The organism is Pseudomonas sp. NCHU5216 (genome assembly GCF_052156495.1).
Taxonomy (GTDB): domain Bacteria; phylum Pseudomonadota; class Gammaproteobacteria; order Pseudomonadales; family Pseudomonadaceae; genus Aquipseudomonas.
In genome coordinates this window covers 1-57382 of sequence record NZ_JBQLIX010000004.1, presented here as the reverse complement: position 1 = coordinate 57382, position 57382 = coordinate 1, and the positions used below count along the sequence as shown (strand labels likewise).

The 57382-nt window shown below is 64.5% G+C and carries 47 protein-coding genes and 1 riboswitch (1 of these 48 cut by a window edge); of the genes, 25 read left to right on the top strand and 22 right to left on the bottom strand.

What is annotated here, in order from left to right; genetic code table 11:
- Positions 1–43 carry the start of a TonB family protein gene (locus ACSVIK_RS04590; RefSeq protein WP_442443190.1) on the bottom strand. Its footprint begins 854 nt before the window's first position, so only the first 43 of its 897 coding nucleotides appear in the window; its start codon is at positions 41–43; its stop codon lies off the left edge, out of view.
- An 86-nt stretch (positions 44–129) separates the two neighbouring features.
- Entirely contained in the window at positions 130–1086 is a 957-nt protein-coding gene (gshB, locus tag ACSVIK_RS04585) for a glutathione synthase (protein ID WP_442443189.1), read from the bottom strand.
- 245 nt (positions 1087–1331) lie between these two features.
- Here gshB and pilG point away from each other — a divergent pair, with 245 nt between their 5' ends.
- The 10 genes from pilG to ACSVIK_RS04535 all read left to right on the top strand — a co-directional run bounded on the left by pilG (position 1332) and on the right by ACSVIK_RS04535 (position 16107).
- Positions 1332–1739: a twitching motility response regulator PilG gene (gene pilG, locus ACSVIK_RS04580; protein WP_268179621.1), complete on the top strand. Its 408-nt coding sequence runs from the start codon at positions 1332–1334 to the stop codon at positions 1737–1739.
- Positions 1740–1785: 46 nt separating this feature from the next.
- Positions 1786–2151: a twitching motility response regulator PilH gene (pilH, locus tag ACSVIK_RS04575; protein WP_268179619.1), complete on the top strand. Its 366-nt coding sequence runs from the start codon at positions 1786–1788 to the stop codon at positions 2149–2151.
- 108 nt (positions 2152–2259) lie between these two features.
- A complete protein-coding gene (locus ACSVIK_RS04570) occupies positions 2260–2796 on the top strand; it encodes a chemotaxis protein CheW (RefSeq protein ID WP_442443188.1) in 537 nt (178 codons plus the stop codon).
- A gap of 84 nt (positions 2797–2880) precedes the next feature.
- On the top strand, positions 2881–4917 hold the full coding sequence (locus ACSVIK_RS04565; RefSeq protein WP_442443187.1) for a methyl-accepting chemotaxis protein: 2037 nt from the start codon (positions 2881–2883) through the stop codon (positions 4915–4917).
- Positions 4918–4983: 66 nt separating this feature from the next.
- Positions 4984–5844, top strand: coding sequence for a protein-glutamate O-methyltransferase (locus ACSVIK_RS04560; protein WP_442443186.1), 861 nt, complete (start codon positions 4984–4986; stop codon positions 5842–5844).
- Between the two features lie 25 nt (positions 5845–5869).
- The gene (locus ACSVIK_RS04555) at positions 5870–13135 is read left to right on the top strand and encodes an Hpt domain-containing protein (RefSeq protein ID WP_442443185.1); all 7266 of its coding nucleotides are present in this window, start codon (positions 5870–5872) and stop codon (positions 13133–13135) included.
- Positions 13132–14151, top strand: coding sequence for a chemotaxis protein CheB (locus ACSVIK_RS04550; protein WP_442443184.1), 1020 nt, complete (start codon positions 13132–13134; stop codon positions 14149–14151). Before ACSVIK_RS04555 ends, ACSVIK_RS04550 begins: the two co-directional genes overlap by 4 nt.
- A 10-nt stretch (positions 14152–14161) precedes the next feature.
- Positions 14162–14632, top strand: a complete 471-nt coding sequence (locus ACSVIK_RS04545; protein ID WP_442443183.1) for a chemotaxis protein CheW — start codon at positions 14162–14164, stop codon at positions 14630–14632.
- Positions 14616–15422, top strand: coding sequence for a helix-turn-helix domain-containing protein (locus tag ACSVIK_RS04540; RefSeq protein ID WP_442443182.1), 807 nt, complete (start codon positions 14616–14618; stop codon positions 15420–15422). Before ACSVIK_RS04545 ends, ACSVIK_RS04540 begins: the two co-directional genes overlap by 17 nt.
- A 70-nt stretch (positions 15423–15492) precedes the next feature.
- On the top strand, positions 15493–16107 hold the full coding sequence (locus ACSVIK_RS04535; RefSeq protein ID WP_442443181.1) for a LysE family translocator: 615 nt from the start codon (positions 15493–15495) through the stop codon (positions 16105–16107).
- A gap of 927 nt (positions 16108–17034) precedes the next feature.
- On the opposite strand, the gene ACSVIK_RS04530 is transcribed toward ACSVIK_RS04535, so the two are convergent.
- From ACSVIK_RS04530 to ACSVIK_RS04520, 3 genes are all read right to left on the bottom strand, one after another.
- On the bottom strand, positions 17035–18519 hold the full coding sequence (locus ACSVIK_RS04530; RefSeq protein WP_442443180.1) for an alanine/glycine:cation symporter family protein: 1485 nt from the start codon (positions 18517–18519) through the stop codon (positions 17035–17037).
- Between the two features lie 207 nt (positions 18520–18726).
- The gene (locus ACSVIK_RS04525) at positions 18727–19452 is read right to left on the bottom strand and encodes a 16S rRNA (uracil(1498)-N(3))-methyltransferase (RefSeq protein WP_442443179.1); all 726 of its coding nucleotides are present in this window, start codon (positions 19450–19452) and stop codon (positions 18727–18729) included.
- A 99-nt stretch (positions 19453–19551) separates the two neighbouring features.
- Complete coding sequence (locus tag ACSVIK_RS04520) at positions 19552–20955, bottom strand: adenosylmethionine--8-amino-7-oxononanoate transaminase (protein WP_442443178.1); 1404 nt, start codon at positions 20953–20955, stop codon at positions 19552–19554.
- Positions 20956–21206: 251 nt separating this feature from the next.
- Between ACSVIK_RS04520 and ACSVIK_RS04515 the strand changes: the two genes are divergently transcribed.
- A complete protein-coding gene (locus tag ACSVIK_RS04515; RefSeq protein ID WP_268180773.1) occupies positions 21207–21752 on the top strand; it encodes a cytochrome b in 546 nt (181 codons plus the stop codon).
- A gap of 56 nt (positions 21753–21808) precedes the next feature.
- Positions 21809–22384 carry a YceI family protein gene (locus ACSVIK_RS04510; protein ID WP_442443177.1) on the top strand — a complete coding sequence of 192 codons (576 nt, stop codon included), beginning with the start codon at positions 21809–21811 and terminating at the stop codon, positions 22382–22384.
- Between the two features lie 229 nt (positions 22385–22613).
- On the opposite strand, the gene ACSVIK_RS04505 is transcribed toward ACSVIK_RS04510, so the two are convergent.
- From ACSVIK_RS04505 to ahcY, 4 genes are all read right to left on the bottom strand, one after another.
- Positions 22614–24485 carry a DEAD/DEAH box helicase gene (locus ACSVIK_RS04505; RefSeq protein ID WP_442443176.1) on the bottom strand — a complete coding sequence of 624 codons (1872 nt, stop codon included), beginning with the start codon at positions 24483–24485 and terminating at the stop codon, positions 22614–22616.
- A 444-nt stretch (positions 24486–24929) separates the two neighbouring features.
- The gene (ppnN, locus tag ACSVIK_RS04500; RefSeq protein ID WP_442443175.1) at positions 24930–26303 is read right to left on the bottom strand and encodes a nucleotide 5'-monophosphate nucleosidase PpnN; all 1374 of its coding nucleotides are present in this window, start codon (positions 26301–26303) and stop codon (positions 24930–24932) included.
- Between the two features lie 77 nt (positions 26304–26380).
- Complete coding sequence (gene metF / locus ACSVIK_RS04495) at positions 26381–27226, bottom strand: methylenetetrahydrofolate reductase [NAD(P)H] (RefSeq protein WP_442443174.1); 846 nt, start codon at positions 27224–27226, stop codon at positions 26381–26383.
- Between the two features lie 96 nt (positions 27227–27322).
- A complete protein-coding gene (ahcY, locus tag ACSVIK_RS04490) occupies positions 27323–28732 on the bottom strand; it encodes an adenosylhomocysteinase (RefSeq protein WP_442443173.1) in 1410 nt (469 codons plus the stop codon).
- Between the two features lie 23 nt (positions 28733–28755).
- Positions 28756–28847, bottom strand: a riboswitch (S-adenosyl-L-homocysteine riboswitch).
- A 236-nt stretch (positions 28848–29083) separates the two neighbouring features.
- Between ahcY and ACSVIK_RS04485 the strand changes: the two genes are divergently transcribed.
- A complete protein-coding gene (locus tag ACSVIK_RS04485; RefSeq protein ID WP_442443172.1) occupies positions 29084–30412 on the top strand; it encodes a tetratricopeptide repeat protein in 1329 nt (442 codons plus the stop codon).
- A gap of 45 nt (positions 30413–30457) precedes the next feature.
- Here the strand turns inward: ACSVIK_RS04485 and ACSVIK_RS04480 are convergent, their stop codons facing one another.
- A complete protein-coding gene (locus tag ACSVIK_RS04480; protein WP_442443171.1) occupies positions 30458–30820 on the bottom strand; it encodes a cupin domain-containing protein in 363 nt (120 codons plus the stop codon).
- Positions 30821–31070: 250 nt separating this feature from the next.
- Between ACSVIK_RS04480 and ACSVIK_RS04475 the strand changes: the two genes are divergently transcribed.
- Positions 31071–31457: an MAPEG family protein gene (locus ACSVIK_RS04475; protein ID WP_442443170.1), complete on the top strand. Its 387-nt coding sequence runs from the start codon at positions 31071–31073 to the stop codon at positions 31455–31457.
- Between the two features lie 137 nt (positions 31458–31594).
- Positions 31595–32044 (top strand): c-type cytochrome, encoded by a 450-nt coding sequence (locus tag ACSVIK_RS04470; RefSeq protein ID WP_442443169.1) that lies wholly within the window; start codon positions 31595–31597, stop codon positions 32042–32044.
- Here the strand turns inward: ACSVIK_RS04470 and ACSVIK_RS04465 are convergent.
- From ACSVIK_RS04465 to ACSVIK_RS04435, 7 genes are all read right to left on the bottom strand, one after another.
- Positions 32038–32439, bottom strand: coding sequence for a DUF1090 domain-containing protein (locus ACSVIK_RS04465; protein ID WP_442443168.1), 402 nt, complete (start codon positions 32437–32439; stop codon positions 32038–32040). The two genes, ACSVIK_RS04470 and ACSVIK_RS04465, sit on opposite strands and share 7 nt — an antisense overlap.
- A gap of 19 nt (positions 32440–32458) precedes the next feature.
- A complete protein-coding gene (gene ligB / locus ACSVIK_RS04460; RefSeq protein ID WP_442443167.1) occupies positions 32459–34189 on the bottom strand; it encodes an NAD-dependent DNA ligase LigB in 1731 nt (576 codons plus the stop codon).
- 56 nt (positions 34190–34245) lie between these two features.
- Complete coding sequence (locus ACSVIK_RS04455; RefSeq protein WP_442443166.1) at positions 34246–35388, bottom strand: Fic family protein; 1143 nt, start codon at positions 35386–35388, stop codon at positions 34246–34248.
- A 318-nt stretch (positions 35389–35706) separates the two neighbouring features.
- A complete protein-coding gene (gene metK / locus ACSVIK_RS04450) occupies positions 35707–36897 on the bottom strand; it encodes a methionine adenosyltransferase (protein ID WP_442443165.1) in 1191 nt (396 codons plus the stop codon).
- Positions 36894–37901, bottom strand: coding sequence for an ArsR/SmtB family transcription factor (locus ACSVIK_RS04445; protein ID WP_442443164.1), 1008 nt, complete (start codon positions 37899–37901; stop codon positions 36894–36896). The genes metK and ACSVIK_RS04445 overlap by 4 nt, the downstream gene beginning before the upstream one ends.
- A gap of 380 nt (positions 37902–38281) precedes the next feature.
- The gene (locus ACSVIK_RS04440; protein WP_442443163.1) at positions 38282–39751 is read right to left on the bottom strand and encodes an RNA-binding domain-containing protein; all 1470 of its coding nucleotides are present in this window, start codon (positions 39749–39751) and stop codon (positions 38282–38284) included.
- A 245-nt stretch (positions 39752–39996) separates the two neighbouring features.
- Complete coding sequence (locus ACSVIK_RS04435) at positions 39997–40893, bottom strand: LysR family transcriptional regulator (RefSeq protein ID WP_442443162.1); 897 nt, start codon at positions 40891–40893, stop codon at positions 39997–39999.
- A gap of 110 nt (positions 40894–41003) precedes the next feature.
- Between ACSVIK_RS04435 and ACSVIK_RS04430 the strand changes: the two genes are divergently transcribed.
- From ACSVIK_RS04430 to fba, 7 genes are all read left to right on the top strand, one after another.
- A complete protein-coding gene (locus tag ACSVIK_RS04430; protein WP_442443161.1) occupies positions 41004–42158 on the top strand; it encodes a TDT family transporter in 1155 nt (384 codons plus the stop codon).
- Between the two features lie 111 nt (positions 42159–42269).
- A complete protein-coding gene (gene tkt / locus ACSVIK_RS04425) occupies positions 42270–44270 on the top strand; it encodes a transketolase (protein WP_442443160.1) in 2001 nt (666 codons plus the stop codon).
- An 85-nt stretch (positions 44271–44355) separates the two neighbouring features.
- Positions 44356–45402 (top strand): erythrose-4-phosphate dehydrogenase, encoded by a 1047-nt coding sequence (epd, locus tag ACSVIK_RS04420; protein WP_442443159.1) that lies wholly within the window; start codon positions 44356–44358, stop codon positions 45400–45402.
- Between the two features lie 12 nt (positions 45403–45414).
- The gene (locus ACSVIK_RS04415; RefSeq protein ID WP_442443158.1) at positions 45415–46575 is read left to right on the top strand and encodes a phosphoglycerate kinase; all 1161 of its coding nucleotides are present in this window, start codon (positions 45415–45417) and stop codon (positions 46573–46575) included.
- 102 nt (positions 46576–46677) lie between these two features.
- On the top strand, positions 46678–46863 hold the full coding sequence (locus ACSVIK_RS04410) for a hypothetical protein (RefSeq protein ID WP_268180809.1): 186 nt from the start codon (positions 46678–46680) through the stop codon (positions 46861–46863).
- Between the two features lie 13 nt (positions 46864–46876).
- Entirely contained in the window at positions 46877–47200 is a 324-nt protein-coding gene (locus ACSVIK_RS04405; RefSeq protein WP_442443157.1) for an MliC family protein, read from the top strand.
- Positions 47201–47369: 169 nt separating this feature from the next.
- A complete protein-coding gene (fba, locus tag ACSVIK_RS04400; RefSeq protein WP_442443156.1) occupies positions 47370–48434 on the top strand; it encodes a class II fructose-bisphosphate aldolase in 1065 nt (354 codons plus the stop codon).
- Between the two features lie 86 nt (positions 48435–48520).
- Here the strand turns inward: fba and ACSVIK_RS04395 are convergent, their stop codons facing one another.
- Complete coding sequence (locus tag ACSVIK_RS04395; protein ID WP_442443155.1) at positions 48521–49204, bottom strand: polysaccharide lyase family 7 protein; 684 nt, start codon at positions 49202–49204, stop codon at positions 48521–48523.
- A 411-nt stretch (positions 49205–49615) separates the two neighbouring features.
- On the opposite strand from ACSVIK_RS04395, the gene ACSVIK_RS04390 reads away from it, so the two are divergent.
- The 3 genes from ACSVIK_RS04390 to ACSVIK_RS04380 are packed head-to-tail and all read left to right on the top strand — an operon-like array spanning position 49616 to position 51744.
- The gene (locus ACSVIK_RS04390) at positions 49616–50092 is read left to right on the top strand and encodes a hypothetical protein (protein WP_442443154.1); all 477 of its coding nucleotides are present in this window, start codon (positions 49616–49618) and stop codon (positions 50090–50092) included.
- 13 nt (positions 50093–50105) lie between these two features.
- On the top strand, positions 50106–51206 hold the full coding sequence (locus tag ACSVIK_RS04385; RefSeq protein WP_442443153.1) for a PQQ-dependent sugar dehydrogenase: 1101 nt from the start codon (positions 50106–50108) through the stop codon (positions 51204–51206).
- Positions 51202–51744: a YgjP-like metallopeptidase domain-containing protein gene (locus ACSVIK_RS04380; protein WP_442443338.1), complete on the top strand. Its 543-nt coding sequence runs from the start codon at positions 51202–51204 to the stop codon at positions 51742–51744. Before ACSVIK_RS04385 ends, ACSVIK_RS04380 begins: the two co-directional genes overlap by 5 nt.
- A gap of 76 nt (positions 51745–51820) precedes the next feature.
- On the opposite strand, the gene ACSVIK_RS04375 is transcribed toward ACSVIK_RS04380, so the two are convergent.
- From ACSVIK_RS04375 to yccS, 4 genes are all read right to left on the bottom strand, one after another.
- Positions 51821–52054 carry a DUF2789 domain-containing protein gene (locus tag ACSVIK_RS04375; protein ID WP_268180819.1) on the bottom strand — a complete coding sequence of 78 codons (234 nt, stop codon included), beginning with the start codon at positions 52052–52054 and terminating at the stop codon, positions 51821–51823.
- Positions 52055–52212: 158 nt separating this feature from the next.
- On the bottom strand, positions 52213–52695 hold the full coding sequence (locus ACSVIK_RS04370; RefSeq protein WP_442443152.1) for a GreA/GreB family elongation factor: 483 nt from the start codon (positions 52693–52695) through the stop codon (positions 52213–52215).
- Positions 52696–52757: 62 nt separating this feature from the next.
- Complete coding sequence (locus ACSVIK_RS04365; protein WP_442443151.1) at positions 52758–54464, bottom strand: 7TM diverse intracellular signaling domain-containing protein; 1707 nt, start codon at positions 54462–54464, stop codon at positions 52758–52760.
- Between the two features lie 199 nt (positions 54465–54663).
- Positions 54664–56841, bottom strand: coding sequence for a YccS family putative transporter (gene yccS, locus ACSVIK_RS04360; protein ID WP_442443150.1), 2178 nt, complete (start codon positions 56839–56841; stop codon positions 54664–54666).
- Positions 56842–57382: the final 541 nt, after the last annotated feature.

Genomic DNA, 57382 nt, shown 5'->3' with positions numbered 1-57382 from the left:
CCTTGGTCGAACTGGCGGTGGGGGTAGGAGTTGCTGCGTTCATCGCACATCGGGTCTGCTTTGAGTGACGCGCAGTCTGCGGCGCGGCGCTTCAGGCTGCAAGCGCGAAGCGCCAGGCTGCCACTTGCGTCAAGCTTTTGCGCCAAGTTTTTCGGCGATGCAGGCCATCAGGCGTTCGCCGATACGGGTATCGAAGGCCGCATCGATCTCACGGATGCAGGTGGGGCTGGTGACGTTGATTTCCGTCAGGTGCTCACCGATCACGTCGAGGCCGACGAAGATCAATCCCTTTTCCCGCAGCGTGGGGGCGACGGCGGCGGCGATCTCCTTGTCCCGCTCGGTCAGTGGGCGAGCCTCGCCACGGCCGCCTGCGGCCAGGTTGCCGCGCGTTTCGCCAGCAGCGGGAATGCGCGCCAGGCAATAGGGGATCGGCTCGCCATCGATCATCAGGATGCGCTTGTCACCCTCGAGAATCGCTGGCAGGTAGCCTTGCGCCATGATCTGTTGCTGTCCATGCTGAGTGAGGCTTTCCAGAATCACCGAGAGGTTGGGGTCGCCGGCACGGTGACGAAATATCTGTGATCCACCCATGCCATCCAGGGGTTTGAGAATGATGTCACGGTGCTCATCGGCAAACTGGCGCAGAATATCGGCCCGACGACTGACTAGGGTCGGCGGTGTGAATTGAGGAAACTGGGTGGCGAAGAATTTTTCGTTGCAGTCGCGCAGGCTCTGTGGCCGGTTGACCACCAGCACGCCGTCACGCTCGGCCTGTTCCAATAGATAAGTGGAGTAGACGAACTCGTTATCGAAGGGCGGATCCTTGCGCATCAGGATCACGTCCAGTTCGGCAAGGGGGCTGTCCTGCTCGTCGGCAAGCTCGAACCAGTGCTGCGCGTCGTTGAATACCTTCAGCGGGCGCATGCGACCTCGGGCTTGGCCGCGGGCCTGGTAAAGATCCCGTTGTTCCATGTAGAGCAGCGACCAGCCGCGAGCCTGGGCCGCCAGCAGCATGGCCAGCGAGCTGTCTTTCTTGAAGTTGATGTCCGCGATGGGATCCATGACGATCCCGAGACTAAGGCTCATGGGGTGACTCTCCGCAGGAAAGATAGGGGCGCAAGCCTTGTGGGTTGTGCCGGATAAGGGCTGTCAGGGTGGCGTCAGGCGGGGCGGTGGTCAAGGGTGCTGAGCGCCCCGGCGGGCTTATAGATTGCATCTGGAGAGTGTGCTACAAAGGCCCGTCGGTGGTGCGCACGCCCTCCGGTAACAGGGCCTCAGGCATACTGAAAGCAAGTAAATGAACGACTCACCGAGGCGATGGTAGGGCAAACATGGAACAGCATTGCGACGGCTTGAAAGTGATGGTGATCGACGACTCGAAGACGATTCGTCGCACTGCGGAAACCTTGCTGAAGAAGGTGGGCTGCGAAGTCATCACTGCGGTCGACGGCTTCGATGCCTTGGCCAAGATCGCCGACACCCATCCGAGCATCATCTTCGTCGACATCATGATGCCGCGTCTCGATGGTTATCAGACCTGTGCCCTGATCAAGAACAACAGTGCTTTCAAATCCACCCCGGTGATCATGCTGTCCTCCAAGGATGGTCTGTTCGACAAGGCCAAAGGACGCATCGTGGGTTCCGATCAGTATCTGACCAAGCCCTTCAGCAAGGAAGAGCTGCTCGGTGCCATCAAGACTCATGTGCCGGACTTCACTCCGGTAGAACAAGCCTCCTGACGTCGCGGCCCACGGGTCGTACGCCTCTTCTGTATTGGGAAACACCATGGCTCGAATTCTGATAGTTGATGACTCCCCGACCGAGATGTACAAGCTGACCGCCATGCTGGAAAAGCACGGGCATCAGGTGCTGAAGGCGGAAAATGGTGCGGACGGCGTGGCCCTGGCCCGCCAGGAGAAACCCGACGTCGTGCTGATGGATATCGTCATGCCCGGCCTCAATGGTTTCCAGGCGACTCGTCAACTGACCAAGGATGCCGAAACCAGTCATATCCCGGTGATCATCGTCACCACCAAGGATCAGGAAACCGACAAGGTCTGGGGCAAGCGCCAGGGCGCCAAGGATTACCTGACCAAGCCGGTCGACGAAGATACGCTGCTGAAAACCCTCAACTCGGTACTGGCCGGTTGATGGATACCTCTGAAAAACCAGGCGAGGCAGTGATGGTCGCGCAGGTCCATTTCAGAGGTGCCCTGATGCCGTGTCGTCCGAATACTCCATAAGAAGGCCAGGGCGGGCATGTCGGACGTATTGACCCCTTTCCAGATTCTGCTCGAGATCGATCAGCGTTGTCGTGCGCTGGCTGCCGGCCTGCCCTCCCAGCAGGCGGCGGTGCAGACCTGGAGCGGCATCGGTTTTCGCATGGGCGAGCGCTATTTCGTGGCGCCGATGGGGGAAGTGGGCGAGGTGCTCCACGAGCCGCGTTACACCCAGTTGCCGGGGGTCAAGAGCTGGGTCAAGGGTGTGGCCAACGTTCGCGGTCGTTTGCTGCCGGTGATGGATCTGTGTGGTTTCTTCGGCAATGAGCTGTCACCGCTGCGCAAGCTGCGCCGCGTGCTGGTCGTCGACCACCAGGACATCTTCGCAGGCCTTACGGTCGACGAAGTCTTCGGTATGCAGCATTTTCCCGTGGATACCTTTTCCGAGCAGCTACCGCCTCTGGAGGCGAGCATGCAGCCCTTCATCCACGGGCTATTCCAGCGTGAGCAACCCTGGTTGGTCTTCAGCCCACAGGCTTTGATACGAGACCAGGCGTTCCTCGATGTCGCTTATTAGAAGATTTTCGGTTGGGTCGGCTCTGCCGGCCTTTTGGCGTTACACGAAAGCCGTTGTGCGGTTGGTCCAGGCGGGGGCCAGATAATGAAGAAACTCAATGCAAGCAACTTGTTGGGCGGAGCGCGTAGCAGTGCGCTGATCGCGGGCCTGTTCGTGGTGCTGATCGTCTCCATCATATTGGAGTTCGCCAACTTCGCGTACATGAACACGCAGTCGAACTATGACACCGAGTACATCGGTCACTCCGGTGAACTGCGCGTTTTGTCCCAGCGTATCGCCAAGAACGCCACGGAAGCGGCCACCGGCAAGTCCGAGGCCTTCGGCCTGCTGCGCGATGCGCGCAACGACTTCCAGCAGCGCTGGAACTTCCTCACCGATGGGGACGCCGAAACCGGGCTGCCGCCGGCACCCGAGGCGGTGGCGCCGCAGATGGCAGCCGTGCAGCAGGACTGGGACAGCCTGCGGCAGAATGCCGACGCCATCCTGGCCAGCGAGCAGACCGTACTGTCGCTGCACCAGGTTGCCGCCACCCTGGCCGAAACCATTCCGCAGTTGCAGGTCGAGTACGAGGAGGTAGTCGACATCCTCCTGGAAAGTGGCGCGCCGGCGGCCCAGGTGGCCGTGGCCCAGCGTCAGTCGTTGCTGGCCGAACGTATTCTCGGCTCGGTGAACAAGGTACTGGCCGGTGACGAGGATTCGGTGCAGGCCGCTGACATGTTCGGTCGTGACGCCAGCCTGTTCGGCCGCGTGCTCAATGCCATGCTCGAAGGCAACGCGGCCATGGAGATCAGCCAGGTGACCGACGAAGAGGCCCTGGAGCGCCTCTCGGAAATCTCCGAGCTGTTCGAGTTCGTATCCGGTTCGGTGGACGAGATTCTGGAAACCTCGCCGGAACTGTTCCAGGTGCGTGAGTCGGCCAATTCCATCTTCACCGTCTCGCAGACCCTGCTGGACAAGGCCTCGCAACTGGCCGTCGGCTTCGAGGGGCAGGCCGCTGGGCGCACCATCAACACCCTGTTCGGTTATGCGCTGGGTGTGCTGGCGCTGGGTTCGATCATCCTCATCGGCCTAGTGATGGTGCGTGAAACCAACCGTCGACTGGCCGAAACCGCCGAGAAGAACGACCGTAACCAGGCGGCGATCCTGCGTCTGCTCGATGAAATCGCCGACCTCGCCGACGGTGACCTGACGGTGGCCGCGACGGTAACCGAGGACTTCACCGGCGCCATCGCCGACTCCATCAACTACTCCATCGACCAGCTCCGCGACCTGGTGGCCACCATCAACCAGACCGCCGTGCAGGTGGCCTCGGCCGCCCAGGAAACCCAGGCCACGGCCATGCATCTGGCCGAGGCTTCCGAGCACCAGGCGCAGGAAATTGCCGGTGCCTCGGCGGCGATCAACGAGATGGCCGTGTCGATTGACCAGGTATCGGCCAACGCCAGCGAATCCTCGGCGGTAGCGGAACGTTCCGTAGCCATCGCCAACAAGGGCAACGAAGTCGTACACAACACCATCACCGGCATGGATAACATCCGTGAGCAGATCCAGGACACCTCGAAGCGGATCAAACGCCTCGGTGAATCGTCCCAGGAGATCGGTGACATCGTCAGCCTGATCAACGACATTGCCGACCAGACCAACATCCTCGCCCTGAACGCCGCGATCCAGGCGTCCATGGCCGGTGATGCGGGTCGCGGCTTCGCCGTGGTAGCGGACGAGGTACAACGCCTCGCAGAACGCTCCTCGGCGGCCACCAAGCAGATCGAGGCGCTGGTGAAAACCATTCAGACCGACACCAACGAGGCCGTTATCTCCATGGAGCAGACGACTTCCGAAGTGGTGCGCGGTGCCCGCCTAGCGCAGGACGCCGGGGTGGCCCTGGAAGAGATCGAGAAGGTATCGAAGACCCTCGCGGCGCTGATCCAGAACATCTCCAACGCTGCACGGCAGCAGGCCTCTTCGGCCGGCCACATTTCCAACACCATGAACGTGATTCAGGAAATCACCTCGCAGACGTCCTCGGGTACCACCGCCACCGCGCGCAGCATCGGTAACCTGGCCAAGATGGCCAGTGAGATGCGCAAGTCGGTTTCCGGTTTCACCCTCCCGGACGCCTGATAAAGGAGAGCGGCGGGCCGACGCGACTGCCGCGTGACAGCCATGACACAGGGCGAGGGGCAGGGTATGCAGCCAGCCGGCATCTGGGCGTTGACGCCCGTAGCCGACATGTCGCAAGCCGATTTCCACGACTGGCAGACGCTCCTCGAAGAGCGCACCGGCGTGGTGGTCAGCGAGCAACGCCGTGCATTCCTGCAGACCAACCTGAGCGCGCGCATGCGCGAACTGGGCGTGACGGATTACGCCAGCTACTACCGCCAGGTGACCGATGGGCCGCGCGGTGCGGTGGAGTGGTCGACCCTGCTGGATCGTCTGACCGTGCAGGAGACCCGCTTCTTCCGCCATCAGCCCTCGTTCGAGGTGCTCGGGCAGTACCTGCAGGAGCGCCTGGCGGCCGGGCTGGGCAAGCCCTGGGAACTGTGGAGTGTGGGCTGTTCCAGTGGTGAGGAGCCTTATTCCCTGGCCATCCTGGCGGCCGAGACATTGCAGGGCAGCGAGGCGCCGGAGCACTTCGCGGTAACCGGCACGGATATCAGCCTGGGCGCATTGGAGAAGGCCCGCGCAGGCTGTTACTCGGCGCGCCGTCTGGAGCAGGTGAGCAGTGCGCTGCGCGAACGCTATTTTCTCGCGCAGGCCGATGGACGTTTCAAGGTGGTACCGAGCCTGGCGGCACGTGTGTGCTGTGCCCGGCTCAATGTGCTGGAACTGGCCACGGCGCCGATGTCCGGCATGGATGTGATTTTTTGTCAGAACTTGCTGATCTATTTCCGCCGCTGGCGCCGTCGCGACATCCTCAATCGCCTGGTCGAGAGCCTGGTGCCGGGAGGATTGCTGGTCGTGGGCGTGGGCGAGGTAGCCGGCTGGCAGCACCCGCAATTGGTGCCGCTGGCCGACGAGCGAGTTCTGGCGTTTACCCGCAAGGGATAAGGCCAAGTTTATGAGTGGAGTGGCTATGGGTGATCGGCATGATTATGTCGCCCTGGAGTGGGTCAAAGGCGAGATTGCGGAAACCCTGAAGCAGGCGCGGCAGGCACTGGAGGCGTTCGTCGAGAACCCGCAGGATCCGACGCGCATGCGCTTCTGCCTGACCTACGTGCACCAGGTTCACGGCACCTTGCAGATGGTCGAGTTCTACGGCGCCGCGCTGCTCGCCGAAGAAATGGAGCAACTGGCCAAGGCCCTGATGGAAGGCCGTGTGGCCAACCAGGGCGAGGCGCTGGAAGTGCTGATGCAGGCCATCCTGCAAATGCCGGCCTACCTCGACCGCATCCAGAGTGCGCGGCGCGACCTGCCCATGGTGGTGCTGCCGCTGCTCAACGACCTGCGCGCCGCGCGTGGCGAAAAGCTGCTGTCGGAAACCAGCCTGTTCTCCCCGGACATGTCCACCCGCCAGCCGGCACTGCCGGAAGGTGGCCTGGCACGCCTGCGCACCGCCGAACTGCCGGTGTTGCTGCGCAAGCTGCGGCAGATGCTGCAGATGGCTCTGGTCGGCATCATCCGCAATCAGGATCTGGCCACCAACCTCGGCTACATGGCGCGGGTTTTCGCGCGCCTGGAGAACCTGTGTAAGGACGCCCCGCTGGGCGCCCTGTGGCAGATCGCCTCCGGCATGGTCGAAGGCCTGGCCAATGGCAGCGTGGTCAACGGCACCTCGGTGCGCACCCTGCTGCGCCAGGTGGACAAGGAGCTCAAGCGTCTGGTCGAACAGGGCGCCGATGGCATCAACCAGCCCGCTCCCGATGAACTGACCAAGAACCTGCTGTTCTACGTGGCCAAGGCGCCGGCGCAGTCGCCGCGCATTCGTGCCCTGAAGGAACAGTACCGCCTTGACGACGCGCTGCCGGACACCGAAGTGGTGGACGAAGAGCGCGCCCGCCTGGCTGGTCCCGACCGCGACGCCATGCGTTCGGTGGTGGCAGCGCTGTGCGAAGAGCTGGTGCGGGTCAAGGACAGCCTCGACTTGTTCGTGCGCAGCGACCGCAGCCGCCCCAGCGAGCTGGACGCTCTGCTGGCGCCGCTCAAGCAGATCGCCGATACCCTGGCCGTGCTTGGTTTCGCCCAGCCGCGCAAGGTGATCCTCGACCAGATCGATGTCGTGCATGGCCTCTCCCTGGGGCAGCGCGAGCCCAGCGATGCGGTGCTGATGGATGTGGCCGGTGCCCTGCTCTACGTCGAAGCGACCCTGGCCGGCATGGTCGGCCCCAGCGAAGACAGCCAGAGCGAACAGGGCCACCTGCCGACCACCGACGTGGGGCAGATTCACCAGTTGGTCATCAAGGAAGCGCGCAACGGCCTGGAACAGGCCAAGGACGCGATCATCGAGTTCATCGCCTCGCAGTGGAACCACGAGCATCTGGCGCGTGCCCCGGAGCTGCTGACCCAGGTACGCGGCGGGCTGGCGATGATCCCGCTGCCGCGCGCAGCCGAGCTGCTCGCAGCCTGCAACCGCTACATCCAGGAGCAACTGCTGGCGCGCAAGGCGGTGCCCAACTGGCAAAGCCTGGACACCCTGGCCGATGCCATCACCAGCGTCGAGTATTACCTCGAACGCCTCAGCGAAGACCATGGCGCGGCGGGGGACATGATTCTCGATGTCGCCGAAGAGAGCCTGGAGTCGCTCGGTTACCCGCTGAAGGCCAAGCCGTCGATCCTCGACGCGCCCGTGGCCGAACCCGAGCCACTGGCGCCGTTGGCCGATCCGCTGCAGGAAATCGAACTGCTCGGCGCCGAGGACAGCCTGCTGCAACAGCCCTTGAGCGAAGAGCCTTCCACACCTGAGGCCGAGCCGGCGCAGGATGGCGACTGGCTGCTCGATGCCGAGCCGCTGGATCTCGACGAGACGGTCATCGATCAGCCGCTGGAGCACTTCTCCCTCGACCTGGAACCGCTCGAGCCGCTGCCAGAGCCCCAGGCCGACGGCGAGTCCGCGGATGAAGGCAACTTCGAGCTGGCGGACGAAGCCTGGCAGCTCGGCGAGGATGAGCCGCCCGCCGAGAGCAACTGGGATGATCTGGAGCTGGCGGATCTCGACCTGCCGGAGGTGGAGCTGCCCAGCGCTCCCGAACCGGTCGCCGCCGCCGCGGACGAGGCGCAGAAGCCATTGTCCATGGCCGATGTCATGGCCGCCCCGGTGCAGGCCATCAACCCGCCCGCTGCCGAGGTGCCGCCGAGCCTGCTGCCGCCGCCTGCTGACGAGGAGCCGGTCGACGAAGACCTGCTCGAGGTGTTCATCGAAGAGGCCGGCGAGGTGCTGGAGACCATCGCCGAGTACCTGCCCAGATGGCAGGCCGACAATGACGACAAGAACGCCCTGATCGAGGTGCGTCGCGCCTTCCATACCCTCAAGGGCAGTGGCCGCATGGTGCGGGCATTGGTCATCGGCGAACTGGCCTGGTCCATCGAGAATCTGCTCAACCGTGTGCTCGATCGCAGCATCGAGCCGAGTGCCCCGGTGCAGCAGGTGGTGCTCGACGTGGTGGCGCTGATGCCGGCGCTGGTCGACGAGTTCGCCGCCAAGGCCCAGCGCCAGCGTGACGATGTCGACCAGTTGGCCGCCACGGCGCATGCCCTGGCCAAGGGGCAGCCCGCCCCAAAGTTTGACGCCCCGGAAGCCGATGAGGTAGCCGAGCCCGTGGGTGCTGTCGAGGCTACCGTCACTGCCGATGAGGTCACGCCGGCCGAGGCCGAACCCAGTGCTGACGAGGCACCGGAGAGCGAGCCCCTCGATGGCGAGCCCCTCGACCCACAGTTGCTGGAAATCTTCCGCAACGAAGCGGAAACCCACCTGGAAACCCTGGTCGGCTTCCTGGCCGACTGTGCCCGCGAATTGCCGCAGCCGGTGACCGATGCGCTGCAGCGCGCCCTGCATACGCTCAAGGGCAGCGCCTACATGGCCGGTATCCTGCCGATGGCGGAAATCGCCGCGCCGCTGGAGAAACTGGTCAAGGAGTTCAAGACCAACCTGGTCGAGATCGACCTGAGTTGTGCCGAACTGCTCAGCGAGGCCGAGCAGCTCTTCCGTATCGGCCTCGAGCAGCTCGAGAACCAGCCGCTGGCGCCCATCGGGGGTGCCGAAGCCTTCATCGAGCGCGTGCATGCCATGCACCAGTCGCGCCTGGATCAGGCCGAAGGCGAACGGCTGGGACGCAGCGGTGAGGCTCGGGATCCGCAACTGATAGGTATTTTCCTCGCCGAAGGCATGGACATCCTGCTCGATGCCGAGGAGCTGTTGCGCAAATGGCGTGAACACCCCTCCGAGCGCCAGGAGCTGTCCGCCCTGCTGGAAGAGCTGACCACCCTCGGCCGGGGTGCCGAGATGGCCGAGCTGCCACAGATCGATGAGCTGTGCGAGGCGCTGCTGGATATCTATGGCGCCGTCGAAGAAGGCAGCCTGGCGGTCAGCGAACGCTTCTTCGACGAGGCGGAAAAGGCTCATGAGGCCCTGATCGGCATGATGGATCAGGTGGCGGCGGCCTTGCAGGTCACCCCCCAGCCCGAGCGTGTCGCGGCATTGCGCAGCCTGCTCGAAGAGGCCCTCGATCCGGCCAAGCTGGCCCTGCTGGCACCGGGCGCCGAGGGGCTCGAAGTCGTCGATCTGGACAGCGCCACCGCGGCGCTGCAGGCCGACGATGCGGCGGATGTCAGCCTGGACGAGCTGGCGGCCGAAATGCCGGACGCCGATCTCGACGACGAGATGGTGGAGATCTTCCTCGAAGAGGCGGTGGACATCCTCGACAGCGCTGGCCAGGCCCTGGAACGCTGGCTTGGCGAGCCGGACAGCACCCTGCCGCTGTCCTCTCTGCAGCGTGACCTGCACACCCTCAAGGGTGGCGCGCGCATGGCGGCGATTCGCCCCATCGGTGACCTGGGCCATGAGCTGGAGTCGCTTTACGAAGGCCTGGTGGATCGCCGCTATGGCTACTCGGCCGAATTGGCCGATCTGCTGCAGCGCAGTCATGACCGCCTGGCGCAGATGCTCGAACAATTGCAAGCGCGCCAGGCACTGAGCAGCGGCGATGACCTGATCCAGGCCATCCGCCGTTTTCGTCAGGGCGGTGCGGCCCAGCATGGGGTGAGCCCGGTCACGGCGTTGGACGAACCCACTGCTCTTGATCAGTCCGCCGCGGCGAGCGAAGCCGAGCAGCAGGCCGATGAGTCGGCTGCCCTGGCTGATGAGCCGGAGAGCGAGCCGTTCGTAGCCGATGAGACGCCAGTCGAGCCCGAGTTGCCCGAGCCGTCGCCCCCCAGCGATGCTGTTTCCGAGCCCGAGCCCGAGCCCGAGCCCGAGCCCGAGCCCGAGCCCGAGCCCGCGCCCGAGCCCGTAGCCGAAGCGCTGGAAACGGAATTCGAGCCCGAGCCTGAGCCGCAGTCCGCCTCGCCTGCGAGCTGGCATGACGAGCGCGACCCCGAACTGGTGGAAATCTTCCTCGAGGAAGGCTTCGACATCATCGACAGCGCCGGCGCGGCCTTGCAGCGCTGGATGGACGATGTCGACAACAGCCTGGAGCTGGAAGCCCTGCAGCGTGACCTGCACACCCTCAAGGGTGGTGCGCGCATGGCCGAGGTGCGCGAGATCGGCGACCTGGCCCACGAGCTGGAATTCCTCTACGAGGGCCTGGGGGCCGGACAACTGCGCGCCAGCCCGGTGCTGTTCGACCTGCTGCAGGCTTGTCATGACCGCCTGGCGCAGATGCTCGAGGCGGTTCGCGACAAGCAGGCCGTGCCGCAGGGCGATGCCCTGATCGAAACCATCAAACGCTTCCGCGCCAACCCGGACGAGCAACTGAGCATTCCCACGGCCGTGCAGCTCAAGCCCGCGTCCGAGGCCAGTGCGGACAGCGAGGCCGACAGCGACATCCTGGAAATCTTCCTGGAAGAGGGCGACGACCTGCTGCAGGCCATGGAAGCGGCCATCGACCGTTGGCAAGCGCAGCGCGACGACGCCAGTGCCATCGACGAGATGTTGCGCATCCTGCATACCCTCAAGGGCGGTGCACGTCTGGCCGGGCAGAAGCGCTTGGGCGACATGAGCCATGCCCTGGAGCAGCGCCTGAGCGATGCGCTGCAAGGTGATGCGCCCTGGTCCGAGAGCCTGTCCGTCGATGTGCAGTCCGCCTTCGAGGGGCTGCAGCGGGAGCTGGATCAACTGCGTCAGCGTCTCGATGCCAGCCAGGACAGCAACCCCGAACCGGCTGCGGCGGCCAGCCCCGATGAGGCAGCCAAGTCGTCAGCGGCGAAAGCCGCCAGCGCCATCGTCGCGGCCAGCGAGCAGCCCGTGCAGGTACAGGCCGACAAGGTGCTGCCGTTCGTTCAGCGCGCCCAGCAGGCCGCTCAGGAAGCGCTTGCCCGCCGCGCCCCGCAGGAGCTGGTGAAGGTGCCGGCGGAACTGCTCGAGGGGCTGGTCAACCTGGCCGGTGAAACCTCGATCTTCCGCGGCCGCGTCGAGCAGCAGGTGAGCGATGTCGGTTTCACCCTGAGCGAGATGGAGGCGACCATCGACCGCGTGCGTGACCAGCTACGCCGCCTCGATACCGAAACCCAGGCGCAGATTCTCAGCCGCTACCAGGCCGAGGCCGAACGTGCCGGCTACGAAGAGTTCGACCCGCTGGAAATGGACCGCCACTCGCAACTGCAGCAGCTCTCCCGGGCGCTGTTCGAGTCCGCGTCCGACCTGCTCGACCTCAAGGAAACCCTGGCGGCGAAGAATCGCGACGCGGAAACCCTGTTGCTGCAGCAGGCGCGGGTCAACACCGAGTTGCAGGAAGGCCTGATGCGCACGCGCATGGTGCCCTTCGACCGTCTGGTGCCGCGTCTACGCCGTATCGTCCGCCAGGTGGCGAGCGAGCTGGGCAAGCAGGTGGAGTTCGTCGTCGGCAACGCCGAAGGCGAGATGGATCGCTCGGTGCTCGAACGCATCGTCGCGCCCCTGGAGCACATGCTGCGCAACGCCGTCGACCACGGCATCGAAGCGGCCGAGGTACGCCGCGCCGCCGGCAAGCCCGAAGCCGGCACCATTCGCCTGAACCTGAGCCGCGAGGGCGGCGATATCGTCCTCACCCTGGACGACGACGGCGGCGGTATCCGCCTCGACGCCGTGCGGCGCAAGGCCATCGAACGCGGCCTGATGGGCGAAACCAGCGATCTCAGCGACCACGAGGTGCTGCAGTTCATCCTCGAGGCCGGTTTCTCCACGGCGGAGAAGGTCACGCAGATCTCCGGACGTGGCGTCGGCATGGACGTGGTGCACTCGGAGGTCAAGCAGCTCGGTGGCTCCATGAGCATCGATTCGGAGCCGGGCCAGGGCACACGTTTCACCATCCGCCTGCCATTCACCGTGTCGGTCAACCGCGCGCTGATGGTGTACTCCGGCGAAGACCTCTACGCCATTCCGCTGAACACCATCGAAGGTATCGTGCGGGTGTCGCCCTACGAGCTGGAGGCCTACTACGCACCCGATGCGCCGCGCTTCGAGTACGCTGGCCAGGCCTACGAGCTGAAATACCTGGGCGACCTGCTGAACAACGGCCAGCATCCCAAGCTGGTGGGTCAGAGCCTGCCGCTGCCGGTGATCCTGGTGCGTTCCAGCGAACATGCGGTGGCCGTGCAGGTGGACAGCCTGGCCGGTTCGCGCGAAATCGTGGTGAAGAGCCTCGGCCCGCAGTTCGCCGGGGTGCACGGTATTTCCGGTGCGACCATCCTCGGTGACGGCCGCGTGGTGGTGATTCTCGATCTGCTGGCCACCATCCGCAGCCTGCATGCCCGCCTGCTCGGCCAACTGGCGCCGCGTCTGCTCGAGCAGGCGCCCGTGGCCGGCGAAGAGCTGGAAGCCGAGCGGCCGACCCTGGTCATGGTGGTGGACGACTCGGTCACCGTGCGCAAGGTCACCAGCCGCCTGCTCGAGCGCAACGGCATGAACGTGATGACCGCCAAGGACGGGGTGGACGCCATCGCCCAATTGCAGGAACACAAGCCCGACATCATGTTGCTGGACATCGAGATGCCGCGCATGGACGGCTTCGAGGTGGCGACCCTGGTGCGCCACGACGAACAGCTCAAGGATCTGCCGATCATCATGATCACCTCGCGTACCGGCGAGAAGCACCGTGAGCGCGCCATGAGCATCGGCGTCAACCAGTACCTCGGCAAGCCTTATCAGGAGTCCCTGTTGCTCGATAGCATCGCAAAGCTGGTGTACAGCCAGCGGGGTAAGCGTGCATGACGCCAAGAACCGCAGCACGAATCGCCGTCATCGCCGACACCTCGCTGCAGCGCCATGTGCTGCAACAGGCGCTGGCCAGTGGTGGTTACCAGGTGGTGCTCAACAGCGATCCGGCGCGCCTCGACGAAGAGACCCTGGCTGCCTGTGAAACCGACCTGTGGTTGGTGGATCTGGCGCAATCCGAGGATTCGCCGCTGGTCGACAGCCTGCTCGAGCGCGCCAGCGCGCCGGTGCTGTTCGGCGAAGGGCATGCTCCGGAGCGGCATTCGGAGAATTATCCGCGTTGGGAGCGCAGCCTGTTCGGTAAGCTCAAGCGGCTGGTGGGTGATTCCGCCCAGGCCGTGGGGCCGAGCCTGCAGGCATTGCTCGACGAGGCGCAGCGCCCGGCCCGTTTGGAGCTACCGCAGGTGCTGGCGCAAACCCAGCTACAGGCTGGAGAGCCGGCGCGCCAGGTGTGGTTGCTGGCGGCCTCTCTGGGCGGGCCGGCAGCGGTCAAGGCGTTTCTCGATGCCTTGCCGGGCGGTCTGCCCATCGGCTTTCTCTATGCCCAGCATATCGATGCCAGCTTCGAGGCGGTGCTGCCGCAGGCGGTCGGTCGGCACAGCCAGTGGCACGTCAACCCGGCGCGGCATGGCGACCCGGTGCGCTGTGGCGAAGTGGTGGTGGTGCCGATCAACCATGAACTGGGTTTTGCCGACGACGGCGCCATGCAGATTGCCGAACGTGGCTGGCCGGAACCCTACAGCCCTTCCATCGACCAGATGATGCTCAACCTGGCGCAGCATTACGCTGCCCAGTGTGGTGTCATCGTGTTCAGTGGCATGGGTAGCGACGGCAGTGCCGCCGCGGCCTATGTCCAGCGCCAGGGTGGGGTGATCTGGACGCAACGCGGCGAGAGCTGCGCCAGCCCGAGCATGCCGGACAGCCTGCGCGAGGGCGGTTACAGCAGCTTCAGCGGCGACCCCCGCGAACTGGCCTCGGCGCTGGTCGATCAGCTCGCCGAACATTGCAGTTGAGGATCTTTTCATGAGCCAAGCCGTTGCCATCCAGAACAGCGCCGACAGCCTCACCGGCCTGCTGGTGCCGCTGGCCGACCGCACCTTGCTGCTGCCCAACGTGGCGGTGGCCGAGCTGATTCCCTATCGCGCGCCGCAAACCAGCGAGGGCATGCCGGGCTGGTACCTCGGCGAGGTCGCCTGGCGTGACCTGCGCCTGCCGCTGCTGTCCTTCGAGGCAGCCAGCGGCGGCGAGGCCCAGGTGGCGAGCCGGGCGCGGGTGGCGGTGCTCAATGCTCTGGGCGGGCGCCCCAAGGTCAAGTTCATCGCCTTGCTGGTGCAGGGCATTCCGCGCTCGCTCAAGGTCGAGCGCGAGCTGCCGGCCGCCGAGGTCGAGCTGGCGCCACTGGAGCTGGGCGCCGCGCGGGTCGGCGAAGACGTGGTGCGCATTCCTGATCTGATCGGCCTCGAGCAGTTGCTCGAAGATGCCGGGCTCATCTGACGGCAGCCTGCGCCTGGCGCGTCTGGGCGCCATCGAGGTGGCCAGCCGTGCGGCGCTGGGCCAGCAGTTCGGCAGACATAGTCACGACGAATTCGTCATCAGCGCCAACCTGCTCGGCGAGGAGCAGGTGTGGCTCGATGGTCGCACCTTCAGCGCCGGCGCTGGCTGCATCACCACCTACAACCCCGGTGAGATCCAGGGCGGCGGAGCTCGGCAGGGTCAGCCCTGGCACTATGTCGGCCTGTATGTACCGGTGGACTATCTGGCGAGCAGCCTCGGCCATACGCGGCTGCAGTTCGAGCGGCCCTGGCAATACGACCCGGCCCTGGCCAGTGAACTGGCGGTGGCGGTCGAGGCCTGCCTGAGTGACGATGTCCTACTGCGTGAGCGTGGCGAGGAGCAGGTGATGCTGTTGCTCGGGCGCGTGGTGCGGGGCGCCGCTGTCAGCCTGATCGCGCCGCGCGAGGCTGGGCACCTGGCGGTGCGGCGCTTGCAGGAGTTGCTTGCGGCGCGCCTGGAGGCCACCCCAAGTCTGGATGAAATGGCCAGCGAACTGGGCCTGTCCAAGTTCCATCTGCTGCGTAGCTTCCAGAAGCACACCGGGCTCAGCCCCAGGCAATGGGCCATGCAACTGCGCACCCGGCGCGCCCAGGGCCTGCTGCGTCAGGGCATGGCACCCAGCACAGTGGCGCACGCCCTGGGCTTTGCCGATCAGAGCCATCTCAATCGCCATTTCCGTGCGGCCTATGGCCTCAGCCCAGGGCGCTATCAGGCGCTGCTGCGCCGCTGAGCAATCCGGTTCAAGCCAACCCTGCTGCGTCCAGCCATAATCGGCGCCTTCTTGCAGTGGAGTGCTGACGATGTTGACGGTTTTTCTCGCCGCCGTGCTGTTCGGCTTGGCATTCGTGATCTCGCCGGGGGCGGTGTTCAGCGAAACCCTGCGTCGGGGGCTCAGTGGGGGCTATCGGCCGGCGCTACTGGTGCAACTGGGCTCGTTGATCGGCGATGCGCTATGGGCACTGATCGGTTTGAGTGGCCTGGTGCTGTTGCTGGGGCAGGACAGTGTACGTGTGCCCCTGACCCTGGCCAGCGCCGCCTATCTGGCCTGGCTCGGTGTGCAGGGCCTGCGCGATGCCTGGCAGCCGCCGCAACAGGACGAAGAGGGTGGCGCGCAGGCCCGTAGTGCCTTCGCTGCGGGTGCATTGCTGTCGCTGTCCAACCCCAAGAACATCGTGTTCTGGGGCGCCCTGGGCAGCGCCTTGGCCGGCATAGTCGAAGGCACGCCAACGAGTGAGCAGATGCTGGTGTTCTTCACTGGCTTCATGCTCGCTTCGTTGCTCTGGTGCTTCGTCTGCGCGGCGTTGGTGGATTGGTTGCGGCGCAACACCTCGTTGCTCTGGCATCGCTTGAGCTATGCCGGATGCGGGGTGTTGCTGTTGGCGCTGGCCGTGCTCACCTTGCGTGGGTTGGGGTGATTTGCGTGTTATTGGGGCTGGTTTGATAGCGGGCTGGCAAGTTTGTGTGGATCTTGTTGGTCTGTGTTGGTGTTCTGGGCGCCGCTACGGCGTGTTCAGATATTCCGGGTTTCGCCCCCTCGGGCGACTCACTTTTCTTTGAAATGCGCAAAGAAAAGTAAGCAAAAGAAACGCACCCCCGCCATCCGGGTCTCGCTTCGCGAGACTCCCCTCACTCCGGCATCGCTCCGGGGTCGGCGTACATGGGCCATCCCTGGCCCATTACGCCTCTCGCGGCATCCATGCCGCTCGCCCCCTGCGCAATGCCTACGTTCGGCCTCCTGAAGGGGGAGTTAGCGCGCCTGAACGTACATCGGTTCCGGGCGTGTCCGGCGTGCTCTGGTGACAGTGGAACCATGACGTGGCTGCCGGGTTAAACCAAAACTTTCATTCGCGTAGTTTCATTCGCTTGAATAGCTTGCCGGCCTTCAGCCGGCATCCCGGTCAGCCCTGAGGCTGACAGATGTACAAGCACTCCTCACTACTTCTGGGTTACCGCAGGTTCAGGCGCGTGCAGAGCCCGTCCAGGAGGGCGAACGGAATCGTCGTGGAAGAGGTTGAGCGACATGGATGTCGCGAGAGCCACGATGGGCCAGGGATGGCCCACCGTGGCGGGCCTCTGGAACGGCGATGGAGTGAGCGAACCCCGGCGCAGCCGGGGCCGGATGATCGGGCGGAGGGGTTTGGTTACTTTGCCCGCAAAGTGACTCGCCCGGGAGGGCGAAACCAAAGACATCAGCAAAAACGCGGCAATTCGGAACAGGCACCCGAACAACCAACACGCCAATACCCCAAAACAAAAAATCCGATGCCGCCATGGCGACATCGGATTTTCTGAGGCGCTGCCGGCGTCATCCGGGGCGCGGCCCGGACGACCTGGCAGAGGTGTCAGCGCTGCGACTGCTGCGCTTCTTCTGCCTTCTCGGCGGCGAGGTTGTCTTCCGAGGTGTGGCTGTCCCAGTAGTCGGCGTTCTTGATGCCGAGCTTCTCGGGGTGGAACACCGGATCCTTGCCCTGGTCCTGCTGCTCTTCGTAGTCCTTCAGGCACTTGTAGGCGATCTTGTGCATCAGCAGGATGGCGATGATGTTCAGCCAGGCCATCAGGCCCACGCCGAGGTCACCCAGATCCCAGGCGAAGGTGGCGCTGTGCACGGTGCCGTAGACGGTCGCGGCGATGATGCCGAACTTCAGCAGCAGGGTGAGGATGGGGCGCTTCACCTTGCGGTTGATGTAGGCAATGTTGGTTTCGGCGATGTAGTAGTAGGCCAGGATGGTGGTGAAGGCGAAGAAGAACAGGGCGATGGCGACGAAGGCGTTGCCGAAGCCGGGCATCATGTTCTCCATGGCCGTCTGCACGTAGCCCGGGCCGGCGGCGACACCGGCGATGCCGGTGAACAGCGCGCTACCATCCGCTGCCTGGACGTTGTATTGGCCGGTGATCAGCAACATGAAGGCGGTTGCCGAGCAGACGAACAGGGTGTCGACATAGACCGAGAAACCCTGTACCAGGCCTTGCTTGGCCGGGTGGCTGACGGCTGCGGCGGACGAAGCGTGCGGGCCGGTGCCCTGGCCGGCTTCGTTGGAATACACGCCACGCTTGACGCCCCACTGGATGGCCAGGCCGAGAATGGCACCAAAGCCAGCCTCCAGGCCGAAGGCGCTCTTGAAGATCAGCGCGACCACGCTCGGCAGTTGGCCGATGTTGAGCAGGATGATCACCAGCGCCACCAGGATGTAACCCAGCGCCATGAACGGCACCACCACCTGGGTGAAGTGGGCGATACGCTTGACGCCACCGAAGATGATCAGGCCGATCAGCACGGCCAGTACGGCGGCGGTGACGTTCGGGTCGATATCGAAGGCGGTCTTCACGCTGGAGGCGATGGAGTTGGCCTGTACGCCCGGCAGCAGCAGGCCGCAGGCGAACACGGTGACGATGGCGAACAGCCAGGCGTACCACTTCAGACCCAGACCTTTCTCGATGTAGAAGGCCGGGCCACCACGGTACTCACCGTTGAGCTTTTCCTTGTACACCTGGCCGAGGGTGGATTCGACGAAGGCCGAGCTGGCGCCGAGGAAGGCCACCATCCACATCCAGAACACCGCGCCCGGGCCACCGAAGGTGATGGCGGTGGCCACACCGGCGATGTTGCCGGTACCGACACGACCGGCGAGGGTCATGGTCAGCGCCTGGAACGAGGTGATGCCGTGTTCGTCGGTACGCCCGGCGAACATCAGGCGGATCATTTCCCGGAAGTGGCGAACCTGCAGAAAGCGGCCGCGTAGAGAGAAGTACAAACCCACACCGAGACAAAGGTAAATCAGTGCCGGGCTCCAGACGAGCCCGTTGAGGGTCGAGACCAGTTCGTTCATGCAATGCTCCTGGGTCTGCGGTCGCCTTTTGGGCAGGGCCGACACCCGTTGATTTGTTATAGGAAGAGGGTCGACGCTGCGAGGTGTCGGCCTCTGCCGGGAGCGCTGTGCTGGTAGAGCGGGTCGCGCACGCGGCGCGAAGAGCATGACAAAGACGGTCGCTCTTGTAATTTCTCGAGGTCACAATTTGTTACGTCAAGGCGACATTTACCCCTGCAGATCGCCCCAAAGCAGCTGAGCGACGCTCAAGGCGACCACTGGTGCGGTTTCCGTGCGCAAGACCCGTGGCCCCAGGCGCGCCGGCTGAAAGCCCGCTTGCCTGGCTTGCTCCACCTCGGCATCGTTCAGGCCGCCTTCCGGGCCGACGAGAAAAGCCAGGCTGCCCGGTCTGGCATGGCTGTGCAGGGCTTCGGCGACCGGGTGCAGCACCAGCTTCAGATCAGCTTCGACTCGCTGCAGCCAGGCCGCCAGTTCCAGCGGCGGATGGATCACCGGCAGCACCGAGCGGCCGCACTGCTCGCAGGCGCTGATGGCCACCTGGCGCCAGTGGGCCAGGCGTTTGTCGGCGCGTTCGTCCTTGAGGCGTACTTCGCAGCGTTCGGAGACGATCGGGGTGATCTCGCTGACGCCCAGCTCGGTGGCTTTCTGAATCGCCCAATCCATGCGCTCGCCGCGCGACAGGCCCTGGCCGAGATGGATGCGCAGTGGCGACTCGGCCAGGCCGGCGACAGCCTCGCGCAGCTCGACACGCACGTTCTTCTTGCCCACCTCGATCAGCTCGCCGCGATATTCCTGGCCGCTGCCGTCGAACAACTGCACGGCATCGCCGACGCCGTGGCGCAGCACGCGCGCGATGTAATGGGCCTGCGCCTCGGGCAAGTCGTGCTGGCCGAGAGAGAGAGGGGCATCGATGAAGAAACGGGATAGGCGCATAAAGGCAGCTACAAGCGGCAAGTTTGAAGCCGCAAGTTTAAAGCACCAGGCGCCTCTGCTGTTACTTGCGGCTTGTCGCTTGCAGCTTGACGCTCCCCCTTAGCCCGGATCGCGATGATCCGGGTAGCGGCCGTCCACCGCCACGCTGACCGACTCGCGGGTGGCGATGTCGATGCCTTCGCTGGCCACCTCGGCGAGGAAGTCGATCTGCTCCGGGGTGATCACGTAGGGCGGCAGGAAGTACACCACGCTGCCCAGCGGGCGCAGCAGGGCGCCGCGCTCCAGCGCATGCTGGTAGACGCGCAGCCCACGGCGTTGCTGCCAGGGGTAGGCGGTCTTGCTGGCCTTGTCGGCGACCATCTCGACGGCCAGGGCCATGCCGGTCTGGCGCACTTCGGCGACATGCGGGTGATCGGCCAGGTGCGCGGTGGCGCTGGCCATGCGCAGGGCCAGGGCCTTGTTGCGCTGAACCACGTCGTCGTCGCGGAAGATGTCCAGGGTCGCCAAGGCCGCAGCACAAGCCAGCGGGTTGCCGGTGTAGGTGTGCGAATGGAGGAAGGCGCGCAGGGTGGCGTATTCGTCGTAGAAGGCGGCGTAGACCTCGTCGGTGGTGAGCACGGCAGCCATGGGCAGGTAGCCGCCGGTGAGCGCCTTGGACAGCACCAGAAAATCCGGGGTGATGCCGGCCTGCTCGCAGGCGAACATCGTCCCGGTACGGCCGAAACCGACGGCGATCTCGTCATGGATCAGGTGCACGCCATAGCGGTCGCAGGCCTCGCGCAGCAGCTTGAGGTAGATCGGGTGGTACATGCGCATGCCGCCGGCGCCCTGGATCAGCGGCTCGACTATCACCGCGGCGACCTCCAGGTGGTGCTCGGCAAGGGTCTGTTCCATGTGCGCGAACATGGCACGCGAGTGGGCTTCCCAGCTCACGCCTTCGGGGCGCAGGTAGCAGTCCGGGCTGGGCACCTTGATGGTGTCGAGCAGCAGCGCCTTGTAGGTATCGGTGAACAGCGCCACGTCGCCCACCGACATCGCCGCCACCGTCTCACCGTGGTAGCTGTTGCTCAGGGTGATGAAGCGCTTCTTGGCGGGCTGACCGCTGTTGAGCCAGTAGTGGAAGCTCATCTTCAGCGCCACCTCGATGCCCGAGGAGCCGTTGTCGGCGTAGAACACCTTGTTCAGGCCATCCGGGGTGATCTGCACCAGGCGCTCGGACAGTTCGATCACCGGCTCATGGGTAAAGCCGGCGAGCATGACGTGTTCCAGGCTGTCCAGTTGCTCGCGGATGCGCGCGTTGATGCGCGGGTTGGCATGGCCGAAGACGTTGACCCACCAGGAACTGACGGCATCCAGGTAGCGCTTGCCGGCGAAGTCTTCCAGCCATACGCCTTCGCCACGGCGTATGGGGATCAGCGGCAGGCGTTCGTGATCCTTCATCTGGGTGCAGGGGTGCCAGAGGACTTCGAGGTCGCGTTGCATCCAAGGGGCGTTCAGGCTCATCACGGGTCTCCCTGTTCTCGGCCGCACAGCCTAACAGATGCTGCCCGGGGCGCGCCCGTTGCCGTCCATCCTGCACGGCCTGCCGTCTGGCGGCGCTGTGGCAACTTCGGCGTGCCGCTCGCGACTAATCTCCTTGGTCGCTGATCGCTATCTAAGTATCGTATTTCTCGATATTTCCAAGCGAAAAATTCCTCTTTAATTCGATACGTTTCTCGCTAGTCTTTTCCCACTCACTTTCACGGACGCACGATATGCAGTGGCGCAACACCCTCGCACGATACGGTCTGGTCAGCATCACGCTGCACTGGCTGGTGGCTCTGGCCGTGTTCGGCCTTTTCGCCCTGGGTTACTGGATGGTGGGCTTGAGTTACTACGACCCTTGGCGCCAGGACGCACCGTCCTTGCACAAGAGCATCGGCATCCTGCTGTTCGCGGTGATGCTGCTGCGGGTGCTGTGGCGCCTGGCCAATCCGGCGCCGGCGCCGCTGGCCAGTCATGGCGCGCTGACCCGCCTGGCCTCGAAGCTGGGCCATGGCCTGCTGTATCTCGGCCTGTTCGGCGTGATGATTTCCGGTTACCTGATCTCCACGGCCGATGGCCGGGGCATCGAGGTGTTCGGCCTGTTCAGCGTGCCGGCCACGCTCACCGCCATCCCTGACCAGGAAGACGTCGCCGGCGACATCCACCGCATTCTCGCCTGGGGCCTGGTGATCTTCGCCGGCATCCATGGCCTGGCGGCACTCAAGCATCATTTCATCGACCGCGACAGCACGCTGCTGCGCATGTTCGGGCGCTGATCCATACCGGGCGAACGACTCGCCCATTTACGTTACGACCTGCAAGGAGACTCAAGATGCTGAAGAAAACCCTCGCTGCACTGGCACTCGGTTCGGCACTGATCGGCACTCAGGCCATGGCCGCCGACTACGTGATCGACAAACAAGGCCAGCACGCCTTCGTCAACTTCAAGATCAGCCACCTGGGCTATAGCTGGCTGTACGGCACCTTCAAGGACTTCGACGGCAAGTTCAGCTTCGATGCCGCCAAGCCCGAGGCCAGCAGCGTCAGCGTGACCCTGAAGACCGCCAGCGTCGACACCAACCACGCCGAGCGCGACAAGCACATCCGCAGCGCCGACTTCCTCAATGTCAGCGAGCACGACACCGCGACCTTCGAGTCCACCTCGGTCAAGTCCACCGGTGAAGGCACCGCCGATATCACCGGCAACCTGACGCTCAACGGCGTGACCAAGCCGGTGGTGATCGCTGCCAAGTTCATCGGTGAAGGCAAGGATCCATGGGGCGGCTACCGCGCCGGTTTCGAGGGCACCACCACGCTGAAACTCAAGGACTTCGACATCACCCGCGATCTCGGCCCGGCTTCGGAAACCGTCGAGCTGATCATCTCGGTCGAAGGCATTCGTCAGTAAAGAAAGCGGCCGCTTGCGGCCCAACTGCTGGCCCTCTCCCATTTATGGGGCGAAGAGGTGTGTTTTGGAGGCACCGCCTCCTACACCGATGAGCGCCTGATCGCTGGCGATCAGGCAGGGGCGCGCAGCGGGGTGCCCGAAGGGCGGGAGAGGGTTGGTTCTCCACTAACCTCTTCCCCTAAACAAAAACGCCGCCCCAAGGGGCGGCGTTTTTTATTGCAGGGCGCGCTTACTCGTCGCGGTTGCGCGTCAGCAGGGCCGGCTTCTCGCCGCGCGGGCGGCTGCTGTTGGCCAGTTCGTCGAGTTGCTCCGGGGTGGGGAAGCGATCCAGGCGCGAACTCTTGTGCACGATCAGTGGTTGCCGCTCGCGTGGGGGGCGCGCGCCGGCCTCGGCGCGTGGCAACTCGTCGCGATCCAACGAGGTGACGCGGCCATCGTGAGCGGGGCGACGACCACCGGCACCGTTGCGGCCCTGGCCACCATTGCCCTGACGGCGATTCTTGCCGCCCTGGCCCGCCGGCTTGGCCGCACCATTGTTGCTCCGCGGCTTGCCGGCCGGGCGTGCAGCGCCTTGGGCGCCGCCGCTGCCAGCGCCACCGCGACGGCCACGCGACTGCGGCTTGTTCTGGTTGGGGCTGACGTAGTCGACACGGTTGCCGAAGTTGTCGATATCGTCGTCGAGGAACTCTTCCGGGTCGCGGTTCGGTGGCAGTGCCGGCATGCCTGCCGCTGCCCCCGCTTCGCTGGCGCCGGCCTTGCGCGAGCGGCGCTTGCGATCACGGCGCGGCTTGGCGGCCTGTTCCTTGCCGGCATCCTTGCCCTTGTCCTTGCGGCCACCCTTGTCCGCGTCGGCCTTGGCGGCATCCGGCGCATCGTTCTGCGCCTTCTTCTGCCCGCGGCCACCTCGCGGCTGGCGCGGCTCGCGCACTTCCGGGCGCTCGGCTTCGATGCTGCTGGCGTCGAAGCCCATCAGGTCACCATCGGGGATCTTCTGCTTGGTCATCCGTTCGATGCTCTTGAGCAGCTTCTCCTCGTCCGGGGCGACCAGGGAGATGGCCTCACCACTGCGCCCGGCACGGCCGGTACGGCCGATGCGATGCACGTAATCTTCCTCGACGTTGGGCAGCTCGAAGTTGACCACGTGCGGCAACTGATCGATGTCCAGGCCGCGAGCGGCGATATCGGTGGCCACCAGGATGCGCACCTTGTTCGCCTTGAAATCGGCCAGGGCCTTGGTGCGCGCGTTCTGGCTCTTGTTGCCATGGATCGCGGCAGCCGGCAGGCCATGCTTGTCGAGGTACTCGGCCAGGCGGTTGGCGCCATGCTTGGTGCGGGTGAACACCAGCACCTGTTCCCAGGCGCCCTGGGTGATCAGGTGGGCGAGCAGGGCACGCTTGTGGCTGGCCGCCAGGCGGAACACACGCTGTTCGATGCGCTCGACCGTGGTGTTCGGCGGGGTCACCTCGATGCGCTCGGGGTTGTGCAGCAACTTGCCGGCCAGGTCGGTGATGTCCTTGGAGAAGGTGGCCGAGAACAGCAGGTTCTGGCGCTGTGCCGGCAGCTTGGCCAGCACCTTCTTGACGTCGTGGATGAAGCCCATGTCGAGCATGCGGTCGGCTTCATCGAGCACGAGGATCTCGACGTGGGCCAGGTCGATGGCCTTCTGGTTGGCCAGGTCGAGCAGGCGCCCGGGGCAGGCGACGAGCACGTCGACACCCTTGGCCAGGGCCTGCACCTGCGGGTTCATGCCCACACCGCCGAAGATGCAGGCGCTGACGAATTTCAAATCGCGGGCATAGACCTTGAAGCTGTCATGCACCTGAGCGGCCAGTTCGCGGGTGGGGGTCAGCACCAGCACGCGCGGTTGTTTCGGGCCGTGACGTTGTTCGCGATCCGGGTGACCGCCTGGGAACAGGCGTTCGAGGATCGGCAGGGCGAAACCGCCCGTTTTACCTGTACCCGTCTGGGCCGCCACCATCAGGTCGCGACCTTGCAACACGGCGGGAATGGCCCGCTGTTGCACCGGAGTGGGCTGGGTGTAGCCGGCGGATTCGACCGCACGGACTAAAGCCTCGGAGAGACCGAGGGAGGCAAAGGACATGAGCAATCCTGTACTAGTGAGGGCGTGGCCCTGGGGGTGTAGAGCCTGGCTTGAATCACGCGTTGGGGGAGCATGATCCCGTCCGGTACTGCTGGTTTCCGAGAACCAGCATCCGGGCGCAAGCCTGGCGGGAAGGCCCGAGTATAACAGAGCATGCGCGTTGCGCACCTATCAGCCTGTCGGATGGATCACAGGATGGCTCGAACCGGCCCGCTAACAGGCTGTTGAAAAACTACCTACGTTGGCAATACGGCGTTAAAAACGACCTCGCGTGCGAGCCCAGTCAAAATGCTCATTTACAACACGTAAACTGCGCTTTTTCGGTCGTTTTTGCGGGGCCGCCATCGGTATTGTCTTGCCTGCCTCGCCTACGTTTTTCAACGGCCCGCTAACGGGCCGGCCGCCTGTGAAGCGCCGCATGCGCGACGTTCTGCCCCGCGTGGCTCAGGAAACCACGCGGTAGCAGGGCTCGTAGGCGCTGCCGCCGGGCAGCTTCATGCGGTGCTGCTCGACGAAGGCCTGCAGCAGGCGATCCAGCGGCTGCATGATGCTGCTCTCGCCGCGAATCTCGTAGGGGCCATTCTCCTCGATCAGGCGGATGCCGTTTTCCTTGACGTTGCCGGCGACGATGCCGGAGAAGGCGCGGCGCAGGTTGGCGGCCAACTCGTGCAGCGGCTGCTGGCGGGTCAGGTTGAGGCTGGCCATGTTGGCGTGGGTGGGCTCGAAGGGGTGCTGGAAGCCTTCGTCGATCTTCAGCAGCCAGTTGAAGTGGAAGGCGTCGTTGCGTTCGCGGCGGAAACGCTCCACTTCCTTGATGCCGGCGTGCATGGCGCGCGCCACTTCGGCCGGGTCGTCGAGGATGATGCGGTAGCGTTGCTGCGCTCCGTCACCCAGAGCGGCGCCGATGAAGGCATGCAGTTGCTCCATGTAGGCCGCCGCGCTCTTCGGCCCGGTGAGCACGACCGGGAAGGGCAGCTCCTGGTTGTCCGGGTGGGTGAGGATACCCAGCAGGTAGAGGAACTCCTCGGCCGTGCCGGCGCCACCGGGGAAGATGATGATGCCGTGGCCGACGCGGACGAAGGCTTCCAGACGCTTCTCGATGTCCGGCAGGATCACCAGCTCGTTGACGATGGGGTTCGGCGCCTCGGCGGCGATGATGCCCGGCTCGGTCAGGCCCAGGTAGCGGCCCTTGAGGTTGCGCTGCTTGGCGTGGCTGATGGTGGCGCCCTTCATCGGCCCCTTCATCACGCCCGGGCCGCAGCCGGTGCAGATGTCCAGGCCGCGCAGCCCCAGTTCATGACCGACCTTCTTGGTGTACTTGTATTCCTCGGTGCTGATCGAGTGGCCGCCCCAGCACACCACCATCTTCGGCTCGACGCCGCTACGCAGGGTGCGGGCGTTGCGCAGCAGGTGGAAGACGTAGTCGGTGATGCCTTCCGAGCTGTCCAGATCGATGCGCTTGTTCTCCAGCTCGCTCTGCGTGTAGACGATGTCGCGCAGGGCGCTGAACAGCATCTCGCGGGTGCTGGCGATCATCTCGCCATCGACGAAGGCATCGGCCGGCGCGTTGAGCAGCTCCAGGCGGATGCCGCGATCCTGCTGGTGGATCTTCACCTCGAAATCCGGGTAGGCCTCGAGAATGGTCTTGGCGTTGTCGCTGTGCGAGCCGGTGTTGAGGATCGCCAGGGCGCATTGGCGGAACAGGCGGTAGACGCTGCCCGAGCCGGTTTCGCGCAGTTGCTGCACTTCGCGCTGGGAGAGGGTCTCCAGGCTGCCCTTGGGGCTGACGGAGGCATTGATCTTGGAGCGTTTGAGCATACGGACGATCCTTCGGGGCGATGCGAGGAGGGAAAAGCGGCGGGCTGTCCGTGGCGGACAGCCCGAAGACAAGCACCTTAACGCGGTAGCTTGAGATTGTTCCAGATGGCCAGGCTGGGGCCAGCCAGGTTCATGCTGTAGAAGTGCAGGCCCGGCGCGCCGCCTTGCAGCAGGCGTTCGCACATCTCGGTAATCACCTGTTCGCCGAAGGCGCGAATGCTGTCGCTGTCATCGCCGTAGGCTTCCAGTTGCTTGCGCACCCAGCGCGGGATCTCGGCGCCGCAGGCGTCGGAGAAACGCGCCAGCTTGCTGTAGTTGGTGATCGGCATGATGCCCGGCACCACTGGGATGTCCACACCCAGCTTGCGCACGCGCTCGACGAAGTAGAAGTAGCTGTCGGCGTTGAAGAAGTACTGGGTGATGGCGCTGTCGGCGCCGGCCTTGGCCTTGCGCACGAAGTTGGCGACATCGCTCTCGAAGTTGCGCGCCTGCGGGTGCATCTCCGGGTAAGCGGCCACTTCGATGTGGAAGTGATCACCGGTTTCGCTGCGGATGAACTCCACCAGCTCGTTGGCGTAGCGCAGCTCGCCGCTGGCCATGCCCATGCCGGACGGCAGGTCGCCGCGCAGGGCGACGATGCGCCTGATGCCAGCTGCCTTGTAGGTGTGCAGCAGCTCGCGCAGCTCGGCCTTGCTGTCGCCGACGCAGGACAGGTGTGGTGCGGTGGGCACCTTCACCTCGCCATCGAGCTGCAGCACGGTGCTCAGGGTGCGGTCACGGGTCGAGCCGCCCGCGCCATAGGTGCAGGAGAAGAAATCGGGTTGGTACGCGGCCAGTTGGCGGGCCACGTCCAGCAGTTTTTCATGCCCGGCTTCGGTCTTCGCGGGGAAGAACTCGAAGCTGTAGCGACGTTCTTGAGACATGGAGAAGGTTCCCTTCTCAGCGGCAAGCCTCAAGCCCCAAGCTGCAAGTGGAGTCACTTCCTCTTGCAGCTTGCGGCTTGCGGCTTGTAGCTGCTGTTAGTAGCGATAAGTGTCCGGCTTGAACGGGCCTTCCACGGACACGCCGATGTACTCGGCCTGCTGCTGGGTCAGTTGGGTGACCACGCCACCGAAGCCCTTGACCATCTCCAGTGCCACTTCTTCGTCCAGCTTCTTCGGCAGCACTTCCACGGTCAGGCGCGCGGACTTCATCTCGGCCGGCAGGTTGGCGAACTTCTGCTCGAAGAGGAAGATCTGCGCCAGTACCTGGTTGGCGAAGGAGCCATCCATGATGCGGCTCGGGTGGCCGGTGGCGTTGCCCAGGTTCACCAGGCGGCCTTCGGCCAGCAGGATCAGGTAGTCGTCATTGGCCGGGTCGAACTGGCCGGCGCCGGTGCGGTGGATCTTGTGCACCTGCGGCTTGACCTCTTCCCAGGCCCAGTTCTTGCGCATGAAGGCGGTGTCGATCTCGTTGTCGAAGTGACCGATGTTGCACACCACGGCACGCTTCTTCAGGGCCTTGAGCATGCCGGCGTCGCAGACATTGGCGTTGCCGGTGGTGGTGACGATCAGGTCGATCTTGCCCAGCAGGGCCTTGTCGATGCAGGCGTCGCTGCCGTCGTTGATGCCATCGATGTACGGCGAGACCAGCTCGTAGCCGTCCATGCAGGCCTGCATGGCGCAGATCGGGTCGATCTCGGAGACCTTGACGATCATGCCTTCCTGGCGCAGCGAGGCAGCCGAGCCCTTGCCCACGTCACCGTAGCCGATGACCAGCGCCTGCTTGCCCGACAGCAGGTGGTCGGTGCCGCGCTTGATGGCGTCGTTGAGGCTGTGGCGGCAGCCGTACTTGTTGTCGTTCTTGCTCTTGGTGACCGCGTCGTTGACGTTGATCGCCGGGACTTTCAGGGTGCCGGCCTTGAGCATGTCGAGCAGGCGGTGCACGCCGGTGGTGGTTTCTTCGGTGATGCCGTGGATCTTGTCCAGCATCTGCGGGTATTTCTTGTGCAGAATCTCGGTCAGGTCACCGCCGTCGTCCAGCACCATGTTGGCGTCCCAGGGCTGGCCGTCCTTGAGGATGGTCTGCTCGATGCACCACTCGTACTCCTGCTCGGTCTCACCCTTCCAGGCGAACACCGGGATGCCGGCGGCGGCGATGGCGGCAGCGGCCTGATCCTGAGTGGAGAAGATGTTGCAGCTCGACCAGCGCACCTCGGCGCCCAGGGCGGTCAGCGTCTCGATCAGCACGCCGGTCTGGATGGTCATGTGGATGCAGCCGAGGATCTTCGCGCCTTTCAGCGGCTGGCTGGCGGCGTACTTGCGGCGCAGGCCCATCAGTGCCGGCATCTCGGATTCGGCGATGGTCAGTTCCTTGCGGCCCCAGTCGGCCAGGGAAATATCGGCGACCTTGTAGTCGGTGAAACCGGCAGGCGTCATTACAGCGCTCATAGATGAGTTCTCCATTCGTTGTCTGCGAATGGGCGCCGTTGATGCGTTTGGATAACGCCCCATCCGAGCCTGACAAGCCGGCATTGACCGACGTGCTGCAGCGCCCCTCGGACGGGTGGCGGGCGTGAGCGGGCGGGGCCGTTCACGTAAAGCCTGTGGATTATAGCGAGCCGGGCGGCGCTGCCCAAGGTTTTCCGTCGTGGCCTCGCGGGTGGGGGGGTCACAGGTTTCTCCAATCACTGGCCCTATGTTTGCAGATGTCGTGGTGCCAAAGCGTCAGAGCCGCTTGGCCTGAACGCCTGCCTTGGTGTGGTGGACGCGCCCGATGACCTTCAATGGGGGGAAGCAAGCATGAAAGACCTGAGCAACCTGGATGTGACCGTGCATAGTCCGGAAGCTCTGGACCAGTACAACGAGGCGGTGACCGTGCTCTGCCGCTTCGCTGACCCCACTGCCCATGTCGAGCGCATGCTGGCCATCGAGCCGACCTTCGCCATGGGGCTGGTGTTCAACGCCCACCTTGCCCTGTGGAGCACCGACCGCGCTGATCTGCAGTCTGCCTGTGACATCCTGGTGCAGGCTCAGGGTGTCGACAGCGCTAAGCTGAATCGTCGCGAACGCATGCACCTGGCGGCGTTGCAGGCTTGGGTGGGTGGCGATCTGCACAAGGCGTCGCAGCTATTCGACGCCCTGCTGATCGAGTACCCCACCGATCTGCTGGCGCTGCTCAGTGGCCACCAGATCGATTTCTTCGTCGGCGATGCCCTCAATCTGCGTGATCGCGTCGCCCGGGTGCTGGGTGCGTGGGACAGGCAGCACCCCTGCTATGGCTATCTGCTGGGCATGCTCGCGTTCGGTCAGGAGGAGGCCGGGCACTATGAGCTGGCCGAACACACGGCGCGGCAAGCCTTGGCGCGCAATGCTGCAGATATCTGGGGTATTCATGCGCTGGCCCATGCGCTGGAAATGCAGAACAAGTTCGCCGAGGGCGTGCGCTTCATGCGTGAGTGCGAGGGGATCTGGGCTGTCGATAACGGCATGGTTTCCCACAATGCCGTGCATCTGGATCTGTTCCTGCTCGAGGCGAACGACCTGGCCGGCGCCCTGGACGCCTACGACCGTTACATCAACTTCCCGGGAGTCGCCCCCATGCCGATGGTGCTGCTGGATGGCTCATCGGTACTCTGGCGCGTATATCTCGAGGGGCACGACGTGAGTGCACGGGCACAGTGCCTGGCCGAGACCTGGAGCCCCAAGATCGATCAATGTTTCTATGCCTTCAACGATGCCCATGCCGTCATCGCCTACTGTGCCAGTGGGCAACTGGAGATCGCCGAAAGGCTGGTCACGACGCTGCGTGATTACCTGCGCCAGGGGGACGCCTCGACCTCCAACCATTTCATGACGCGAGAGGTGGGGTTGCCGGTCTGCGAAGCCATTCTGGCATTCGCCCATGCTGACTACACGACCAGCATCGACCGCCTCATGGGCATCAAGAACAAGACCCACCTGTTCGGCGGCAGCCTGATTCAGCGCGATGTGTTCTCGCGCACCTTGCTGGAGGCGGCGATTCGGGCCAGGCAGAAACCGCTTGCCAGTGCCTTGATCAGCGAGCGCCTGTCGCACAAGCCCGTTAGCCCTTACAACCTGCTCAAGGCGGAGCAGGTTCGGGCGCTCTAGCAGGCTGGTGAAAAACTACCTGCTAGTGCCTGGGCAAGCGGCGTTTCAGTCGACGGCCAGATAATGCTTGGTAAAGCTGTCGCTCAGCACTTCCCAGAGGGTGTTGGTGCCGCTGGCGACGAAGAAGGCGTCGCCCGCCTTGTAGTGAGCGGTCTCGCCGGTGGCCTCGTTGGTGATCTTCACTTCGCCGAGGGTCACCACGGCTTGCTCGTGGAAGGTGTAGGGCAAGCGAAAGCGGCTGCGGCGCACGCCGAAGTAGCCGGCACTGACCGATTCGTCCTCGGTGGCGAAGGTGGTGAGGGCGTACATGGCGTTATCGCCGTCGATCATCTCGACACCGATGTCTTCGAGCGTGCCGCTCAGCTCCAGTTCGTCCAGGGTGATGCCTTGCTTGATGCTATGCAGCATGAAGGTTCTCGCTCGATGAGGGGATGAAGTCGTTCCGTACGCTAGCAGGCTCGAGCACTCTGCCCATGCGCAACTGCGACATCGGCCGACAGGGAAACGCCCTGGCGCAGAAACCGGGGCGATCAGCGCAAGTGTCTTTTCGCCCGCATCATTGGCTGCAATGCCTTGTCTGCCCCTCGTTGTAGCCATGGACGTCATGGGGACGAATGGCCAAGCTGAGCCCTCCTTCTACCTGCTGCGGAGCTGCCTCATGACCCTCGCCTACTGGTGCGTACTGATCGCCATTGTCCTGCCCTATCTGGGAACTGCCTGTGCCAAGTTCCTCGGCGCTGGCTATGGGCCGCGTGCCAATCAGGATCCGCGCGCCTTTCTCGGTGGCCTGGAGGGCTGGCGCAAGCGGGCCGACAACGCCCAGCACAACGGCTTCGAGGTCACTCCGGCCTTTGCTGCTGCGGTGATCATCGCCCACCTGGCCGGTGGCGCCGAGCAAGGGCTGCTCGATCAGTTGGCTGTCGCCTTCATCGCCAGCCGTGTGCTGTATCTGCTCTGCTACCTGGCCGGCTGGGGCGTGCTGCGCTCGCTGGTCTGGTTCGCCGGCATGGGCGTGATCGTCGCGCTGTTCGTGGTGTCGGCCTGATTGCGCAGCGACTGCCAGCCTGGCTGAATCCAGGCTGACAGCGAAAGGATCTGAACGCTTCTGCGACATTTGCATGCTTGGCCTGCTTTCTTCAACTGGCGATACTGGCGCCCCCATGTCGCCAGGAAGTCGTGTCGATGACGCTGAAGAAACTGTTGCTGCTCGCCTGTGCCTGCCTGATTTTGGCGGCTTGCGGTGGTGTCGACCCTGATTCGCCGCTGGGCAAGCGCCAGGCCTTGTTCAAGCAGATGCTCAAGGTCAGCGAAGATCTGGGCGGCATGTTGCGTGGCCGCGTTCCCTATGACGAGGCTGCCTTCATCTCCGGTGCGGCAGAGCTGGACAAGCTGTCACACGAGCCCTGGCAGCACTTCCCTCAGGTGCGTGACGACGAGCGCAGCAAGGCCACCGATGAGGTATGGCAGCGCCAGGCACGCTTCCAGGAAATGGCCCGTGATCTCGAGGCGGCTACCGCTGCGCTGGTGCAGGCCACCACTTCCACGCCACTGCGGCGTTCGACGCTGGAGCCGGCCATGCAGCGTGTCGAGGATAGCTGCGAAGCCTGCCACAAGGCCTTCCGCGCCTATTGATCGACCTCTGCCTCCGCTTCGGCCTGCGCCTGCTGCAGTTCGGCGCGTGCTTCGGCCAGCTCGGCCTGACGTTGGGCGATCTTCTCCTGGTCGCCTTCGCCCAGGGCCTCACGTAATGCCTGCTCATGTTCCTGTACGGCCTGGCGGGCTTCTTCCACGCTGGCCAGGCGCTGGCGATGCAGGGAAACGTCGTCGCAATAGGCATCGACATTGCCCAGGGCCCGGCGCAGCCCGTCCAGGGCCTGTTTATCGCCACGCTGCTCGGCGGCAGCGAGTTTGTCCTGCAGTACCTGGCGTTTGCTGGCGCAGTCGAACTCGGCCTGGGCGGTGAATACGGGGGTGGCGTTCAGCCCGGCGGCGAGCAGCAGGCCGAGCACTGTGGCTTGACGGATCATGGTAGTTCCTCGTGAGTGCCTATTGGGAGGTGACCCCCAGCACTGCCTGAGGTTCGGCCGAAGCGGCGGCTCTGGAGCCTGATTCGAGCGCGTGGTTCGTCTGGAAAGCGGCCACTCCGGCACGCTGCAGTTGCGCCCCCAGGCGCTGCACTTCCGGGTGGGCGAAGAACGCCCGCAACTGATCTGCACGCTTGTGCCCCACGCCCGGTAGGCGCAGCCAGTCGTCACGGCTGCGAGCCAGCAGGCTGGGCCAGTCGGCGTGAGGGTCACTGTCGAAGCCCGGCGGTGCGCCGAGGGCGCTCAACCATTGCCACAGGGATTTGTCCTTGGCCTGCTGGAAGGTCGCCTGCAACTGCGCGGCGCGTCTTGCGCCGATGCCGGGCAGTGCCTGGAGCTGGCTGGCATCGAAGCCCAGCCAGTCCAGCAGGCCATGCATCGGTAGGCCGCTCCAGGTGCCAGGGCCGACGCCACTCATGTCCAGGCCGTGCTTGCCGCTCAGCCAGGCCAGGCGCGCCAGGAACTGCTGCTGGCACTGCGGGCTGCTGCGCCAGCAACTGAGCGCGTGATAGGACTCGGCGCGCGGTACCTGCACATCGGCACGCTGCTGGCTGCGCCAGATCACCTCCTCGAGCTGAGGAATGGTCAGCCCGGAGAGGCGGATGGCCACCTGGTCACCGGGTCGGATGTCCAGATCCTGCCAGCGCTGCAGCGAGCCGACGGCGACGCGGCTGATGCGCCGATCGTCGAGCTGCACCGGCTGCAATTCCAGCACCGGGCTGATGCGCCCGCTGCGACCGATGTTGAAATGCACCTTCTGCACCACGGCCAGGGCCTGGCTGACCGGGTATTTCCAGGCCACCGCCCAGTGCGGTGGTGCAGCCTGCCAGCGCTGACCGCTCGGCCGCTGGCCCTGGCGCAGCACCACGCCATCGCTGGCGAAGGGCAGGGCGCTGCGATACCAATGCTGGCGCCAGCGCCTGGCCTGTGCCATGTCGGCAAGGGGCTGGGTGTAGCGGTCGCTGTCGGTGAAGCCGAGACGCTGCAGGCCGGCCAGGCGCTGTGGCATGTCTGGCGGGCCGTCCGGCCAGTCCCAGACGAACAGGCCGACCTGGGCGGCTTCGTCAGGGGCGATGCTTTGCCGTGCCATCAGGCCGGCGACCTTGCCGCGTGCCCCCGCGCTGCCGTCACGTGCCTGTTGGTGGCCGTCCAGGCGCCAGTAAAGCTCGCCCTGCAAGGTGGCATCCAGCGCTTGTGGCAGGGTGTCGGGTATGGCCGGCAACTGCCGCACGCGGGGCGTCCAGTCCTGCCCGCTGTGCCCATCACCACGGCTGATGGCCTGCTGTAGGCGGCCTTGCAGGTAGACCAGGGTGACAGCGACGCCATCGACCTTGGGCTGGATCCACAGGTCGTCGCGGTCAGCGATCCACTGCGCGACGGCGGCCTCGTCGAGCTTGCGCAAGCCGGTCTGGGCGAAGGGGTGGGCCAGTTCGGTAACGGCGCCGGTCAGGGCGCTGGCGGGATCCTGCTGAGGGGCGCCAAAGCAGCTCTGCCAGTCGCTCAGACGAGCAAGCGCCTGGTCGTACAGCTCATCGGCCACTGGGCTGCGGGCGTGATTGTGATAGGCGTCGTCCCAGGAGGCGATCTGGTTTTGCAGCGCGGCCAGCTCGGTGGCGGCCCTGGCTTCAGGCCAGTCGGGGCAGGGGGCGGCTTGGGCGAGGAGGGGGCAGAAAAGAAGCAGCCAGGGTTTCATTGTGAGCATCCTTGCTCCGAGAGTGGTGAGGTGAGTCTAGACGAAAGTCTGCCGCTCTATTGCTTGAGTTGTTCTGCCGCATCTGCACGAGCGACGTAATGCACCGTCTTGCCCTCCTGAGTGGCGGCCAGGGCCTTCATCTTCGTCAGGAGCTGAAGGTCGGCGCGTGCGGTGTTCTCGGTAACGCCGAAGCTGTTCTTCACTTCCTTGACCGTGAACAACCTGCCTGGGCTCTTCAAAATCTTGCGCAGCAACTGGCCTTGACGGTAGTTGAGGCGCTTGCCGATACCGCTCTCGTCGAGCCAGGCCATGGTCTCGAAATATTCTCGCTTCTTCTGCTGGAGGTAATCGAGGAATTGATTTACGGCCCGGCGAATGATCCCGGCTTGATAAACGATGAAGTACGTCAGGTCGAAATCGTCGGTTTCGCTGAACAAGTAAGCTTCGCCGTACTGAATGGGGGCTTCTTTGAGGAGCGCGCTGATGGAGATGTACTCGAACGGCCAGTAGTCCTGCTTGAGCATGAACCAGTAGAACAAGGCTCGAGCGGTGCGGCCATTGCCGTCGGCAAAGGGGTGTTCATAGCCCAGCATGAAATGCAGGATGATCGCCTTGATCGCAGGATGGATGAAGCTTCTACCCTGCTGGCCGTCGTGCGCAGTGTTGGCGAACTGGCAGAGCATTTCCAGGCGATAGGGGAGTTGCTCGAATGCCGGCGGTTGGTGCACGACTTCGCCGTCACGGCCTTGAACGATGATGTCGTCGTTTTGCCTGAGCTGGCCCGGCTCCACGTTGGGGTTCTCCGTCGCGTCGGTGGCCAGGGCATGAAAATGGCAGATCAGTTCGAGCGATAGCTCGTCCTGGCGGCGTCTCTTGGCTTCCTTCATCAGCAGGAAGTTGTTGAAGATCATGCGCTCGTCTTCGCTGCGTGGTGGCCGTTCGCTCTCCAGCATCGCCTTGGCAACCTTGCGGGTGGTCGCCGCGCCTTCCAATTGTGCGCTGGAAATGGCCTCTTCCATCATCAAGGAGTCGACCAGATAACGGTTGCGTTCGGTCTGGCTGACGAGCGTGCTGTCGTGCTCGTTCAACAGCGGTGCACATAGGCGGTCGATAAGGTGCAGTACGCCTTCCAGGGAGTCGGGGATGCAGTAGCGAAAAGGCGCGCCGTTTTCTGCATGCAGTTCCAGATCGCGCAGCATCCCTTCCCTTGCTGTTTTGACGGCTACCCAGGCTATTTGTGGGTCTGTTCCTGCTGGCACTCGGCGTTTGAAATCTTCCCAATGCAGATAGCGACCTTTTGCGTCTACGGCCTTGAATTGGCTCATCGCTTCGACGATTGCGCCAGGGTTTTCCAGCCAGAGGCGTTCTGTATCGGGCGTCGAGACTTTTCTCATGATTTGAAACGCAAAATAATTAAATTGCGTTGAGAGTCGTCTTTAGCGCTGCCTATGTCAAATGGCAGGCAATGAAAAAACCCGCACAGCTCACGCTGGCGGGGCTTTTTTCAGGCGCAGCGGTCAGAGGCCGGCTGCGGTGCGCAGGGCTTCGACCTTGTCGGTCTTCTCCCAGGTGAAGTTGGTGAAGCTGTCGTCGCCGACGGTCTTCTGCACCGGGGTGCGGCCGAAGTGGCCATAGGCGGCGGTGTCGCGGTACATCGGATGCAGCAGGTCGAGCATCTTGGTGATGGCGTAGGGGCGCAGGTCGAACACCTCGCGCACCAGGGCGATGATCTTGTCTTCGGCGATCTTGTGGGTACCGAAGGTGTTGATCGAGATGGAGGTGGGCTGGGCCACGCCGATGGCGTAGGACACCTGAATCTCGCAGCGCTCGGCCAGGCCGGCGGCGACGATGTTCTTGGCCACGTAACGGCCGGCGTAAGCGGCGCTGCGGTCGACCTTGGACGGATCCTTGCCGGAGAAAGCGCCGCCGCCGTGACGGGCCATGCCGCCGTAGCTGTCGACGATGATCTTGCGCCCGGTCAGGCCGCAGTCGCCCACCGGGCCGCCGATGACGAAGTTGCCGGTGGGGTTGATGTGGAACTGGGTGTCCTTGTGCAGCAGTTCGGCCGGCAGGCTGTGCTTGATGATCAGCTCCATCACCGCTTCACGCAGGTCTTTCAGCGACACGTCCGGGTTGTGCTGGGTGGACAGCACCACGGCGTCGATGCCGGCGACCTTGCCGTTTTCGTAGCGGCAGGTGACCTGGGATTTGGCGTCCGGGCGCAGCCACGGCAGCAGGCCGGACTTGCGCGCCTCGGCCTGGCGCTCGACCAGGGCGTGGGAGAAGCGGATCGGTGCTGGCATCAGCACGTCGGTTTCATTGCTGGCGTAGCCGAACATCAGGCCCTGGTCACCGGCGCCCTGGTCTTCCGGCTTGGAGCGGTCGACGCCCTGGGCGATGTCCACCGACTGCTTGCCGATGATGTTGATCACGCCGCAGGTGGCGCCGTCGAAGCCGACGTCGCTGCTGGTGTAGCCGATGTCGTTGATCACGTCGCGGACGATCTGCTCCAGGTCGACCCAGGCGCTGGTGGTCACCTCGCCGGCGACGATGGCCACACCGGTCTTGACCAGGGTTTCCACGGCCACGCGGGCGTGCTTGTCCTGGGTGATGATGGCGTCGAGCACGGCATCGGAAATCTGGTCGGCGATCTTGTCCGGATGCCCTTCGGACACGGACTCGGAGGTGAACAGGGAGTATTCGCTCATGGGTGGGTTCCTTGTGTGCCGTAACGTGGAGCGCTTCGCTCGCCGGGCTGGGCGAAGTGCCGTAACTGAATCTGAAAACCGTTCTTCAGACCGATATAGAGACTTTCCCCGGGGATCAGCCCGGCGGCGCTGGCCCAGCGCGACAGGTCGTCTTGCTCGAAGCCTAGCCAAAGATCGCCGCAGGCCTCGCGCGCCCAGCTCTGGTCGTGGCTGCACAGCTCGCTGATCAGCAGGCTGCCGCCGGGTTCGACGTGCCGCGCCAGTTGCCGGAAGGCTTCGGCCGGGGTGGCGAAATGGTGCAGCACCATGTTCAGCACCACGCAGTCGGCGCGGCTCGGCTGCGTCTCGTCGAGGGCATCGGCCAGGCGCAGCTCGACGTTATCCAGGCCCTCGGCCTGGCAGCGTTGGCGCGTCAGCTCGAGCATCGCCTCGCTGTTGTCCAGCGCCGTGACGCGGGCGAAGCGGCGGGCCAGCTCGGGCAGAAAGGCGCCATCGCCAGGGCCGATTTCCAGGGCACTGGCCGAAGCCGGCAGGTGCAGGGCGTCGAGCAGGGTGAGCAGGCTGTCGCGGTACTGCGGCAGGCCGGCGATCAGATCCTGCTGAGCCTGGAAGTTATCGGCGATACGGGCGAAGAAGTCGCGGCTGACTGCCGCGCGCTGGCGATGCACGGCGGCGATGCGCGCCTGCAGGGCTTCGGCCAGCGGCAGGCCGTCGATCTCTTCCAGCAGCGCTGCATGCAGCACACCGAGGGGCAGAGCGCGGCGATAGAAGATGGCGTTGCCTTCACGGCGGGTGGCCACCAGGCCGGCCTGGGCCAGCACCTTGAGGTGATGGCTCATGCCCGACTGGCCCATGGCGAAGATCTGAGCCAGTTCCAGCACGCCGAACGAATCGTTGCTCAGCACGCGCAGCACGTTCAGGCGCAGCGGATCGCCGCCGGCCTTGCACAGGGCGGCGAGCGTGTCGCAGGGGTCGAATGCCAACTCGGGTGCGTGCAGGTTCATGCGCCGCAGTCTAGTCGGTCATTTTTCATACAGCAAGGCCAATATCAAAAAGTTTTGATATTGGCCTTCGTGTTGTAGGCGGGGTCAGGCGAGGCCCTTGAGAATCTCGCGGAAGCTGTTCAGACCGGCTTCTATGTTTTCGATGATCTCCTCAGCCAGGTCATCGGGTTCCGGCAGGTTCTCCAGATCGGCGAGCGACTTGTCCTTGAGCCAGAAGGTGTCGAGGCTGTGCTTGTCGCGGACCAGCAGTTGCTCGAGGCTGTACTTGCGCCAGCGACCCTCGGGGTTGTTCGTCTCGTGCCAGGTTTCCTGGCGCTCGTTACGGTTCTCTGGGCGGTAGCAGGTAATGAAGGCCGCAAATCGTCGAAGCGCAGGGGGCTTCAGTCCTGCTGATTCAGATGTGCCTGACCGGCAGCGGTCAGACGATATTGTTGCAAACGGCTGTTGGGCTTGGCAGGCAGGGTGTACTCGATCAGCCCGGCGTCGAGCAGGCGGCGCACGAGGCGATTGAGCGCGCCGCTCACCGTTGCCTGGCCCAGTTGCCGCGCCAGCTCGGCCTTGCTCAGTGGTGTAGCGCTCAGAGCGACGAGCAGGCGTCGTTGCGGCGACTCTGCCCCTGACTCTGCCCGCGACTCTGCCCCTGACCCTGCCCGCGCTGCTGGCGTGCTGGTCTGTGGGCCGGGCGGCAGCATCAGCGTTACGCGGAAGATAGACTCCTCAAGCAGAACCGGATCCTGCCCGCCGAAGGCTCGGGCGAACTTGAATAGGTTGCGCACGCCGGAGCCCAGTTCCTCGGCCCATTGCATCTCACGGAATACGCGGGCGATGGCCGGATTCTTCGGCGACGGGGCGAAATCATCGGGGCGCAGCAGGCCCAGGCCGTGTGGGTTATTGCTGTTTTCGGTGATGACTCGATCCCCCTGGATGATCAGCTTGGCCGGGAAGGGGTTGAGGTACTCGCGGTGGATCAGCAGATTGGCGACCACCTCGCGAAAGATCAGGTCGCGCAGGCTGATGCGCTGATTGCCCTGCAGGTGAAAGGGATCGGCAATGTGCCGACTCACGAAGGCCATCAGCCGGTCGTAGCTTTCCAGCAGGTTGGTGCGGATGTCGTCGCGGTCGTCGTAACGGTCGAGGTCATGCACACGCACGATGGCGTCGGTGCGATGGTGTGGCACCACGCCCAGCACTACGTCGTCCTGGCCGAACAGCAGAGCGCCGGCCATCGACACACCTTCGGCACCGGTCTGGTAATCGCGTTGGTACAGGCGAGCGCTTTTCAGCAGCTCCAGATCGTCCAGCTCGGCCCAGGGATGCGCTGAGCGCTGCAAGCGCACGTTGCGCCGTACCCGCTCGATCAGGTCGCTGCGCAGGTCACTCATGCGGATATGCGGGAAGATGCGGTTCTCGCTGTAGCCCACCTGCTTGCGCAAATATAGCTCGGCCAACAGTTGCCCATGGCCGGTGATGTCGAAATCGCCGTCTTCGTTGCGGCTGAATATGCGGTTGTTGCAGCTATGCACCTGGGAGCTTTCTGGCACGCTGAGCACCAGCAGGGTCTGCCCGTCCAGTTCCACCGGCTCGGGCACCAGGGGCATGGGCGGGTTGATCTTCTGCGGGTTGTGCAGGGTGTTGGCCAGATCCTTGCGCATCTGCGCCAGCGCCTCGGGTGCTATGCCCGTAACCGTGCCGTCGTCCGCCGCCCCCAGCACCAGGGTGCCGCCGCGCTGGTTGAGAAAGGCGCAGATGGTTTCGTAGATATCGCGGTTGAGCCCCTGGCGGGCGCGCTTGAACTCGACCGTCAGCCCTTCGCCTTCGCGCAGCAGTTGCGCCAGATGCTGCGGGGTCATGCATGAACCTCTTGCAACAGGTGCCAGGTCGGTAGGTGTGAGCTGGCGCGTGATGCTTTGGCGCGGTGGCTGATCGCGAGCAAGCTCGCTACAAAGAGCTGGGCGCTGTTCATGCCGAGGCCTTGGCTTTGCGTTCACGCGACTTGGGGTTGAGGGTCATCAGGCTGCCTTGCCTCTGCCATTCATCGGGTGCTGCGATGGTAATACGTTTGGCTGATTGAGTGTCTGGTAGGTGGTCATTGCCATCAGGCTGGGGGCGTTTGCTCTGCCGTCTCGCTCAACGCCAGGAAAGCTGCGGGTGCGGGGCTGAGGCTGGCGCCCTGGCGCCACAGCACATGCAGCTCGCGCTCGATCTGCAAGTCCTGCACCGGCAGGTGATGCAACTCGCCGCTGGCCAGTTCGCGCTCCACCACCCGCTGTGACAGCCAGGCGATGCCCTGGCCGTCGGCCAGCAGGCGTTTGAGCGTCTCGGTGCTGCCGATGGCCATGCCGGCGCGAGGTTCCAGGCCATGGTCGCGGTAGGCCTGCTCGATGCTGTTGCGCGCCCCTGAGCCGGGTTCGCGCATATACAGCGGGTAGGCCTGCAACTGGACGGCGTCGAGTCGCTGGTGGCGGGCCAGCGGGTGGCTCGGGCCCACCACCGGCAGCAGGGCATCGCGGGCCAGCAGGCGGTGGGCGTAGGCGTCGCGGGCGAAGGGGCCTTCGACGAAGCCGAGGCTGATGCGGCCCTCGTCCAGTTGTCGGGTCACCACGTCGGTGTTGCTCACCTCCAGGCTGATGAAGATGTGCGGGTGCTCGCGGCGAAAGCGGCTGATCAAGGGCGGCAGCAAGTAGGCGCCGAGGGTGGCGCTGGCGCCCAGGTTCAGCTCGCCTTGCTCCACCTGGGCGAAGTTGCGCAGGTCGCGCTCGGCGGCGCTTTCCAGAGTGAAGATGCGTTGTGCGTAGTCCAGCAGGCGCAGGCCGCCTTCGGTCAGTTGCACGCCGCGCGGCAGGCGGTCGAACAGGCGCAGGTCGAGGCTGGCTTCGAGGTCGCGAATCTCCCGCGTCACCGCTGGCTGGCTGATGTGCAGACGCTCGGCGCCGGCGCTGATGCTGCCGGCTTCGGCCACGGCGAGAAAGACCTTGAGGTGATGAAGGTTCATGGTGCTCTTGTATAAATGAAAGGCATGTTTTGGATGCTGAATATGTATTTTAAATATGGCAAGGCGCTTCTTAACCTGTGCGCGTCATCCATGCCACGGATCACCCGACCATGCCGCGCCCTTTCAGTCGTTTGCCAGAGCCATTGGCCTTCATCCGTCACTTCACGCCCAACTGGTTCGCCGCGACCATGGGCACGGGTGTGCTGGCGCTGGTCATCGCTCACTTGCCCTGGCAGTTACCGGGGCTGTTCATGCTGGCCGAGGGCTTGTGGTTGTTCGGTGTGTTGCAATTCGCCCTGTTCAGTCTGCTGTTCGTGATGCGCCTGGTGCTGTTTCGCGACACCCTGTGGCCCATGCTGCTGCATCCGGTGCAGTCGATGTTCCTCGGCGCCATTCCCATGGGGCTGGCGGTGCTGCTCAAGGGGCTGCTGCTGTTCGCGGCGCCGCGCTGGGGCGAGGGTGTCTACGCGCTGGCCCATCTGCTGTGGTGGCTGGATGCGGCGTTGTCGCTGCTCGGCGCACTGCTGGTGCCTTATCTGATGTTCACTCGGCAGGATCATGCGCTGGAAAAACTCACTGCCGTCTGGCTGCTGCCCATCGTTGCGCCGGAGGTGGCCGCCAGCACGGCCGGTGCCCTGGCGCCCCATCTGCCCGTCGAGGCCGCGCGGCAGTTGCTGGTTACCGGCTTCGTGCTCTGGGGGCTGTCGCTGTCGCTGGCCTTCCCCTTGATCGCTCTGGTGCTGCTGCGTCTGGCCCTGCACAAGCTGCCGGATACCGATTTCGCCGCCACCAGTTGGCTGCCGCTGGGGCCCGTGGCCACCGGCTGTTTGGGCCTGCTGAGTCTGGGCCAGGCGGCGCCGGCTGCCTTCGCCGGCACCCACTTGGCCGGTGCCGCCGAACTGGCTGAGGGTTTCGGCCTGGTCGGCGGCCTGGCGCTATGGGGGGCAGGATTGTGGTGGTTGGTGATCGCCATTCTGTTCACCCGTCACTACATTCGCGACAACATGCCGTTCAACCTGGGCTGGTGGGGCTTCATCTTCCCTCTGGGCGTGTTCACCCTGGCCACCTTCGAGCTGCAGCACCTGACCGGGCTGGCCATGTTCGGGCTGATCGGCCTGGTGCTGGCGGTACAGCTTGCGGCGGTCTGGTCGTTGGTGTTCAGCCGTACCCTGGCCGGGGTCTGGCACGGTGAGCTGTTCCGGGCGCCTTGCCTGGGCAATCCGGCGAGCCCGGCAGTGAGCGTATTGAGCGAGCAAGCCGGTTGATTCACCTTCTGCGACTATCTGTCATTGCTCCATGGGGGCCGGCTGGGCGAAAATGGCGATCTTTTTTCGCCCCCTTCATTCGTGAAGCAGCCCCCGTAGGAGATTTAAGCGATGCCCAGCCGTCGTGAGCGAGCCAATGCCATTCGTGCCCTCAGCATGGATGCCGTGCAGAAAGCCAACAGCGGCCACCCCGGTGCCCCCATGGGCATGGCGGACATCGCCGAGGTGCTGTGGCGCGACTACTTCAAGCACAACCCGAGCAACCCGAGCTTCGCCGACCGTGACCGCTTCGTGCTGTCCAACGGTCATGGTTCGATGCTGATCTATTCGCTGCTGCACCTGACCGGTTACGACCTGTCCATCGACGACCTGAAGAACTTCCGTCAACTGCACAGCAAGACCCCGGGCCACCCGGAATACGGCTACACCCCAGGCGTGGAGACCACTACCGGCCCACTCGGTCAGGGCATCGCCAACGCCGTTGGCTTCGCCATCGCCGAGAAGGTGCTGGGCGCGCAGTTCAACCGTGAAGGCCACAACATCGTCGACCACAACACCTACGTGTTCCTCGGCGATGGCTGCATGATGGAGGGCATCAGCCATGAGGTCTGCTCCCTGGCCGGCACCCTGGGCCTGGGCAAGCTGATCGCCTTCTACGACGACAACGGCATCTCCATCGACGGCGAGGTCGAGGGCTGGTTCACCGACGACACCCCACAGCGCTTCGAGGCCTATGGCTGGCAGGTGATCCGCAATGTCGACGGGCACGACGCCGAAGAGATCAAGATCGCCATCGAAACCGCGCGCAAGAGCCTGGATCAGCCCACCCTGATCTGCTGCAAGACCACCATCGGCTTCGGTTCGCCGAACAAGCAGGGCAAGGAAGAGTGCCACGGCGCGCCGTTGGGCAACGACGAGATCGCTCTGACCCGCGCCGCCTTGGGCTGGAACCATGGCCCGTTCGAGGTTCCCGCCGAGATCTACGCCGAGTGGGATGCCAAGGCCGCCGGCGCTGCTGCCGAAGCCGCCTGGAACGACAAGTTTGCCGCTTACGCCGCTGCCTTCCCCGAGCTGGCCGCCGAGTTCAAGCGCCGCATCGCTGGCGAACTGCCGGCCGATTTCGCCGAGAAAGCCGCCGCCTACGTGCGTGAAGTGGCCGAGAAGGGCGAGACCATCGCCAGCCGCAAGGCCAGCCAGAACACCCTCAACGCCTTTGGCCCGCTGCTTCCAGAATTCCTCGGCGGTTCGGCCGACCTGGCAGGCTCCAACCTGACCCTGTGGAAGGGCTGCAAGGGCGTTTCGGAAGCCGACGCTGCCGGTAACTACCTGTTCTACGGCGTGCGCGAGTTCGGCATGAGCGCCATCATGAACGGCATCGCCCTGCACGGCGGTTTCGTGCCCTACGGCGCCACCTTCCTGATCTTCATGGAATACGCCCGTAACGCCGTGCGCATGTCGGCGCTGATGAAGCAGCGCGTGCTCTACGTGTTCACCCACGACTCCATCGGCCTCGGCGAAGACGGCCCGACCCACCAGCCGATCGAGCAACTGGCCAGCCTGCGTGGTACGCCGAACCTCGACACCTGGCGCCCCTGCGACGCCGTGGAATCGGCCGTGGCCTGGAAGCATGCCATCGAGCGTGCCGACGGCCCCAGCGCCCTGGTGTTCAGCCGCCAGAACCTGCCGCACCAGAGCCGCGACGCCCAACAACTGGCCGACGTGGCCCGTGGTGGCTACGTGCTCAAGGACAGCGCCGGCGAGCCGGAACTGATCCTGATTGCTACCGGCTCGGAAGTCGGCCTGGCCATGCAGGCAGCGGCCAAGCTGGAAGAGAAGGGGCGCAAGGTGCGCGTGGTGTCCATGCCGTCCACCAGCGTGTTTGACCAGCAGGACGCCGCCTACAAGCAGGCCGTGCTGCCGCTGGAAGTGGGCGCGCGCATCGCCATCGAAGCCTCCCATGCCGACTACTGGTACAAGTACGTTGGCCTGGAAGGGCGCATCATCGGCATGACCACCTTCGGTGAGTCGGCGCCGGCTGCCGCGCTGTTCGAGGAGTTCGGCTTCACCGTCGACAACGTCGTCGCCACCGCCGAAGATCTGCTGGAGGACTGACGCCAGCGCCAAGCTGCAAGCCGCAAGCAGGAATGTGCTCTGCCTGCGGCTGTTACTTGTAGCTTGAAGCTTGCGGCTTGCAGCTATGCCCCGACGCCCTTATCGCGTTGCCCTCAATGGCTACGGCCGCATTGGCCGCTGCGTGCTGCGTGCTTTGCACGAGCGCGGCGCCGGGGCGAGCCTGGAAATCGTCGCGCTCAACGATCTGGCCGACCAGGCCAGCGTCGAATACCTGACCCGCTTCGACTCCACTCACGGGCGCTTCCCGGGTGAGGTGAAGGTCGACGGTGACTGCCTGCACATCAATGGCGACTGCGTGAAGGTGCTGCGTCAGAGCGAGCCGGAGGCCATCGACTGGGCGGCGCTGAATATCGACCTGTTGCTGGAATGCTCCGGGCAGTACACCACGCGTGCCGAGGCCGAGCGTTTCATCGCCGCCGGTGCGCCGCGCGTATTGCTGTCGCAGCCGATGGCCAGCGAGGCGGATATCGACGCCACCATCGTCTACGGCGTCAACCAGGATTGCCTGAGCGGTGCCGAGCGCCTGGTGTCGAATGCGTCATGTACCACCAACTGTGGCGTGCCGCTGCTGAAACTTCTCGATGAGCTGGTGGGTCTGGAATACGTCTCCATTACCACCATCCACTCGGCGATGAACGACCAGCCCGTGATCGATGCCTACCACCACGAAGACCTGCGCCGCACGCGTTCGGCCTTCCAGTCGGTGATTCCGGTGTCCACCGGCCTGGCCCGTGGTATCGAACGCCTGCTGCCGGAGCTGGCCGGGCGCATCCAGGCCAAGGCCATTCGCGTGCCGACGGTCAACGTCTCGTGCCTGGACATCACCCTGCAGACCGCGCGTGACACCAGTGCCGCCGAGATCAATCAGGTGCTGCGCCAGGCGGCGCAAAGCGGGCCACTCAAGGGCCTGCTGGCCTACACCGAGCTGCCGCACGCCAGTTGCGACTTCAACCACGACCCGCACTCGGCCATCGTCGACGGCAGCCAGACCCGCGTGTCCGGCCCGCGCCTGGTCAATCTGCTGGCCTGGTTCGACAACGAATGGGGCTTCGCCAACCGCATGCTCGATGTCGCCGAACACTTTTTACTCAAAGCCAATCCAGCCCCTTGAAGGACTGAATCTATGACCGTTCTGAAGATGACCGATCTCGACCTCGCCGGTAAGCGCGTGCTGATCCGCGAAGACCTCAACGTTCCGGTGAAGGACGGTGTGGTCAAGAGCGACGCGCGCATCCTCGCCTCGTTGCCGACCATCAAGCTGGCGCTGGAAAAAGGCGCTGCGGTGCTGGTCTGCTCGCACCTGGGGCGCCCGGAAGAGGGCGTGTACAGCGAGGAAGACAGCCTGGCGCCGGTGGCGGCCTACCTGAGCAAGGCCCTCGGCCGCGACGTGCCGCTGGTCAAGGACTACCTCGGCGGTGTCGAGGTCAAGGCCGGCGAATTGGTGCTGCTGGAGAACGTGCGCTTCAACAAGGGCGAGAAGAAGAACAGCGACGACCTGGCTCAGCAGTACGCCGCGCTGTGCGATGTGTTCGTCATGGACGCCTTCGGCACCGCCCACCGTGCTCAGGGCTCGACCCATGGCGTGGCCAAGTTCGCCAAGGTGGCCTGCGCCGGCCCGCTGCTGGCCGCTGAACTGGATGCCCTGGGCAAGGCCCTGGACAAGCCGAACCGGCCGATGCTGGCCATCGTCGCTGGCTCCAAGGTGTCGACCAAGCTGGACGTGCTCAACTCCCTGGCCGAGATCTGCGACTCGCTGATCGTCGGCGGCGGCATCGCCAACACCTTCCTCGCCGCTGCCGGTCTGCCGGTGGGCAAGTCGCTGTACGAGGCCGATCTGGTCGAGACCGCCAAGGCCATCGCCGCCAAGGTGGCGGTGCCGCTGCCGGTGGACGTGGTGGTGGCCAAGGCCTTCGCCGAAGACGCCGAGGCCACGGTCAAGGCCGTCGCCGATGTGGCCGAGGATGACATGATCCTCGACATCGGCCCGCAGACTGCCAAGCAGTTCGCCGAGATGCTCAAGGCCTCGCAGACCATCCTGTGGAACGGCCCGGTCGGCGTATTCGAGTTCGACCAGTTCGGCAACGGCACCCAGGCCCTGGCCATGGCTATCGCCGAGAGCCCAGCGTTCTCCATCGCCGGTGGTGGCGACACCCTGGCGGCCATCGACAAGTACGGCGTGGCCGAGAAGATCTCCTACATTTCCACCGGTGGCGGTGCCTTCCTCGAATTCGTCGAGGGCAAGGTGCTGCCGGCGGTCGAGGTGCTGGAGCAGCGCGCCCAGTAAGATCGATGGGGCGCAGGGCTGGTGCCTTTCGCCCTGCTCGATAAAACCCTGGCGTGATCGAGTGGTCTGTTGAAACTGAACCCTCGAACAAGGAGTCATGTCATGGGCAAGCTAGCAGCGTTGGGATGCATCACCCTGGTACTGGCCGGTTGTGCCGGTGGCGCACGGGAGTCGGCCTGTGAGGTATTCAGCCCCGCGCAGATCGAAACCCCGGCCACGCAGAACGATCAGCAGATCGAACAGAACAGCGGCCAGCCGACGGGCGAGCCGGCAGAGCAGCGTTGCTGACGAGGAGCACGGAATGATTGCAAGACTGGCGGCATTGGCCGCCATGGCGCTGCTGCTGGGTGCGTGCAGCCAGCAGCAGACGGCGCCTGAGCAGTGGACCCGTTGGGTCTGTGACAGCCAGGCCGAGGTATTCTGGCGCCTGGCCGACAGCAAGGGCGAGCAGGTGGATCTGCGCCTGGGTGGCGACGATGTCGTGCATCGCCTGACCCAGGAGCCGGCCGGCTCCGGCGCGCTGTACAGCGACGGCAATCTGTCCTTCCATACCAAGGGTGACGAAGGGCTGGTGTACTGGACGGCCACCGACGACCTGATCGGCCGGGGCTGCAAGGCTCAATAGAGCAGCTACAAGCCCCAAGTCTCAAGCTGCAAGAAAAGCGTGGAGCGCTGCTCGTGCTTCTACTTGTCGCTTGCAGCTTGTAGCTTGCGGCTGTGTTTCCAGGCTTGAACCGAGCCTGCCCCTGCGGCAGGCTTGCATATCAAACAACCCATATCGGGAGCTTCAAAAGATGGCACTTATCAGCATGCGCCAGATGCTCGACCACGCCGCTGAGTTCGGCTATGGCGTGCCGGCGTTCAACGTCAACAACCTCGAGCAGATGCGCGCAATCATGGAAGCCGCCGACAAGACCGATTCGCCGGTCATCGTCCAGGCCTCCGCCGGTGCCCGTAAATACGCTGGCGCGCCCTTCCTGCGCCACCTGATCCTTGCCGCGATCGAAGAATTCCCGCATATCCCGGTGTGCATGCACCAGGATCACGGCACCAGCCCCGACGTGTGCCAGCGCTCCATTCAACTGGGTTTTTCCTCGGTGATGATGGATGGCTCGCTGAAGGAAGACGGCAAGACTCCAGCCGACTACGACTACAACGTGCGCGTCACCCAGCAGACCGTGGCTTTCGCCCATGCCTGCGGCGTGTCCGTGGAAGGCGAGCTGGGCTGCCTGGGTAGCCTTGAAACCGGCATGGCCGGTGAAGAAGACGGCGTCGGCGCCGAAGGCGTGCTGGATCACAGCCAACTGCTGACCGATCCGGAAGAAGCGGCGGCCTTCGTCAAGGCCACTCAGGTGGATGCCCTGGCCATCGCCATCGGTACCAGCCACGGCGCCTACAAGTTCACCAAGCCGCCAACCGGCGACGTGCTCTCCATCGAGCGCATCAAGGCAATCCACCAGCGCATCCCCAACACCCACCTGGTGATGCACGGCTCCAGCTCGGTGCCGCAGGACTGGCTGGCGATCATCAACGAGTACGGCGGTGACATCAAGGAAACCTACGGCGTGCCGGTCGAGGAAATCGTCGAAGGCATCAAGCACGGCGTGCGCAAGGTCAATATCGACACCGACCTGCGTCTGGCTTCCACTGGCGCCATTCGTCGTTTCATGGCGCAGAACCCGGCCGAGTTCGACCCGCGCAAGTACTTCGCCAAGACCATCGAAGCCATGCGCGACATCTGCATCGCCCGCTACGAAGCCTTCGGCACCGCCGGCAACGCCTCGAAGATCAAGCCGATCTCCCTGGAAGGCATGTTCCAGCGTTACGCCAAGGGCGAGCTGACCGCCAAGGTCAACTGATCGATGGCGGGCCTGTGCCCGCCGCGTCCGCCCGAAAGCCGCGACTGCGCAAGCGTCGCGGCTTTTTCATGCCTGCCTTTTGCCCCTCAAGGTGCGCTGCTGACCAGCGCGCGATGCTCGATGCTTAGCTGATCGAAGCGCGCGGCCCCAGCTTCGGTCTCGTAGCCGGTGTTGTCCTGGGTGTAGACGCCGGCCTTGAAGTACAGCGGCTTGGCGGCCCAGGAAGCGTCCATGTGGGTGCTCCAGCTCTTGTTGTCGAGCTGGATCGCCAGGGTGCCGTCCGGCTTGAGGTTGATCGCATAGCTGAACGCCTGATTGAGCAGGATGCCGCTGGCCACGGTTACCGTCTGGATTTCGGCATCCGGGGTCAGGCGCACCTTGGCGACGATATTGCCGCTGGCCGTCTTGGTCTTGTACTGGTACTCCAGCTTGAGCAGCGGCATCGAGCTCTTGTAGGCATGGATCTGGCCAATGACGATCTTGCCGGTGGACGGTACCTGGCTGACGCTCAGGGCGGCGCGCAGGAAGTGATCGGCGCCGGGGTAGGTCCAGTTGCGCAGGCTACCGTCGGCGTGGGTTTCACGCAGCTCGCTGCGCGGGTACTTGGCGCTCTCGGTGGTGGTGCCGTTGACCGGCGACCAGAAGAAGATGGCGCCATCCTTGGATTGGAAATAGTGATCCTGGTAGCCACCGGCCAGTACGCGGGTTTCGATGGTGGTGGCGGGTACGCCGACTGGAATGCTGAGATTCCACATGGCAAGTTCGATCATGCTCAAAGCTCCTGAAAGAGGAAACTTCAGCCGGGGGCACATCTCATCCAGGAGTCAGTAACGGCTTACTTGGCGTTCCAGCGGGTGACACGCGAGCTAGAAGGTGGCAGGGCTGCCTGTCACGAGCGCTGGCTGCGCTCGTGGCGCGCTTTATAACGGCAATTCTGGGCAATGCGTGAGCACCATTCGTCGCTTTATTGGCGTCAATAAAAAGTCTCTTATGGAGTGGAGAATCATCCTTATCTGGCCGTGCGCGAGACGGCAACGGATCCTAGGGTCTGTTTGACGTTTCGCTCGCGGTTCGCGCCGAAACGTCAACAGACCCTAGGTAAAACCCTGTAAAACACCCGGGCCGTGGCGAGCGGCGGCCTACGCCATAATCCGGGCACTGTCGTTCCGGAACTGCCTTTCATGCACAGCCTGCCGCGCCTGCTGTACGCCTTCGTCCTTGCCGTGTTGCTGGCTAGCAGCTTCGCCTCGATCTTTCAGACGCAAAGCAACCTCGCTGCCCTGCAGGCGCTGGGTGCACCGGTTCCGTTCGATGTGCGCTTGAGTACCACCGGCCTGGATCTGCTCGGTTTTGCCCCCACCTTCGCGCTGCTGGCCAGTGCCGGCTTTGTCATCGCCCTGCCGCTGGCGCTCTGGTTGGCGCGACGCTTGCGCCATCTGCGCTGGGCCATCTTTCTGGTGGCAGGTGCCAGTGCGATCTGGCTGGCGCTGGCCCTGGCCAATGCCCTGGCACCGATGCCGACGCTGATCGCCGCCGACCGCGAGCCCTTGGGCACTCTGGGGCTGATGGCCTGCGGCAGTGCCGGCGCGCTGCTGTTCGGTCAGCTCGCATGGCGCGCGCACTACGCAGCGCAGCCAACCCATTCCGATTCGCCGTGACAAGGTCGCTGCCATGCTGAAACCCGTTCTCACCGCACTGGGCGCTGCATTCGTGCTCAGCCTTCCGGCGCAGGCCCAGGATTATCGTATCGAGACCCTCACCGAGGGGCTGGAGTACCCCTGGTCGCTGGCCTTCCTGCCGGACGGGCGTATGCTGGTCACCGAGCGGGTCGGGCGTCTGCGCCTGATCGAGGCCGATGGTCGCCTGGCGCAGGATGCTATCGCCGGGCTGCCGGAGGCTTTCATCGCGGCCCAGGCGGGGCTGATGGAGGTGGCGCTGGATCCGGACTATGCGGACAACCGCTGGCTCTACCTGAGTTACGCCCATGGTGATAGCGAGGCCAATAACACTCGGCTGGCTCGGGCGCGTCTGGTCGGCGACGAGCTGCAGGATCTTGAGGTGCTGTTCACCGCGCAGCCGCTCAAGGCCGGCGCCGCGCACTACGGCGGGCGCATCGCCTTTCTAGCCGACAAGAGCCTGGTGCTGACCCTGGGCGATGGCTTCGACTGGCGCGAGCAGGCGCAGAACCCAGGTAATCACCTGGGCAAGATCGTGCGCCTGAAGCGCGACGGCAGCGTGCCGCCGGATAATCCGTTGCTGGCCCAGCCAGGCGCGGCGGCGGAGATCTACAGCCTCGGCCACCGCAACGTGCAGGGCATCGTCTTCGATGCCGAGAGTGGACGGTTGTACAGCCATGAGCACGGCCCGCGCGGCGGCGACGAGTTGAACCTGATCGAGGCCGGGCAGAACTATGGCTGGCCGCTGGCGACCTTCGGCGTCGATTACACTGGCGCGCGGGTCAGCCCCTATACCGAGTTGCCAGGCCTGAGTGCGCCCTTGCTGCACTGGACGCCCTCGGTGGCGCCAGCGAGCCTGACCCTCTACCGCGGCGAGCTGTTCCCCGCCTGGCAGGGCGACCTGTTCGCCGCCACCCTGGCCGAACGCAGCGTGCGGCGTATCCGTGTGCAGGACGGCATGCTGGCCGGTGAGGAAATTCTCTTCGAGGAGTTGGGTGAGCGCATCCGTGACGTACGCAGCGGGCCGGACGGCGCTCTCTACCTGCTCACCGACAATGCCGAGGGGCGTTTGCTGCGGGTCGTGCCGGCCGATTGAGGCGCGTTACACTGCAGGCTCGTTCCCTCAGCATGGATCCGTTTCGTTGAAATACCTTCAGGGCTACCCCGTGGCCATCCAGCAGCAGGTGCGCCAGTTGATCGCCGACGATCTTCTGGGCGACTACCTGGCGCGGCGCTATCCGGGCCGTCACGAGGTGCAGAGCGACAAGGCGCTGTACGCCTACGTGATGGCACTCAAGCAGGAACACCTGAAGAACGCGCCGGCCATCGACAAGGTGCTCTACGACAACCGCCTCGATCTCACCCATCGTGCCCTCGGGTTGCATACGGCGATTTCGCGGGTGCAGGGTGGCAAGCTCAAGGCGAAGAAGGAGATTCGCGTTGCCTCGCTGTTTCGTGATGCAGCGCCGGCCTTCCTGCAGATGATCGTGGTGCACGAGCTGGCTCACCTCAAGGAGGCCGAGCACAACAAGGCCTTCTACAAGCTCTGCGACCATATGCTGCCGGGCTATGCACAGGTCGAATTCGACCTGCGCATGTACCTGACCTGGCGCGAGATGACGGGCTCGGCCTGATCGCGTGCAAGAGCAAGGGCAAGACGCGATCCGTAGGGTGCGCTATGCGCACCACGGACAGGCGCACCCTGCATACTCAGCCGTGCAAGCGCAGGTTGAGCTGGTCGACCACCGGCGCCCAGTCGGCGTCTTCGAGAATTTCCTCGCGCAGCAGCGCGGCCTGGGCCGGCGTCCAGAACGGCGCCTCCGACAGTTTGCAGGCGTCTGGCAGCGGCGAATGGGTGCTGATGAAAGCGTTGATGCTGGCGGCATCGTCAGGCAGGCCGAGCTGCTTGAACAGCGCGGGCAGGCTGTGGACGGGCTTTTCCATGATGGGTTCTCCAAGCGTGAGGTTCATTGTTAATTACCTCGCCCAGGTGCAGATAGTTCCGCTCGAGGGCACCTCAAAAAACTACCTCGGCTTTGGCTTCCTGCCTCGCTCTATCTCCTGCATCCATGCAGTCGTCGCCTACGTTTTTTGAGGCGCCCTCAATCGACCGTCAATATCTCGAAGGCCTGCAGCCGCTGGCCCAGCGACAGGCTTATTTCGTCGCCGGGGTGCTTGCCGATGAGCAGGCGCCCCAGCGGTGTGGCATTGCTCAGTACCTGAATGCTCTGCCCGGCATGCTGCAGCTTCATGCTGGCGCCCTGTGGGCCGAGGAACAGCCACTGCTCACGGCCGTCTTCGCTGGCCAGCAATATCAATGCGCCCAGCTGGATGCCTTGGGCATCGTCGAAGGGGCGTGGCCGTAGCTGGCGCCAGGTGATCAGGGTCTGGCGCAGTTCTTCGACGCGGCGCGCCTGGCCGCTGGCCAGGTAGGCGGCTTCCAGGCCGAGGGTGTCGTACTTGTTCTCGGCGACGTTCTCTTCGTGGGTTGCCGTTTCATGCGCGCTGAGCGCCGCCTGATGGGCCTGATCGAGGTCGGCTTGCAGGTGCTGCAAGACCTGCTGCAGGAGCTGGTTCTTGTCCATGGTCGGTGTCGCGAGCGGGAAAGCCGCGTTTATCCCAGGCCGCCGCGCCGCTGTCCAGCCCGTCAGGCCTGTTCCCGGCACAGGCACACGCGATTGCGGCCCTCGGCCTTGGCCTGGTACATCGCCTTGTCGGCGCGGCGGATCAGGCGGGTGGCGTCTTCCGCGCCATGGCTCAGGGCGATGCCGATGCTGGCGCCGACGCGTACCGTGCGGCCTTCGATATGCATGGGTGTGTCCAGCCCTTCCAGCAAGCGCTTGGCCAGATCCTGCGCGCCTTCGGCCGACAGCACGCGCTCGCAGACGGCGACGAACTCGTCGCCGCCGAGGCGTGCCGGCATATCCACCTCGCGCAGGTAGTGGCACAGGCGCCGGGCGACCTCGGCCAGCACCAGGTCGCCGAAGGCATGGCCGTGCTGGTCGTTGATGGGCTTGAAGCCATCGAGATCGATCAGCATGACGGCCAGCAAATCATGGCCGCGCAGGCTGCGTTGCAGGGCCTGATCGAGGTGCTGCTGCAGGGCGTTGCGGTTGGCCAGGCCGGTCAACGGATCCAGCAGGGCCAGTTCGCTGAGGCGTCGGTTGGCATTCTCCAGCGCCTGGGTGCGTTCGTAAACGCGCTTTTCCAGGCTGCGCTCGTTCATCTGCAGGGAGGCTTCGCGTTGCCGTTTGAGCTCGATGAAGCGTGCCGCCAGGGCGAACGACAGCAGGATCATCTCCAGTCCGGAGCCGATCTGCATGGCATACAGGGTGAAGAAGTTCGACGGCAGCAGGGCGAAGTTGCGCAGTGCCAGGGTCACCGCGCCGCCAAGCAGCATCAGCCAGGCCAGGGCGAACAGGCGCGCCCCCGGCACGCGGTAGCCGATGCAGACGAAGCTGGTGAGCAAGAGGGTCAGGGTCACGCTCAGGCCAGTCAGGGACATGGTCTGCAGGGCGCGTTGTACGGGCAGCAGCAAGGTGGCCAGGCAGGCCAGGACGGTGGCGGCGCACAGTATCTGCAGCACGCGATCCCAGCGCGGCAGCCATTTGCGCGTATCCAGAAAGCTGCGAGCGAACACCGCTGCCAGCAGCGCCGCCAGGGTCAGGCTGAAGGGCAGCATGCGGTTGGTCCAGGGCGCGGCGTGCGGCCACAGGTACTGTGCGCCGAAGCCGTTGAGCGAGAGCACGGCGAGGGCGAAAACGGCCATGAACAGCACGTAGTTGAGGAAGGGCCGCTCGTGCAGGGCGAGAAACAACAGCAGGTTGTACAGAGCCAGGGCAATCAGCACGCCGCAGTAGATGGCGTGTACCAGATAACCGTTCTGGCTGTGCTGCTCGAAGTCGTGCTCCGACATCAACCCGCCGCTGAGCGTCATGCTGCCGCGGGTGTCGATGCGCAGGTAGAGGGTGCGCTGCTCGCCCGGTTGCAGGGTGATCTCGAACACCGGGTAGCGATGGCCGATGGCGCGCTCGGGATAGGGCACGGTATCGCCGCTGCGCGATTGCCGTATGCCATCGGTGCCGACATCGTAGAGGCGCACTTCGTCCAGCGAGGCGTAGTTCAGTTCCAGGCGCCAGTGACGTAATTCGCGAGCACTGGATTGCAGCTCGAGGCGCAGCCAGATCACGCCCGGTACGTAGCCGAAGCCCAGGTCACGACGTTCGCTGGCCGGGCGGAAGGGCGCGCTGGCGGCCTGTACGTCGGCCAGGCTGAGGCTGGCCTGTGGATCTTCGAGGTAATAGGCGATCGCTTGCAGGTCAATGGGCGCGGTGTCATCGCCCAGACGGGTCATGGCATGGGCGTCAGGCAGCAGCAGGCACAGAACCAGTAACGACCATAGCAGTGTCGGATATGCCGGGGGGCGGGCTGCAGACATCGGGAATGAGGCCGAATCATTGACGTGCTCTGCATACTGGCAGAAAGCTGCACAGTGCCGCTAGCGTGCAGCGAAAAAACGCTATGTGCCAGCTAAATGGCGCCAAAATTCGGCTTCAGCGCCGATTGCGTTCTTTCTGCAGATGCTTGCCCAGGGTGCGTAGGGGGCCTAGCTGGCGGCTGATCAGAGCCAGTTGCGTCTGCACCAGACGTTGGCGCTCGTCGGCCTCTTCCGGAATCTGCTCCAGTTCCTCGGCCAGGTGCTCTTCGCTGTCGCTATGGATGGCCAGGGGACGCTGGTCGCGCAGGCACGCAGCGATCTCGTCGAGGCTGCAGGCGATGCGTTCGGCCTGCTCCAGCAGGCGGGCCTGCTCGGTTTCGGGCAGGCGTTCGCCACGGTGTGCACCCAGGGCCGAGAGGTAGCTGAGCAGGGTGTGCGACAGCACCAGGAAGCGAAAGCCCAGGTCGGCGTCCTTACGGAAATGTCCGGGCTCCATCAGCATGTTGCCAAGGGTGGTGGACAATGCCGCATCGGCGTTGTGCGCATTACGCCGGGCCAGGCGATAACCGAGGTCGTCGCGCTTGCCCTGGGCGTACTGGGTGATGATCTGGCGAAGGTAGGCGCTGTTGCAGCTCAGGGTGCCGGCCAGCATGCGCCCCAGGCGCCGGCCCTGCCAGTCCGGCAGGATCAAAAATACCGCCAGGCCGGCGATCAGACCGCCGAGCAGGGTATCGACCAGGCGTGGGATGAACAGGCTGTAGCCATTGCCGACCTGGTTGAAGCAGAACAGCACCAGCAGGGTGATGGCAGCCGTGGCCAGGGTATAGCGGGTGGTACGGGTGGTGAAGAAGACCACCCCGGCGACCACGGCGAACAGTGCCTGCACGCGCGGATCGGGGAACAGGTCGAACAGTGCCCAGCCCAGGCCGAGGCCCAGCAGGGTGCCGGCGATACGTTGCACCAGCTTGAGGCGGGTGGCGCCGTAGTTGGGCTGGCAGACGAACAGGGTGGTCAGCAGAATCCAGTAGCCCTGCGCCGGGTGGATCAGATGCAGCAGGCCGTAGCCGGTGGCCAGGGCGATGGACAGGCGCAGGGCGTGGCGAAACAGCAGCGAGGTAGGGGTGAGCTGCTGGCCGATGCGCTCGACCACTTCGCGCAGCGAATGCGGCTCGCGGTCGAGCAGGCTGCTGTCTTGCTCTTCGGCCAGGGCATCGGGATTGCTGGCATTGCTCAGGAGCTGATCGAGCCTGGCCAGGTTGCCGGCCAGGGCGCCGAGCGAGCGCAGCAGGTGACGCCAGGCGGGGTTGCTCTGCAGGTGCAGGTGATCGAGCGAGGCGTGCAGATCCTCCAGCGCCTGGCTGCACAGCTCACGGTACTCGAACGGTTGGCGCAGCTCGATGGCACCGGCCAGGCGCTCGCAGGCCTCGCCATGCAGGCGCAGCAGGCGTTGGCAGCGGAACAGCACGTCACTGTGGAAGAAGGCTTCGGCCAGCTCGTTGTAGGGGTAGTGCGAGGAACTGGCGCGCTCGTGGATGTCCTGGGCGAGGAAGTACAGCTTGAGGTAGCGATTGACCTTGGGCCCGGGGCGGGCATTGCCGACCCGGTGCAGGATGATTTCCTTGGCGGCATTGAGCGCCGACACCACCCGGCCATTCTGCTGCGCCAGGGCCAGGCGCCGGGGTTCCACGTCGAGCTGGCGCAGTGGCTCGAACAGCGCAGCCTTGAGCTTGAGGTACTTGCCCAGCTCGCGAAACAGGCGGGCCAGCGCCAGTTGCACCGGCTGGTGGGTAAACAGGCCCTGCCAGATCACCGACAGCAGGCCATACCAGGCAGCGCCGGCCACCAGCAGCAAGGGCTCCTGCCAGGCACCGGCGACCCCGCCACGCTGTTCGACGCCGATCATGCTGTACACGGCGAGGATCAGCGTGCCCGAGCCGAGGGTGGCAAAGCGTTCGCCGAGGGCGCCGAGCATCACCAGCGCGAAGGTCGACAGCGCCAGGGCGATGACGAACAGCCAGGGATAGGGGAAGAGGAACTCCACCGTATAAGCGGCCGCACTGAAACACATCAGGGTGACCAGCACGGCACCGAGGCGGCCCTGCCAACTGTCGTCGGTCTCGGCCAGGGCGCAGGCGATTACCCCGAGAAACAGCGGGATCAGGCTATGTGTCCAGTCCTGCCACCAGCACAGCGCCAGGGCCCCGGTCAGGGCGATGAACACCCGCAGGCCACTGCTGAACTTGTCCAGTGCCCAGAGGCGGCGGAAGGATTGGCGAAGGCTGGAGCGGGGCATACGAGGCCTTGTGTGAAACGATGCGAGCAGACTACCCGAGTCGGGCGCCTCTAAGAACTACCTGCGTCGTCATCGGGGCGTTTAAAACAGGCTCAAGAGGGGGCTTCGCGGGTTCTTGGGACGGTCAGTCTTTGATGCCGGATTGGCAAATTTGTGTGTGATCTTGTTGATCTGTGTTGGTGTTCTGGACGCCGCTTCGGGTGTTCTCAGATATTCCGGGTTTCGCCCCCTCGGGCGACTCACTTTTCTTTGAAGTACGCAAAGAAAAGTAAGCAAAAGAAACGCACCCCCGCCATCCGGCTCTCTACGCTCGACTTCCCTCACTCCGGCATCGCTCCGGGGTCGGCTTGCATGGGCCATCCCTGGCCCATCAAGCCTCTCGCGGCATCCATGCCGCTCGCCCCCTGCGCAATGCCTACGTTCGGCCTCCTGAAGAGGGAGTTAGCGCGCCTGAACGTACACTGGCTCCGGGCATGCCCGGCATGTTCTGGTAGCAGTGGAACCACGACGTGGCCGTCGGGTTAAACCAAAGCTTTCATTC

Excerpts from the sequence above, each read along its gene's own strand:
- ACSVIK_RS04565 (WP_442443187.1), top strand. The coding sequence starts at position 2,881 with ATGAAGAAACTCAATGCAAGCAACTTGTTGGGCGGAGCGCGTAGCAGT.
- pilG (WP_268179621.1), top strand. The coding sequence starts at position 1,332 with ATGGAACAGCATTGCGACGGCTTGAAAGTGATGGTGATCGACGACTCG.
- ACSVIK_RS04390 (WP_442443154.1), top strand. The coding sequence starts at position 49,616 with ATGCACAGCCTGCCGCGCCTGCTGTACGCCTTCGTCCTTGCCGTGTTG.
- ACSVIK_RS04405 (WP_442443157.1), top strand. The coding sequence starts at position 46,877 with ATGATTGCAAGACTGGCGGCATTGGCCGCCATGGCGCTGCTGCTGGGT.
- ACSVIK_RS04485 (WP_442443172.1), top strand. The coding sequence starts at position 29,084 with ATGAAAGACCTGAGCAACCTGGATGTGACCGTGCATAGTCCGGAAGCT.
- ACSVIK_RS04550 (WP_442443184.1), top strand. The coding sequence starts at position 13,132 with ATGACGCCAAGAACCGCAGCACGAATCGCCGTCATCGCCGACACCTCG.
- epd (WP_442443159.1), top strand. The coding sequence starts at position 44,356 with ATGCCCCGACGCCCTTATCGCGTTGCCCTCAATGGCTACGGCCGCATT.
- ACSVIK_RS04560 (WP_442443186.1), top strand. The coding sequence starts at position 4,984 with ATGCAGCCAGCCGGCATCTGGGCGTTGACGCCCGTAGCCGACATGTCG.
- ACSVIK_RS04570 (WP_442443188.1), top strand. The coding sequence starts at position 2,260 with ATGTCGGACGTATTGACCCCTTTCCAGATTCTGCTCGAGATCGATCAG.
- ACSVIK_RS04465 (WP_442443168.1), bottom strand. The coding sequence starts at position 32,439 with ATGATCCGTCAAGCCACAGTGCTCGGCCTGCTGCTCGCCGCCGGGCTG.
- ACSVIK_RS04545 (WP_442443183.1), top strand. The coding sequence starts at position 14,162 with ATGAGCCAAGCCGTTGCCATCCAGAACAGCGCCGACAGCCTCACCGGC.
- ACSVIK_RS04515 (WP_268180773.1), top strand. The coding sequence starts at position 21,207 with ATGCAGTGGCGCAACACCCTCGCACGATACGGTCTGGTCAGCATCACG.
- ACSVIK_RS04520 (WP_442443178.1), bottom strand. The coding sequence starts at position 20,955 with ATGAGCCTGAACGCCCCTTGGATGCAACGCGACCTCGAAGTCCTCTGG.
- pilH (WP_268179619.1), top strand. The coding sequence starts at position 1,786 with ATGGCTCGAATTCTGATAGTTGATGACTCCCCGACCGAGATGTACAAG.
- ACSVIK_RS04395 (WP_442443155.1), bottom strand. The coding sequence starts at position 49,204 with ATGATCGAACTTGCCATGTGGAATCTCAGCATTCCAGTCGGCGTACCC.
- ACSVIK_RS04555 (WP_442443185.1), top strand. The coding sequence starts at position 5,870 with ATGGGTGATCGGCATGATTATGTCGCCCTGGAGTGGGTCAAAGGCGAG.
- ACSVIK_RS04475 (WP_442443170.1), top strand. The coding sequence starts at position 31,071 with ATGACCCTCGCCTACTGGTGCGTACTGATCGCCATTGTCCTGCCCTAT.
- ACSVIK_RS04440 (WP_442443163.1), bottom strand. The coding sequence starts at position 39,751 with ATGACCCCGCAGCATCTGGCGCAACTGCTGCGCGAAGGCGAAGGGCTG.
- ACSVIK_RS04370 (WP_442443152.1), bottom strand. The coding sequence starts at position 52,695 with ATGGACAAGAACCAGCTCCTGCAGCAGGTCTTGCAGCACCTGCAAGCC.
- ACSVIK_RS04540 (WP_442443182.1), top strand. The coding sequence starts at position 14,616 with ATGCCGGGCTCATCTGACGGCAGCCTGCGCCTGGCGCGTCTGGGCGCC.
- ACSVIK_RS04375 (WP_268180819.1), bottom strand. The coding sequence starts at position 52,054 with ATGGAAAAGCCCGTCCACAGCCTGCCCGCGCTGTTCAAGCAGCTCGGC.
- ppnN (WP_442443175.1), bottom strand. The coding sequence starts at position 26,303 with ATGCTCAAACGCTCCAAGATCAATGCCTCCGTCAGCCCCAAGGGCAGC.
- ligB (WP_442443167.1), bottom strand. The coding sequence starts at position 34,189 with ATGAAACCCTGGCTGCTTCTTTTCTGCCCCCTCCTCGCCCAAGCCGCC.
- ACSVIK_RS04385 (WP_442443153.1), top strand. The coding sequence starts at position 50,106 with ATGCTGAAACCCGTTCTCACCGCACTGGGCGCTGCATTCGTGCTCAGC.
- ACSVIK_RS04445 (WP_442443164.1), bottom strand. The coding sequence starts at position 37,901 with ATGAACCTGCACGCACCCGAGTTGGCATTCGACCCCTGCGACACGCTC.
- ahcY (WP_442443173.1), bottom strand. The coding sequence starts at position 28,732 with ATGAGCGCTGTAATGACGCCTGCCGGTTTCACCGACTACAAGGTCGCC.
- yccS (WP_442443150.1), bottom strand. The coding sequence starts at position 56,841 with ATGCCCCGCTCCAGCCTTCGCCAATCCTTCCGCCGCCTCTGGGCACTG.
- ACSVIK_RS04410 (WP_268180809.1), top strand. The coding sequence starts at position 46,678 with ATGGGCAAGCTAGCAGCGTTGGGATGCATCACCCTGGTACTGGCCGGT.
- ACSVIK_RS04435 (WP_442443162.1), bottom strand. The coding sequence starts at position 40,893 with ATGAACCTTCATCACCTCAAGGTCTTTCTCGCCGTGGCCGAAGCCGGC.
- ACSVIK_RS04530 (WP_442443180.1), bottom strand. The coding sequence starts at position 18,519 with ATGAACGAACTGGTCTCGACCCTCAACGGGCTCGTCTGGAGCCCGGCA.
- tkt (WP_442443160.1), top strand. The coding sequence starts at position 42,270 with ATGCCCAGCCGTCGTGAGCGAGCCAATGCCATTCGTGCCCTCAGCATG.
- ACSVIK_RS04365 (WP_442443151.1), bottom strand. The coding sequence starts at position 54,464 with ATGACCCGTCTGGGCGATGACACCGCGCCCATTGACCTGCAAGCGATC.
- ACSVIK_RS04505 (WP_442443176.1), bottom strand. The coding sequence starts at position 24,485 with ATGTCCTTTGCCTCCCTCGGTCTCTCCGAGGCTTTAGTCCGTGCGGTC.
- gshB (WP_442443189.1), bottom strand. The coding sequence starts at position 1,086 with ATGAGCCTTAGTCTCGGGATCGTCATGGATCCCATCGCGGACATCAAC.
- ACSVIK_RS04415 (WP_442443158.1), top strand. The coding sequence starts at position 45,415 with ATGACCGTTCTGAAGATGACCGATCTCGACCTCGCCGGTAAGCGCGTG.
- ACSVIK_RS04455 (WP_442443166.1), bottom strand. The coding sequence starts at position 35,388 with ATGCTGCGCGATCTGGAACTGCATGCAGAAAACGGCGCGCCTTTTCGC.
- ACSVIK_RS04430 (WP_442443161.1), top strand. The coding sequence starts at position 41,004 with ATGCCGCGCCCTTTCAGTCGTTTGCCAGAGCCATTGGCCTTCATCCGT.
- ACSVIK_RS04525 (WP_442443179.1), bottom strand. The coding sequence starts at position 19,452 with ATGCGCCTATCCCGTTTCTTCATCGATGCCCCTCTCTCTCTCGGCCAG.
- ACSVIK_RS04480 (WP_442443171.1), bottom strand. The coding sequence starts at position 30,820 with ATGCTGCATAGCATCAAGCAAGGCATCACCCTGGACGAACTGGAGCTG.
- ACSVIK_RS04510 (WP_442443177.1), top strand. The coding sequence starts at position 21,809 with ATGCTGAAGAAAACCCTCGCTGCACTGGCACTCGGTTCGGCACTGATC.
- metK (WP_442443165.1), bottom strand. The coding sequence starts at position 36,897 with ATGAGCGAATACTCCCTGTTCACCTCCGAGTCCGTGTCCGAAGGGCAT.
- metF (WP_442443174.1), bottom strand. The coding sequence starts at position 27,226 with ATGTCTCAAGAACGTCGCTACAGCTTCGAGTTCTTCCCCGCGAAGACC.
- fba (WP_442443156.1), top strand. The coding sequence starts at position 47,370 with ATGGCACTTATCAGCATGCGCCAGATGCTCGACCACGCCGCTGAGTTC.
- ACSVIK_RS04470 (WP_442443169.1), top strand. The coding sequence starts at position 31,595 with ATGACGCTGAAGAAACTGTTGCTGCTCGCCTGTGCCTGCCTGATTTTG.
- ACSVIK_RS04535 (WP_442443181.1), top strand. The coding sequence starts at position 15,493 with ATGTTGACGGTTTTTCTCGCCGCCGTGCTGTTCGGCTTGGCATTCGTG.